This is a genomic window from Aminipila terrae, assembly GCF_010120715.1.
GTDB lineage: Bacteria > Bacillota > Clostridia > Peptostreptococcales > Anaerovoracaceae > Aminipila > Aminipila terrae.
Window position 1 is genome coordinate 346,029 of sequence record NZ_CP047591.1, and the last position, 57,671, is coordinate 403,699.

Here is a 57,671-nt window from a genome sequence, read left to right on the forward strand (position 1 = left end):
CACTTCCCCAAGCCTGCTCAGAGTAAGATTTTTCTCGAATGCCAGCTGATATTCTTCCTCAAGTACCTGCAAGATTTTTTTTGCACTCTTTAAACAGGTTAATGAAAGTTTAAAAACTTCCTTCCTGTTTTCTCCTGCCAGGAATGCAGGTAAAACATACGGTAATATCAGATTAACAGACGGCAGCAGGTTTGCAATAAAGGAATATTCTCGTTCCACGCTGTCCCCCCCTAAGAAAGGATACATGGCATCATCAATAAACCAGGTTCTAAGGTTAGGAATAAAATAAGCACAGTTCACATCTCTTCCCTGAATAGCCATTAGGTCCTTTCCTCTGCCGGATAAAACTCCTACAATTATTTTCTCTATTTTTAAATTTGTCTGCTTAAAAATAGGATCCAACTCCTTTAACCGGTGTCCTTTATGAAGCAGGTCATCCACCAGTAAAATAGGTCTGTCAAAAGAGTCTATGGTTCCTATCTGGTTTTCTAAGGTAGTATAATTAGGGAACTCTTTAATTTTAAAACTTTTTATTTTAGTATCAAAAGTCTTTTCCGTATGAAGAGTTTTTGTAACAGTATTGGGTACTGCCTTGCCATCCAGTATTTTTCCAAAAGGTACGCACATAAAAGGGCCCAGTTTTCTGATTTTTGTGCTTTCCCTTGGGACCCCATTCAATTCTGTAATCATATCTACCAGTTTGTGATGCATAATAGCAGAATCAAAAGACAAAACAAGGCTGCCTTTATAAACCTGAGTCAAAGCTGTCTGCATATTGATATGGGCCTGTTTTAAAACCTGCAGGACTTTAGCGTTTTTATTAAAAGGACCTTTTATTCTCATTTCCATGTTTTCAAACAGTATAATCGGAGATTTCATGTCAACGAAATAGACAGATAAATTCTGTAAATTCCCTATAATTTTAAAGAATCCCTGACGTTTCATGACCTCTTCTAATTTTTTATTATTTAATTCAGTCCTTGAAAACACTGGATTATACACTGCATACGTAAATCCTTTTTGTAAACAGTCAGCAATGGTTTCTGTTAGAAGTATCTGTTCCAGGTCATCTATAATATTGTTCTTACTGATTATTGCTGCACCTAATACAATTATTTTCCCGGAAGAATGCTCTCTTATATAAGATGCCACTTCTGAATTATTAAATTCATTGTATAAATTTACTGTATCCAGTTCATGAAATAAAACAACACCCAGTACCTTGTTATTATCACTTCCATTCTTAATAATCATCGCATTTACATTTTTAGTCTTTAAATAATTTTGTAAACTATCTTTTATTGCAGTGATATCACCCATGGCCGCTTTAACAGCGCATAACACTTCATGGTTATTCTGCCCAATAACTTTAAAACTTAAAGAACATGACCTTATAATGCTTTTATATTGTGGCTCTCTTAAATACAAACTGTTTTTATAAATATAATTTTGTGCCACTGTATCAATTAAGTTGGAAATATCCCTGTTGTTATCTATATTTTCCCTTATTCTGGTGGAACTGATATCTTCCAAATGAATTGGAAGTTTTAATTCTATTACATTTCCAAGTATCTGATCATATGTGTTATTCTGATTGTCTGAATCTAAATGCCCTTCTACTGCACTGGCTCTTTTAAACACAATATGATTCATATGATGTATAGAATCGGGGGCTGTCTCTTTTCGGTAAGAGGACGCATTGACTATGACATCGCTTCCTACAACCATATATAACTCCCTGTTTGCAAATATCTCTCGCAAACGTCTTAAATCAGCAGGATTTGCAATATTAACGGAGATATCGTCCGGAAATATATATACATCGCCTTCATCTGCCACGGACATACTGACAATTTTCTTTCGGATCATTCGGGGCTGAGTTTTCTTTGACCAGGAAAACTCGTCTAAGGCCAGATATACCTCAAATCCCAACTTCTTAATTTCCTGCACAATCCCTTTATGGCTGAGTGAGAAGGGATCAAATGTTCCAGGAAAGAAAGCAACTCTGTTATTATCTTTAAAATCAAAGTTTCCATATTGCATGATATAATCTGTAATAAAGCGATACAAATGATTTAGGGCAGCTGCATTATTATAAAATGACAATTCATTTTCTTTTTTATCTGCAATAAGTGTAACAATCTTCTTATAAATTTTTTCAAAAACAACTTTTTTATCCTGAAGAAATAGTTCACTGCTGCCGAAAATGCTCTGTCCGATAACCAGAAATGCCTCCTGGCTTACTATTTCATCATAATTGGCGTAACCTCTGATTAACATACCAATCATTAAATCCCTGCGATTTTCGTAAATTTCCGGGGACTCTGCAAAAATGTCTTTGTAGTCAGGATACTTTTTAATCATAACCCCTAAAGTGTCAAAAGTAACAGAAGCTATTCTCTGATTGGTACTGTCTGCAAGTTTTTTTAAATCACTTATTAATTCGTCTAACTCTCTGGGGTGGAGATACATAGCCAGTTCACCAAGATATTCAGGTATATATTTTGAGAATTGATATTCACCAATTTCAAGTCCCTTTGTCATTTCTATAATGATTTCATTTCTCTGGTCTAAAGATAAAAGTTTGATAACCTGTAATAATCCTTTTCCTGCACTATGTCTTACAGTGATGCGCTCACTGACCTTAACCAGGTTAGAAAAGTGAGTTGCAATATGAAGCTTTTCCTCGTACATTTCCATATTTAATTTATCCAGCAGAAATTCTATATTTACAGCTTTAATGACCCACGGGGTGCCTATTTTCAAATTCTCCAGGTATAAATCTGATTCAACCTTATTCTCTTTGTATAAGGTATACTCATACTGGTATTGCTTCTCCGTGCAATCTCCTATAGCTGATAATATTTTGTATTTTAAATAAATTACAGATACTAATTCCTCTGTAACATTCTCCATTATTTTCATAGCATAAGTTTTAATCTTGTTTATAAAGCTTTTATCAGTACTAACAGTTACTGCATATTTAGCAAACCTCAGGGCTCCTATTTTTATTTCTAAATGCTCCCTTTCTGAAAGTTCAGCTCCAAAGTTCATGAGTTTTATCACACAACTGTCACTGCAATTTTCAAGAGGTACTACCAATACAGCTGCCAGCAGCGTAAAGGCCGTCCCGTCCTGAATATTCATGTTTTCAAAATATGAAAAAAATACGTTTAAAAACTGTGTCTTCTCCTCCTCAGTCCTGCATTTTTCCATCATAGTAGCAATAAGAGTCTTTAAACTATATCCAATCCAACGCTTATGCTGTTCTGTTATTTTGTAATCCGGAAATACAATTTTATCGATGAACTGTTTCCATAGCTCTAATGCGGTGATTTCCTCTAAATCAGCATGGGCACCTTCAGGAAGCTCTTTCCTGAATTCTTCATCATAATTAACTATAATTGCTGCCATAATACCTGCAGCCAGCCTTCTTATATCTCCTTCCCTGTGCATAAGCAGTTCATATAAAAAATGTAATGTACACAGTTTTTGTTTCTGGGTCATATAAGTGGAATATTCACTGAATATGTTTAAATATGCTCTGATATTTTTCCACTGTTTTTCACTTCTTGCTTTCTCTAAAAGATTTGCAAAAGAAGTTTCGTTGTTAAAATTGCTCATTAATCTTATATTGTGTTCAATAGCAAGGAACTTTAATTTGGATATAGTCTGCTGTGTATTTAAAAGTGAGCCTCCCTTCTGCTCTATTTTCAAAGGGGCATCAGACTTCAAATCCACAGAAGTTCCCATGTTTTCTATATATTTTTCAAAATCCCTCAGCTTAGAATATACCCGAATATATCTCTGGCGTTTTGTCTCATCCACATTATCCAGTTTATTTAGTATGACATCAAAAGACTCTTTCAGTGTATAAAAATTCACTATTTCATTTCCTGCTTTATCTCTGCTGCTTTTTACTCTGAAGTCTGCATAAATCAGTACCAGTGATTCAACAGAAAGATTTTCTAATTCCAGGTCCCAGGTGGAATGGTTGGTAGCAATATGAGCAATGGTGGGCATGCCATTTTCTTTAAACAGCTGATTGGTATAATAATAGTGGAGATAAGGAATTTTTCCTGTCTCACTGGGCTTACATCCATATTTGCCCAGATCATGGCCAGCGGCAGCTCCTGAAACCAGAGCTATATCAATAGGTACATGAAGTTTCTTAAGCTGCCTTGCTATATGCATAGCTACAAAATGTACGCCTGATATATGCCCAACTGTATTAAAAGAGGTCAGTTCTTTAAAAATCAGCATGAATTCATAAATATAATTTTCATTCCAGAATTTCATAAACTTTGCATATTCCTCTTTTATGGTGCATAATTTTGCTTCTTCATCCGTAAGGAACTCTATATTTCTTGAGGGTTCAAAGCTTCTGTTTTTGTTTTGCCAAGTCAGAAAAATGCGGAATATTCGCAGAAGTACGGCCATACCAATGCTCTTTTTTCCTTGTGCTCCAGTGGGAAAGAGTTTTTCAACTGTACTGTTTTTTATAAACTCCAACCAGCCTTCCTCAGGAGCAGCTTCTAAAGATTCAATGGTAGACTGACTTACTTTAATGATATCATTGCATGTAATCTCCTCTAAAGAAGCCAAGTATCCGATATTATCCTGCCAGTCATGGTTTTGCAGCAGATTAATCATTGTCTTTCTTGATACATTGATTTCTTTTAAAAAAGCTCTGTCTGTCAGAGACACTTCCAACTGCTTATAAAGATCCATAATCGTTTTTTTAGACATAATACACCTCTTCCGCACATGTATTTATATTTGAACAATATTATTACCACACAAGCCCTGTAGCAGTGTGATTCAATGAACACTTTTTAGGCAACGCCGTATCACAATCGATGGGTTCATTATACCATCATTTCAATTATTGTTCCACTATTGTCACATTATAAAATATTTCGTCTTTTCTGAATATTGAAACTTTGTATTTTGCATACATTTTCACTATAATATCGTTGACTAGAAATTACCAAAGTGCTATATTGAGAATAAGTTGAGTACTTGTTTTCTAACAAGATTATTATGTGAAAAGAGGAGATTAAAGATGTCAAATTATGTTGAAAGAGTTATCGCTCAGTGTATTAAAAATAATCCTGGCGAAGTAGAGTTCCATCAAACTGTTGAGGAAGTACTTTCTTCATTAAAACCTGTTATGGAACAGCATCCGGAATACGAAGATGCCGGTCTTCTTGAAAGATTAGTAGAACCTGAAAGAGGAATTACTTTCAGAATCGTATGGACAGATGATGCTGGTAAAGTTCATGTTAACAAAGGTTACAGATATCAGTTCAACAGTGCAATCGGGCCTTACAAAGGCGGTTTAAGATTTGCACCAAGCGTATATCCTGGAATCATTAAATTCTTAGGTTTTGAACAAATTTTCAAAAATAGCTTAACTGGCCTGCCTATCGGCGGTGGTAAAGGTGGATCAGACTTTGATCCAAACGGAAAAACTGATGCAGAGATTATGAGATTTTGTCAGGCATTTATGACTGAATTATATAGACACATTGGCCCTGAAACTGACGTACCTGCAGGTGACCTTGGGGTTGGCGGCAGAGAAATCGGCTATATGTATGGTCAGTACAAGAGAATCGTCAATAGATTTGAAGGAGTTCTGACCGGTAAAGGTTTATCCTACGGTGGCTGCTTAGGAAGAACAGAAGCTACAGGTTTTGGCATAGTATGGTATGCTGAAGAAATGTTAAAAGCAAACGGTGAAAAACTAAAAGGAAAAACTGTTGCTATTTCTGGTTTCGGAAATGTATCTTGGGGTACTGCTATAAAGTTAAGAGATTTAGGTGCTAAATTAATAACCATTTCAGGTCCGGACGGATACATACTTGATGAAGCAGGAATCGATACAGACGAAAAGATTGCATATCTTCTTGACTTAAGAGGATCTGGTAAAAATATCTGTGCTCCTTATGCAGATAAATTCCCAGGTTCAAAATTCTTCCCTGGAGAAAAACCTTGGGGAGTTAAAGCTGACTTATATATTCCTTGTGCAACCCAGAATGAAATACAGAAGGAAGATGCACAAACATTTGTTAAAAATAAAGTTAAATTTGTTTGTGAAGGTTCTAATATGTCTTCTACTAACGAAGCTATTAAGATTATGCAGGAAGGCGGAATTATTGTTGGTCCTTCAAAAGCTGCAAATGCAGGCGGTGTTGCTACATCTTGTATCGAAATGGGTCAGAATGCCGGTCACACTGTATTTACAACAGAACAGGTTTACGAACAGCTTCACAATATTATGGTTGGTATCCATAAGGCTTGCGCAGATTCTTCAAAGAAGTACTACGGTAAGTATGACTTAGTAGCTGGTGCAAATATTGCTGGTTTCCAGAAAATTGCAGATGCTATGATGTCTCAGGGTTTAGTTTAAAATATATTTTTGTAAAGTAAAAAAAGTCTGCGAGCCATTCGCAGACTTTTTTAATTCTAAGATATGTAAAAAGGATTACCTTCAAAGGTAATCCTTTATATTTAACATTATTTATTTTATTTAGTTATTTTCAGCTATTTGCTAAGTTCTACAATTAATTCTCCGGCTTTAACCTGCTGGCCTTCTTTTACATAGACCTTACTTACAGCGCCTGCCATAGGTGCAATGATATTTGTTTCCATCTTCATTGCCTCAATAACTGCTACTGGCTGTTTTTCTTCAACTTTTTCGCCTTCCTTAACCAGAACTTTAATAATGTTTCCTGGAATATTTGCACCAATCTGTGACGGATCATCAGGATCTGCCATAGGTACAGAAGCTTTAACAACGCCCATGTTTTCTAAGTCTTTATCCTTGATTGAAACAGAATGTCTGTTGCCATTTACTTCAAATACAACTTCTCGCATACCTTCGGAATCTGGGCTCTTTACTTCAACAAGCTTAATTACAAGAATTTTACCTTCAGCAATCTTTATCTCACAAGTTTCGCCTTCTGCAAGACCATGGAAGAAGATATCACTGCCCATCATTCTGAAGTCGCCTTCTTTTCTTATGCTTTGAATATAATCAACAAATACTTTTGGATAGATAGCATAGCTGATTACCTCCTGAGAATTGCCTTCAAGTCCAAGTTTTTCCACAAGTCCTTTTCTTATATATTCAAAATCTTCTGCTGGTAAAAGTTCACCAGGTCTGCAAGTAATTGGCTTCTTATCCTTTAGAACCAGTTTCTGCAGTTTTTCTGGGAATCCACCCTGAGGCTGACCCATCATACCTTCAAAGTATGACACAATTGAATCTGGGAAGTCAATATCAGCAGCTTTTTCATAAATGTTCTCTGGAGTCAGATCGTTCTGTACCATAAATATAGCCATATCTCCAACTGCTTTTGAAGAAGGAGTTACCTTTACAATATCTCCAAGCATTTCATTTACAGTCTTATACATATCTTTTACAGCTTCAAACTTATGACCTAATCCAAAACTTTCAACCTGAGGTTTCAGATTTGAATACTGTCCACCAGGAATTTCATATTTATAAATTTCAGCAGTACTTACCCTAAGATCAGATTCAAAGCCATGATATACAGGTCTTACTGCATTCCAGTAATTTGAAATCTTCTGTATTCCATCAAGTTCAATACCAGTAGCTCTTTCTGTATTTTCCAGTGCTGCAACTAATGTGTTAAGTGCAGGCTGGCTTGTAAGTCCTGCCATACTGTTAAATGCAGTATCTACTATATCAACACCTGCTAACGCTGCCATCAGGTTTGTAGCACCACCATTACCACTGGTGTCATGAGTATGAAGATGAATTGGAATATCAATTTCATTCTTCAGGCTTTCAATAAGCTTCTTAGCTGCCATCGGCTTCAAAAGACCAGTCATATCTTTAATACCTAAGATATGTGCCCCTCTCTTTTCAAGTTCTTTAGCCATGTTGATATAATATTTCAGGTTATATTTTTCTTTGGTTTCATCTAAGATGTCTCCTGTATAACAGATGCACGGTTCTGCAACCATACCCTGTTTCAGTACTTCATCTAATGCTACTTCCATACCCTGAATCCAGTTCAATGAGTCAAAAATACGGAATACATCAATCCCTGCCTGAGCTGATTCTTTAACAAATTCACGGATAACATTGTCTGGATAGTTCTTATAGCCAACAGCATTAGCACCTCTGATCAGCATCTGGAACAAAATATTTGGAATCTTTTCTCTTAAGGTAGCAAGTCTTTCCCATGGTGATTCTTTAAGGAATCTATATGAAGTATCAAAAGTTGCTCCACCCCACATTTCAAGGGAGAATAAATTCTGTCCATAGAGAGCAGTAGCAGGAGCAATCTTTTCCATATCGATTGTTCTTACTCTTGTAGCCATCAGGGACTGCTGAGCATCTCTCATGGTTGTATCTGTCAAAAGAAGTTCTTTTCTTGAACCAATCCATTTTGCCAGTTTTTCAGGTCCTTCTTCAGTCAATCTCTGTTTCGTACCTTTTAGTTCGCTTATAACTTCTGGCTTTATTCTAGGGAAAACAGGCACATCAAACTGTGGTTTTTCACCCTTTGTTTCATTTACATATTTATTTCCAAGGAAGTTTAAAATCTTAAGTTCCGGATCATCACTATTGATTTCAAATAAATCTGGATTGTCTGCAATAAATCCGGTATCACATCTACCTGCTCTGAAAGTGTCATGATTCAACACATTCATGATAAATCCGATATTGGTTTTTACTCCCTTGATTTTAGCTTCATCAAGTGCTCTAAGGGCTTTTGCAATCGTATCATCAAAAGTTCTTCCCCATGCAGTTACTTTTACAAGTAAGCTGTCATAGTATGGAGTAATAGTAGCTCCAGAGAAACCATTACCTCCATCAAGTCTGATACCGAAACCTGAACCAGTTCTGTAAATATCAATAACACCAGTGTCAGGAGCAAATCCGTTATTTGGATCTTCCGTTGTAACTCTGCACTGAATTGCATGTCCTCTTGGCTTGATATCATCCTGGCTCTTAATATTAATCCTGTCAGAATCCAGGCTGTAACCTTCAGCAGCAAGAATCTGTGACTGCACCAGGTCAATACCTGTAACCATTTCTGTTACTGTATGCTCTACCTGGATTCTTGGGTTCATTTCAATAAAATAATGCTGCCCATTGCTGTCTACTAAGAACTCAACGGTACCTGCACTTCTATAGTTTACTGCTTTTGCAATTTTAAGAGCATCAGCACAAATTTTTTCTCTCTGTTCCTGAGTAATACATATAGCAGGTGTAAATTCTACAACTTTCTGGTGTCTTCTCTGGATAGAGCAGTCTCTTTCATGAAGATGAACAATGTTTCCATAATTATCTCCAAAAACCTGTACCTCTATATGTTTTGGGCTTTCAAGATATTTTTCAATAAAAATATCATCAATACCAAAAGCTTTTTTTGCTTCGCTCTTTGCACTTCTGAACTCAGCTGATAAATCTTCTGCTCTGCGCACAATACGCATACCTCTCCCGCCGCCACCGGCAGCTGCCTTAAGCATAACTGGATATCCGCAGTCCTCTGCTATTTTTTTAGCTTCTTCTTCGTTTTCTATAGCCTTTTCTACACCTGGTATAGTCGGAACTCCTACTTCATGTGCAACAATCTTGGATTTAATTTTATCTCCCAGTCTGTCCATCATTTCATGGGTAGGCCCGATAAATATAATGCCTTCTTCTTCACACTTTCTTGCAAATTCAACATTTTCTGAAAGGAAACCATAACCTGGGTGAATAGCATCAACACCCTTTGCCTTAGCCAGTTCAATGATTTCATTAATACTTAAGTAAACATCTACTGGTGATTTTCCTTTTCCAATCTGATAAGCTTCATCTGCTTTTGTACGGAATAAAGAATTTCTGTCTTCTTCTGAATAAATTGCCACTGTTCTGATGCCGAGTTCTCTACAGGCTCTGAACACTCTGATTGCAATTTCTCCTCTGTTTGCAACCAGGACTCTTTTAAACTTCTGCTGCATTCCAAATCTCCTTATAAATAAATAACTCAAATTTAATATTTTATTTTTTAGAAATCATTTTGTGAAATTTCACAATTTGAACAACATAAAACCTTTTATTTATATTATTTTTTTGTTCTATCTCACAATACTTCTTTAACATACAATTTAATTATACGGACTATCATATTCTCTTGTCAACGAATATTTATCGATATACTAATCGATTTTACATATATCACGATAGTTTTTCGTTATAGCAATCATAAAAAAACTTTATTTTTTATAATGGATTTCTACCTGGGGATATGGAATTGAAATTTGAGCTTCATCAAAAGCTAATTTTACATTCTCCTCAAGAAAATATTTAACATTCCAGTAGTCTTCCGTTTTACACCAGACTCTTAAATCAATTACCACACTGTTGTCTCCATGTCCGGAAACCCCCACAAAAGGTACAGGCTCCTGAAATATATCTGGATTTGATTCTGCAACTGCTAAAAGGATATCTTTTGCCTGTGCTATATCATCATCATAACCAATTCCAAATTTACAGTCTACCCTTCTTGTGGCTTCTGAAGAATAGTTCACCATTACTGCATTGCTGATTTTTCCATTGGGCACACTGACAACTTTATTATCAAAAGTTTTTAACATTGTATAAAGCAGATCGATTTCTTCAACAACACCTGACACCTCTATTATGTCAATATAGTCTCCCTGTTTAAAGGGTTTGGTTACAAGTATAATAATGCCTCCTGCAATATTGCCAAGGCTGTCCTTCAGTGCAAGAGCAACAGCAGCACCAGCAGCACCCAGTACAGCAACAAATGTTGAAAGGGGCATGCCAAGTACACCTAAAGCAGTGATCAGTAATATGGCCCATAGAATAACTTTCACAGAATTGCTGATAAAGGTATGAAGGGATACATCCAATGCAGTTTTGTTCAGAGCACGTCTTATTATCCCCAATACAATTTTTATTATTATAAACCCTACAATTAGAACAATCACTGCCTGGCCTAAAAGACCTGCAAAATGAATTAAATTATCTATTGCCTTTTCTATGGCTTTTTCTGAAATCATAAAATACCCCTTATATAATAGTAATCTGGCACATTTTCATGGCCTCAATAGCATTAGCATGACTTTGAGGCGTAACTCCCGCACAACAGCTTGAATCTACAATGATAGGAGTCTCCCAGAATCTGGACTTTAAATTTATGGCATTGCTAATGACACATATGTCTGTACAAAGTCCAATTAACATAATGCTTTCCAATGGATCTGTCAAATCTTCAGCTATTCTCTGAGTCAATTCTAAAGAGCCAAAGGTTGGTTTATCTATTACAACTACCTGCTTCCCCTCACTGGCAGCCATTACTTCCTGTTTGATTTTCCAGCCCTCCGTATATTCCACACAATGAATAACTGGTAAATTCCTGCCTTCCAGGGTATTTAGATAATTATCTCTATGGGTATCCCGGGTATAAAATATTTCTCCATCGAAATCTTTTATTTTATTTACCACGTTCTTTACAATAGAACGGGCTTCCGCAGTTCCCAAGGAACCGTCTATAAAGTCGTTTTGCATATCCACAACTACAAGAATCTTTTTCATTTCACCCTGTCTCCTATTTTATCAAATTCTTTGCAGTCTCCAGAAAATCAAGACTGCTTACTTTCTGAACCCGGCTTTTCCAATTTTCAGGCAGCACCTTGGCCCCGGAAAAAGCGCCGCAGATATTGCCGCAAATGGCCCCGTTTGTATCTGCATCATCACCACAATTTATAGCTGCCGGTATACCTTTTTCTGCATCACCGTCTACCGCATAAAAGATCCCCAGTGCCAGAGGAACGGACTCATAAACATACATACTTGCTCCTATATTGCCAACCAGTTCATCTAAGATAGCTTCCATTCCTTTATTTTTATATTCCTCTACAATCCTTTTAGCTAAAAGAATTCTTTTAGAAACCATAGGAGCAGTTATATCTTTACCAATCTTTTCACCATATACTGCTGCCTCATAAGCTTTGTTCATTATTTCTTCTGTAGTATATCCTCCATGAACTCCTGCTGCCACTGCTGCTGCCACTGCACATGCTCCCGCAACGCAAGGCCTGCTTCGATGACTTGGCATAGAAGATTCCGCCGCTGCTTTTACACAGGCTGTTAAATCACTCCAGTATTTTACTCCTACCGGAGCAACTCTCATTGCACTACCATTGGTTGTACTCTCCCCAGAGGTTTGTTCCGGATTTCTTCCCTCTATCAATGCAGTCAGGTATCTTCTGGTGGAGGGCCCTATCACTGTGGATTCAAGCATCTTCTGCTGTATAGCCCACTCTTTCATATCTTCGTTAAATGCTTCCTTATTAAATTTCCCATATTTTATTAAAACATTACTAATGATAATACTTTCCATGGTATCATCCGTAATCTCTCCTGCCTGCAGATTCCCGTGATATGCCTGCTCATCTGCTTCAGGTGTCACAAAGTCATTTATATAGCCATAAGTGGCTTTCATTTTTTCTCTGGTAAAAAATGATGCTGGCATTCCCATAGCATCACCAATTGCGCCCCCTACCAGGGCTCCGTATGCTCTGTCTAACATTTTTTTCTCCTTTTATTTCAATGCCCCATTCAGTTTGTCCTCTAAATCCCAAAACCCATGAGGGCCATTTATTCCAACCGTTATTGCAGAAGTCTGACTGCCTAACCTTACCGCTTCCTGAATGGATTTCCCCTGGGCAATTCCAAAAAGCACACCCGCTGCAAAGCTGTCTCCTGCACCAGTAGTATCCACTGTATTTACTTTCAAAGGCAGATAATCAAAGGTATAGTTTTTTTCATATACTGTACCACCATATTCACCCTCTTAAGTATTACAATTTTTTCATCATCAATCCATTCCATAATGTCATCCATCTCACTTGTGTTGGGAGTTACCATATTACTTATCTTCATCATACGCTTTAGTATATTGGGTTTGATACTGCCTACCAGAGGACTTGGATCAAACAGAATGTATCCACCTTCCTTATGGAAATCTTCAAGTACCCCAATAATTTCTTCTACTCCATTGTTTAAAAGATAATACCCTGTTACCGCTGCATATTTTATACCTTTCAGTCCATCTGAAAGAATGTCTCTTGAAAAATCCAGTTCCATACCGGTTTTAGTAAGAAAAGTCCTTTCACCGTCCGGCTCAAGGAGTACCATACAATAACCGGTTTTCCCCTCTTTTTGTACAATATAACGAGTAGACAACTGATGATCTGTCATATACTTCATGATAGACTGACCAATCCCGTCTTTTCCTACATAGGACACAATATGTGCTTCGCCTCCAAGATTTTTAAAGGTAACCGCCATATTTACCGAACAACCTCCTACGTATTCAAATTCATTGTTGATAAAACCATCCTGCCCTCTTTCAGGGAAATCTTCGATCTCAAAATATTTGTCTAAAAGTAATCCGCCAAATATTACACATTCTGTCATAATTATGCCTCCAATGGAATTTGTGCCGCTTCATCCCAGCCCACATAAACATCATCGCCCTTATTGATCTGTCCTTTTAACGCAATATTCTGCTGCTGGGCTACTACTGTTTTATCTTCTACTTCTATGGTATAGCTTGTTATACTGCCAGAATAGGTTATAAAGCTCACTTTTCCTTTTTTCTTGGTATTTTCCATTTTATCCTTAGATACACTTACTTTTTCTGGTCTTACTGCATACAGCCTGTTACCTTTTTCAAAAAAGTTAGCCTTTCCAAGAAAACTTGCCACAAATGCATTTTTAGGTTTTTCATAAACGTCAAAAGGAGTGCCCATCTGTTCAATAACGCCATTGTTCATAACAATTATATAATCAGATAAAGTCATGGCTTCTTCCTGATCATGAGTAACAAAAAAAGTAGTTACTCCCGTTTCCTCTAAAATCTTTCTAAGTTCTAACTGCATTTCCACTCTCAATTTTTTGTCTAAAGCACTTAAGCATTCATCAAGAAGTAAAACTCTTGGTTCTATAACTAATGCCCTGGCCAGGGCAACTCTCTGCTGCTGACCCCCAGAAAGCTGTTTGGGTTTTCTATCTGCATATTCCTCCATGTGCACCATTTTTAATGCATCTTTTACCTTTTCCTGGATTTCACCTTTGGTGAACTTACGCTGTTCCAGGCCATATGCTATGTTTTGTTTCACTGTCATGTGAGGAAACAATGCATAGCTTTGAAAAACCATCCCAATGTTTCTTTTATTCACACTGACACCTGTTATTGGCTGATCATCAAAATAAATTTCACCTTCCTGGGGTATTTCAAAACCGGCAATCATTCTAAGGGTAGTAGTTTTGCCGCAGCCTGACGGGCCCAGTATGGAAACCAGCGTTCCATCCGGAATTTCTGCTGATATATTATTTACAACTATATTATCACTGTATACTTTAGTCAGATTTTTTATTGTCACTTTTGCCATGATTACTTATTACCTCCCAATACACTTTTTAAGCTTCCGCCCATAATTAGTCCTACTACCGCAAGACAAATCAATGATATTCCTATTATTATTGTCGATATTGCATTTATTTCTGGTGTAAAACCAAATTTAATTGAAGATTGAATTTCAATAGGAAGAGTAGAAATTCCTGACGGCATCAGGAAATAACTGATTGCAAAATTATCAAAGCTAATCATAAAGGATAAAAATCCTCCTGCCACCATAGCTGGTGCCAGAGCCGGAAGAGTTATTTTTCTGAAAGTAGTGAATGCGTCTGCACCCAGAGACGAGCTCATTTCTTCAAGGGCTGGATCTACTGATTGCAGCCTTGCCTGTAAAACCAGCATTGCATAAGGCAGAGAAATGACTACATGTCCCGCAGCCACAAAAAATAAATTTTTATCCATATCAATAAATCGTATCATCAGCAGTATGGAAAGCCCCATAATCAGCCATGGTATACTCATAGGCATCATCATTATACTTTTGCAGAGCCCTTCCGTTTTTCTTGATAGCGATTTCATACCCAGTATAAAAAGCGTTGCCAGTATAACACAGATTATTCCTGTAACTATGGCAAGATAAAATGAATTTTCTGCTGCACTCTGAAGTGTTGTGTTTTGTGACAGATCTTCATACCATCTCAGGCTGAAATGAAAAGGCAGTGAATTATATCTGGATTCATTAAAACCCATCACCATAAGAACAACGATTGGTGTATATAAAAATAAAATGGTTACTAATACATATATTTTCATAAAAGCATTTTTTATCATTATTCATACCTCCTGCCCAGACGGTTTATGGCTGCCATACTGACAAGGACCATGGCAAGAAGTAAAAAAGCTATGGCTGCACCAAAATTCCATCCATAGATTTCAAAGAACTGGTCTTCAATAACTGTCCCTATGACGGTTCCATTAACTCCGCCTAAAATCCTTGGTTCAACGAAAGTTCCAAGACAAGGTACAAACACAATCATAATTCCTGTTATGACTCCAGGCATCGACATAGGTAATATCACCCTGGTAAAAGTGGTTAATCTTGATGCACCAAGGCAGCTACTTGCTTCAAGCAGCGAATTATCCAAACGTTCCAAAGCCATATATATAGTTATGACCATATACGGAAAAAAGGCATGGATTAATCCGATTATTACTGCTGTTCTTGTATATAGCAACCCCATTGTTCCATTTATAAGCCCGAGAGCATTCATTATTCTGTCAAATACCCCGCCATCCTGTAAAAATATGAGCCAGCTGTATACTCTGACTAACTGATTGGTAAAGAAAGGGATAATCAGTAATACCATTACAATATTTTTAAGACCTTTTAGATGCTTGGCCATTATGTACGCCAAAGGATATGCTATCACAAGACTGATAACCGTAACTAAAAAGCTGTTAATTATCGTCCTCCAGGTCAGGGTAAGATAAAAGGTCTTTGTAAAAAATCTCATATAATTTTCCATGGTAAAACCCGTTCCATTATCACTTTGGAAACTATATGCCAGCATTATAAAAAGCGGTAAAATAGCAAATATAAAAAGTACCGCCATTCCTGGCAATGTCATTATTTTTTTACTTTTTTTCAAGTCCGCACCTCCCAGTAAAATTAATGTTTACCTTTTATTTTAACACATTTTTTTGTAAATTAGGAACAATGTTTACATCATTTTTTTATCGGATTTATTTATAGGCCAAGATGCTTTCCATAACTATAATCATTCTATATAATAGTAATATGTGTTGTATCAAATATTATAAGAGAAGGTACTTTTAAATGAAGAAGCGAAACATAGCATTATTTTTGTCAGTATGGCTAACAATTTTACTATTTTTTATTGCCAATCAATATACAAAAAGCGTATATGATTTAAATTTTTTTCGATATATAAAATATTCCACTCCCTTAAGTACACAGGAAAAGAATTTTTTAAAAGAAAAAAGCACCATTTATTATGTATGTGACCGAAATGCGCCGCCATTTTCTTTTATTAACCCCAGTACCGGACAATATGAGGGACTGGCTTTAGATTATGCAACTGCCTTATCCATGGTACTTGGAGTGGATGTTCAATTTATCCCAATGGAATGGAATGATTCAGTAGAAAGCTTAAAGAATGGAACTGCTGACATATGCGATATGTACCCAAGTACACAAAGAGAAAAATATTTTCGTTTTTCCGATTCTATTTACTGGATGCAGGCAATGGTGGCAACAAGAAGTGATGAAAAGTCCATTAAAACACCTCTGGATTTAAATGGCAGGAAGATTGGAATCCCCTCCGGAGATTACGCTGTAGAATATGTAAAATCAAACTTTCATGATGCCACTATCATCGAAACATCCGATTTATCCGATTCAATACGGCAGCTAATATCCGGTAACGTCGATGCCATTATAGGCGACGAACCTGTTTTAATTTATTTAGCAAAAGATCATTTATCTGATAATGAAATCAAAATATTAAAAGAGCCTCTTTTTTCCAAAGATGTTTCACTGGCTCTTAACAAATCGGATACACAGCTACTGGAAATAATAAATAAAGGTATTTTTCAATTAAAGCAACAGAATATACTGCAAAATACCCAGCAGAAATGGTTTGGCATTTCCAATTCCATACAAATATCCAAAGCTCCCGAAAGAATCATTATAGCTTCATTGATTATCATTAACTTTCTGATGCTTATATTTATATTATCTGCAATGTATAATAAACAGCTGAAAGGTGAAGTAAGGAAACGGACACGGGAACTTTCTTCCAGCAGAAAAATTCTTCAAATGACATTAGATGCACTCCCTACTTATCTAGTTGCCATCAATTCTGAAGGGACTATATTAAATGCAAATGAAGCATATTTTACACAGATTAATGTGGAAAAAGATCACATTATCGGGCACAATTGCTCTGATTTTCCTCTTATAAAAAAAATATATGATCTTTATGACATAACTAGCGGAATTCAATCTGCCATTCGAAATAAAATGGTGGAATACAATGAAAAGTACTTTAATATTTCAATCATTCCTTTACCCTCTCAGGATCATATACTAATCGTTGCCAACGATATTACTAATGAAATTATCAATTATAAACAAATGCTTCAGGATAATAAAATGATAGCAGTAGGTCAACTGGCTACTGGAGTTGCTCACGAAATCCGAAACCCATTAGGCAATATAAGAAATTATACTTATATCCTGAAAGGTAAAATTCAAAACTCAGATGAAATCATGGAAAAGTGCTTTCATGTAATTGATGGATCAGTAAACCGGGCAAATAACATTATTACAAATCTGCTGAACTTTTCCCGGATTAATGACAATAATTTTCAGATAGTTTTATTGAAAGATGTTTTTGATACTATTGTATCTTTAGAAAAAAACTCCCTTCAAAAAAATCATATTACTATAGATCTTGACTATGATACTAATTTACAGATTCCTATAAATTCAGAATCTTTAAACCTAATACTTCTGAATTTAATATCCAATTCTATTGATGCAATGCCTGAAGGAGGCATGATATGGATTAAATGCCTTTTGATAAATGACACATTATTTCTAAACTTTACAGACTCGGGCACAGGAATTCCTGCTGAAAAAATTGAACATATATTTAATCCCTTCTATTCAACGAAAAAAGTTGGAAGGGGTACAGGGCTCGGTCTTTACCTTGTTTATACAGAGGTAAAAAATATGGACGGAGAAATCCAGGTAAAAAGTGAAGTTGGGAAAGGCACTGCTTTTAAATTTAAAATTCCTATAAAAAAGGAGAGTTCCAATGATTGATTTTAAAATACTTGTAGTAGATGACGAAGAAGAATATACAGATGCTTACAGCCTGATATTATCCAATATTGGTTATACCGTTTTAGTTTCATCCTCTGGGGAAGAATGCTTAAAATTACTGGAAGCAGTAAACGTTGATGCGGTCATTACGGATATAAAAATGGCTGGAATGGATGGGCTTGAACTACTCCAGAAAATAAAAGAAAGTTATGATTTGTGTGAAGTAATCATGGTCACGGGATACGGATCAATCAAAAGTGCAATTCAGGCTATGAAACAGGGGGCTTTCGGATATTTTATCAAGGGTGAGAGCCCAGACCTTCTTTTACTGGAAATAGAAAAACTTGTGAAAATGAAGAAATTAAAAGAAATGGCATTGAAAATGAAGACTTCTCCTTGTGCTGAATATATGATTCATACCAAAAATAAATCATTTAGTAATCTGCTTCATATAGCTCAGAAAGCTTCACAGAGTGATTCTAATATCTTAATACTTGGAGAATCTGGCACCGGGAAGGAAGTTCTGGCAAAATTCATTCATCATGAAAGCCAGAGAGCAGGCAATCCATTTATACCCGTAAACTGTCAGATGTTTTCTGATGGAGTTTTAGAATCCGAACTTTTTGGCCATGAGAAAGGTGCTTTTACCGGAGCTATTGAACGTAGGATTGGCCGTTTTGAAGAAGCAGATTCAGGTACTTTGTTTCTTGATGAAGTAGGTGAAATCCCCCTTTCCACTCAGGCTAAGCTTCTCAGGGCGCTTGAAAACAGATCTTTTGAGAGACTTGGAAGCAATAAGCCAATTCATGTTAATATCCGAATTATCAGTGCTACCAACAGGATATTAGAAGATGCCATAAAATCAGGAATCTTCAGAGAGGATTTATTATATAGAATCAATACCATAACCCTTCACATTCCTCCATTAAGGGAACGTAAAGAGGATTTAGATGCATTCATTGGTTTTTTCGTAGCCAAATTTCAAATGGAAATGAAGAAGGAAATTAATGGCCTTGAAGATGGGCTGTCTGAAATTCTCATTAACTATGATTATCCGGGTAATATACGAGAACTAAGAAATATTATCGAAAGGCTTGTGGTTTTAAGTGACGATAAGACTCTTCATAAAAAGCATCTGCCTGATTCAATGAGAGAAACCAGCAGTATAAATACCCCTATAGCTACCGTTAAGAGTCTGAAAGAAATCAGAGAAGAGGCTGAAGCAGCCTATATTACCAGTATTTTAAAAGATTGTGGCGGGAATGTAAGTAAAACCGCAAAACTTCTGGATTTAAGCAGAAGGCAGCTGTTTAATAAGATTTCTGACTATGGAATAAAAAATCAATACTCTAATAAATAAAGCACAGGGACAGTTTTAATATTTTAAAACTGCCCCCTGCTATTTTAATTACTACAAATAATAGGTGATAATTTAATCATCCTTTATGCTCTTCGTTTTTTAAAAGCTGCATATACAGGAAATCCTATGACAATCAGCACCAGCCCTAATAAAGAAGCATTAAAACTTGTAACCAGAGCGTTTACCACAAATACAACGCTTACCAGTATGAATACGATAACCACAAATGCCGGCGCTTTATACGGTCTTTCGATTGCTGGATATTTTTTTCTTAAAACAAAAACTGAAATACCTCCCAGGGCATAAAATGCAAATGCTGCAAACACGGTCATAGAATACAGCTGATCAAAAGAATTTGTCATAGCAAGGACACATGCCCATACCCCTCCTACAATAAGACTAAAGCCGGGTGTTTTAAATTTGGGATGAACTTCTGCACATTTTTTAAAAAACAACCCATCTTTGGCCATAGCATAATAAATTCTAGGTGCTGCCAGGATGTTTGCATTATTGCTGCCAAAACAGGATACCATAATTGCAATGGAAATTAAAGCTCCACCTGTTGGCCCTATTACCTTAAGTGCCACATCTGCAGCAGGTAAAGTTGCACTTGCCATTTCACCTAGTGTCAACACATTTAAATAAGCCAGATTTGTAATAATGTAAATGACTATAAGTATTATCATCCCGATACTTAAAGCAAGTGGCACATTTTTCTTTGGATTTTTAACTTCTTCTGCTATAAAAGTAGTATAATCCCATCCCTGATAGCCCCAAAGCACAGCAATCATGGCTAATCCGAAGGTACTTAAATTTACTCCGTTCAGAGTAAAGAAATTTTGAAAATTACCGCTTGCCAGTTCTGGGCTGATAAACAGACCTGCACCAATCAAAATCAAAATCGCTGCAACTTTGGCCACAGTAAAGATATTGTTAATTAAACTGCCTTCCTTTACCCCAAGATAATTTATTATGGTTAGTACTATTATTACAGCTACAGCTATTAATCTTAGTCCCATATCCCCAAAGGTTGGGAAAAAGTAACCTGCATAAATACTAAAAGCTGCCGCTACACTGGCAATACAACCTGGCTGCACGACTAAAAACTGTGTCCACCCATTTAGAAATGCTATTTTCTCCCCATATGCTTCCCGAAGATACACATATTGTCCGCCTGACTGCGGCATAGCTGCACTTAGTTCAGAATAAGCCAAACAACCTGCTAAGGATAATAACCCTCCTACTATCCAGGCTACAATGATTAGAAATGGGCTTGGTAATTGCTGAGCCATAGTGGATGCAACCATAAATATACCAGATCCAAGCACCCCTCCGATTACAATATTAATTGCAGAAAATAAAGTAAGATCTCGTTTTAGTTCTGTGTCTGTAGAAGTAAGTTTCTCAATATGAGAACGTGTGTCTTTTAAATCGCTCATTTTTTCCTCCCTTTAAATTTTAAACATTATAATATCCTATATTGATATATAGAGCAAAAATGGTGCCACATCTATAAAGAGCGTATTTAATTGCGATCACTCACTTTTCTTCATGAGAACAATTGTATCTACAAAAAAAAGTGGGCAATTTTTTGCTCACCATAGCAAAAAATTGCCCACTTTATAGTTCTAAATTATAAGAGTTTATTCTGCTTTAACTTCTGTCCAAAGTTCATTCCAGTTATTCTTCACTTTATCTGTTCTATATTCCATAAAGTGCAGACGGTTCAGCGATGCTTCATCCATTCCTGCTGAAGCTGCGTAAGCTGGATCAATAGAATCTGCTGCGGCTTTATTTACAGGTGCTGGTCCACCACTTGCTGCCCAGTTATACTGGAAATCTTTACTAATCATCCAGTCTATGAATGCATAGGCAAGATCTTTATTCTTACTTCCTGACGCGATTGCCCAGTTATCAACCCAGCCAATGGCTCCATCTTCAGGAACAGTAAATGCAATTGGCTGGCCTTCTTTCTTCATGGATGCTGCCTGGCCTGACCACATCAAACCGATATCAATCTGTTTTCCTGCAAAAAGTTTGGAGAATTCATCTCCTGTTTTCCAGTAAGTTTTATTTAATGCCTTCTGTTCAACTAACTTTGCCTTAATAGCATCTAAATCTGAAGGATTATTAGGGTCCTGACCTAAAGCGATTGCAGCAGCCATTACTGCATCATTATAGTCATCACGGAAAGCAATTCTCCCAGAATATTTTTTGTCAAATAATGCAGACATGGACTTTGGAGCTTCCTTGATTACATCTGTATTATATGCGATAGCAGTTGATCCCCATACAAATGGCACTGCATACATTTTATTATCTTTAAAACACTCTTTCTGAGTTTTAAATTTATCAAACATACCATCAAAATTCTTCAATTTTGAATTGTCGATCTCTGCCAGAAGGCCTTCATCAATAGCAGCTGGCAATATGGAGCAGTTTGGAAGACAAACGTCAATTTCTCCGGCCTTTGAGGTTCGCAGCTTTGTTAAAAGTTCTTCTTCACTGGACATATATGTGTTTACTATCTCACAATTATATTTCTTTTCAAAAGCTGCAACAAAGTCAGCATTATCTGATCCATAATCTTTCCAGTTTACTACATAAAGTTTTGTTTTTTCTTTACCTCCGGTATTTTCACTGGCTGATTTGTTTCCGCAGGCTGCCATGGAAAGCACCAGTGAACAAATTAAAGCACCAGCTAATAGCTTTTTTAGTTTCATTTTATATATCCTCCTTGTCTGGCTGTTAAACGCAAGTTCATGTATATACACTTGTCTTGCATACATATTTCTAAGATTATCACTAATAAATACAAAAATCAACCATACTTTTCCAATGAAATCATGTATACAAGAGACGCAGTATCTTAACCTCCTAAAGTTACATCCTGATTCTGATACCAGGCAATCCCTCTATAAAATTGTTCTTCCGTAAACTCTGGCCAAAACTCATCTAAGACATAGATATCTGCATATACAGACTGAACTGGTAGGAATCCGCTCAGTCTGCGCATTCCACCCCATCGCATTATTAAATCAATCCTGGAAATATCTTTTGATGCGATACCATTTTCATTTTTTAAATCCCAATCCCACCCATAGTTCACAAGGAAATTAACTTTGATTCCACCTTTTCCAAATTTCGTTCGTTTTGTATAGTTTTTTAATTCCTCCGGGAAGCTGGGAGATTTATCATTGCCCATAACAAGAAGTTCCGCATCCCGCTTAGATAATTCCAATACCGCATCCACACAAGCTTGTTTAAAGGCTGCTTTCTGTTCTGCAGGCCGTTTTGTATTATCCACAGTAAAACCATAAAGCGTAAGTTCCTCCACTCCCATATCCCTGCATAATTCATAAAGTTTAAACCCAGGGTTAATGCCGTGTTGATACCCGTCTTTTTTTTCTAAACCGCAATTTACAGCCCAGCGTCTGTTTCCATCGGGTATTACCCCGATGTGTCTGGGTACCCTTTTAAATTTCTGCTTCTTTAGATCCATCACATTGTCCAATATATCAAACCCCTTTATCGACATCATACGATAAAAATCTACGAACACTAGATCCGTGATTTTCTGCAATAAGTTCTGTTAAGCAGTGTAAAGACACTGAACAGAATGTTAAAGCTATTATGTTCTTATACTGGAAAATTTATTCATTTAATCATGGGAAAAATAATGGTTTATCTTCTTTTTCCTATCCACAAAATTATATCAAAACCTGTCATAAATGTTATGATACAATAAAAGATTTCCACCCCCACAGGTATTCCAGGAAATACTTCCAGTAAAGAACCAATCATAAATCCAATAATCAGCATATAAGTAAACTGAGGATGCCTCTTCATTTCCTTTTCAATGATTCCTGCCGTAAGAAATGTACCGGCGGCAGTGCCCACCACTAAAGGAATAAGATAAGCAAAATTAAAATCATTAATTGCTTTTAAGGTTAAATCATACATTCCCAGCATTAACAGCACATAAGATGCGCTGATTCCTGGTAATATCAGTGCTACAGCTATAACGATACCTGCAATAGTCAGCATTAGAAGACTTATCCAATGGAATCCAGGCTTAAAATCAAGGAGTCCCTTTGGAAATAAAGTAATAAAATATGCAATTGCTGTACCTATAATTATAGCTGCCTTATTGACCTTTTTCACTTTATTGACTGTAGCTTTTCTGTATAAAGGGGGAAAGCTTGCCAATATGGCTCCAAGAAACAAAAACATCATGGGTTTCTGCCAGGCTGTAACAGCCGTTAACATGGGTCCTGACAACAAAACAATACCCAGAACTCCTGCTATCCCATATTGCAGTAAAAATAATCCGTGTTCTTTAAAATTGCTTTTCAATGAATTGACTGCATGAATTAAATCATCATAGATACCTAATATAATAGCCATGGTGCCGCCGCTAACTCCGGGAATCAGCATGGATGAACCAACTATAAACCCTTTAGCAAATCGTATAAAAATATTATCATCGTTTTTTTTCTGCTTAATCTCCATTTTTATCCTTTTAAATTATTTAATGAACAATCTACTATTTTTTATTTATTTTTTTTAATTTCCTTAATAAAAAACATATAATTAACCCAGTTAAACTTCCTAGCAAATCAATCAAGCAATCTCGTACCTGTGAATTTCTCCCTGGTACAAAGCTTTGATAGAATTCATCCAGGTTTGCAATCAGCAAACATATAAAAAGGATATATATAACTGAAACCTTTGTTTTTATTTTATACACTCTGCTTATAACAAATAGAGTAATACTTAAAACCATATATTCAATAAAATGACTGCTTTTTCTAAGGGCTAAATCTATTGCCTTTGTATCTATACCCTTTGTAATAAATATGTTTTGTATTTTTCCAGGCAGCAGATTATATGCTGTTTCCGAAAACCTTAAAGTCCTGACATCAGAATAAGAATCAGAGGACATAAAAAAATAAAGGAAATAATCCCCACACATATTATTAAAATAAATATTTTTATCTTGTTGTTTTTCACGATCTACCGTCCCACATGCCACATAGGTTCTGATTCCTTTCTTACCAACCTAGTTACTTTTTATCTCATACTAATGGACAAAAGTAATCACCAAAGAAAGAAACATTAATATCCCGGTTTGCCTAATATATGAAACATATTTTCTTATATGCCTCCACACCCGGCTGGTTAAAAGGATTTACACCTAGTAAATATCCACTCATTGCACAGGCTTTCTCAAAAAAATATATTAAATTTCCTAAATAGTACGGTGATATCTGGGGAATATTAATCTTAAGATTAGGCACTCCACCATCAGTGTGTGCCATTATAACCCCTTCCATCGCCTTCCTGTTAATAAAATCAACAGATTTACCACAGAGATAATTTAAACCATCTAAATTATCCCCTGTCTTTTTAATTATGACATCATCATCCGACTCTTCTATGTTAAGTGTTGTTTCAAATATATTTTTTCTACCCTCTTGTATGTATTGCCCCATAGAATGCAAATCTGTGGTAAAACTCAAAGTAGTAGGAAAGATTCCTTTTCCATCCTTTCCTTCACTTTCTCCAAACAATTGTTTATACCACTCTCCCAAGCAAAACAAATTGGGCTCATAACTGACCATTACTTCTATAGTCTTTCCCTTAGTATATAATATATTTCTGATTGCTGCATATTGATATGCCGGATTTTTGTTCAGGTTATCTATTGATAAATCCTGGCACGCAACCTGACTTCCCTTCATAACCATTTCAATGTCGATTCCAGCCACAGCCATGGGTAAAAGTCCAACAGGAGTAAGCACAGAATATCTACCCCCTATGTCATCTGGTATAACAAAGGTCTCATAGCCTTCTTTATCAGCCGATTCCTTTAATGCCCCTTTACGCTTGTCTGTAGTAACAAATATCCTTTTTCTAGCTTCTTCCTTGCCATACCTTTTTTCCATATACTCTTTCAGTAATCTAAATGAAATGGCAGATTCTGTTGTGGTCCCTGATTTTGATATAACATTTATGGATATATCTTTTCCTTCTATATTATAATACAATTTTTTAAGTAAGTAGAGCTAATATTAAATCCAGCAAAATATATCTCAGGTGTGCCTGACTTTCTTCTATGAGCACACGTACAGGAATCCATATTTAACATCTCAATGGCCGCCCTGGCACCTAGATAAGAGCCTCCTATGCCTACCACAATAAAAACCGTCGATTGTTTTCTGATTGTCTCTGCAACTTCTTTTATCTTTTTAAACTCTGTTATATCATAGTTTTCAGGTAAATCTATCCAACCTAAATAATTGCTGCCTTCTCCTTTTTTATTATGTAACAGTTCATGGCATCTGCTTACTTCGTCCTGTAAATTATCTATATTCCTTTTATCTACAAAGTTAAAAGATTGAGAATAGTCTAAAGTTATTTTCTCCATGTATAATAAACCTCTATCATCCAAACAACATCAATTACTCAAGATTTTTTTCAAATCTCCATGCATCTCTGCACATTTGAACTATGCTTCGTTTAGCAGTAAACCCTAATTCACGTTTTGCTTTGGATGCATCTGCATAGCATTCTGCTATATCTCCCGGCCTTCTTTCTACAATCTCAAAGGGTACCTTTATGTCATTACTGCCATTGACGAATTTTCCAGATTTCGTTATGTTGGTGCTTTTAAGGCGCACAGTACTTATAGTTCTACTTGTCCTCTTTGTATGTAATACCAAAACTATTTATCATGAGCTTTAAGAAACTTAACCTCTGCTTTTCGGCTTTAAATTAATCCATCAATTATAGTTGGAAAAGATATTCTGTTTTTGTATCTTATGCCTTTAATGATGATAAAAATTCTTTAAATCCTTCTTCAATAAGATCAAGGAAATCAGAAGTAAGTCCCCACAATGGGAACATAAGATTCTGCATCTATTGGTATCGTCTCCATCGCATAAGAATACTCAATTATTAGTCAGACTGTTTATTCTCAGATATAAAAAAACTCATACTATTATCGTCTTTTCTATAATAATTGTAGTTTTTTCTATATTCTTTTATAAACTTATAATTTAATGCATAAATAGCCCCTAAATATGTAGCAGACATTGGAGTATATATAACATGTCCGCTTACTATTAATAATATCAAAATTATTAAATATGAAATCAAACAATAACCTTTATTTTTAAGTTTTCGAAATTTCAACACTGGATATGAAAGAATACTGGATATAATAATAAAGACAAATAAACCTTGAAAAAACAGAACGTCAAATAAATCTAGCTCTACTAGTTCTCCTTTTGTAAGACCTGTACCCATTATTATAAACATAGGATCGCTAAAAAATTTATCCGCTGCTATCTTTAAAGTCACATTCCTACTACTAAATATAAAAGATAATAAATCTAATCTTTCTAAAAAATATTTATATCTTAGAATGATAGTATCCATATATATTTGCCAAAATATATTAACAAATATTATTCCCATAGCTAAAACTACTCCTACCAGCATCATCTTATATTTTTCATACCTTTTATCTACCTTTAAAGAAAAAACACATATTACAGTAACAATTAAAGATCCAAATATTGCAACTCTTGTCCCAATTAAAAAGCACGCACTTAATAGAAGAATATAATAAAGCAAATTTTTACTTCTTCTTTTATACACAAATGTCTTATTCAAAATAAAAGGTATAATTGAAACCAATATATTACTGATAGCATTTTGCTCAATAAAAAACCCTTTATGTCCTGCATATGTATATGTCGGAACCCCTATATTAAATATTTTTGTTACTATTATTATTATGCTAATAATAATAGCTGAATTTATCAATGAGTTTATGATTTTATCTGAATTTAATTTACTATAATTTGAAATTAATAGGATTATAATAGAAACCATAAATAGTAATTTAGAAAATAATAATGCCTCGTTAAAAAACTCTTTATTATTCAAGTAATACCTTAATGCTAAATATGCTTGTTGAAATAAAAAAAAGGTTAAAAATATAAGAATTAATTGAAAACCTTTTTGTTTTTTTATTGAAAAAAATATAAAAAACAATATAATAATAATCCTAATATACTGTCCTGGACTAATAGCTAATTCTCTATTAAACATGAATATATAAATGCCATTTATGGAGTCAATAAATGGCGTAGCTATTAGCAAAAAACAAATTGCGAAATTAATGTCAATTTTTTTATTTAAATTCATTTTTTATACCTATAATTGAATACCAATCCTTGAGATTTACATAAAATATACAACAAGAATCCTTGTTGAAGATAAGTTTTTTTGTAACACTTTAATTAAAATTGTTATAATTTCTTCCTGCTTTAAATGGGGTTAATCATTAAATTTGTGTTGAGCATGGGGTTGTACTAAGTATAAGCAAAATTGCATACAAACTTATTTAATTCATCATCTGTATGATAATAATGTTGGTTGCAATACAGTAGTTTTGCTTAAATAAGTTACCCTATTCTCAAAGCCATAGCACCTTAGCTTTTCAGATAATCATGGATGGTTCACTTTCGTACATCTTCAGCTTACTCATCTGACTAATTATGTTTAGTCCGTCCCTTAATAAGCTATCAAGGAACAATGTTAAGCACTATAGCCTCTTAATTATATGTATTCCTATTTTTCATAAAATAATAAAGTTCTTTTTTTAGTGTTAAGTATAATACAAAAAAGTAAATACTAACCATAAATATGGATTCAATAATTAGTTTAATCAATAATTCAAATTTATTTGTTGAACCAACAAATAAATTACTGTTTATTATATAGTATGAAAAGTAAATAATTATTGATGGAAGAACTAATTTAGCAACTATTATTTTAATATACTTACTTTTTAATTTCACATTTATTATGCCAAGACTACTTATTAATAAAATAACCGATATTATTGAAGAAAAAGATGTTGCCAATGCTAATCCAACAATACCAAAAGGACCTATTAGTACTAGACTTGCTATAATATTGGTGCAAACGGTAATAATTCCATTTTTCATGGAAACTTTGGTTTCTTTTAAAGAGTAATATGCCCTATTTAATATATCTTTTATTGCCCAAAAAATTAATCCTAACAAATAACCTCTTAGAACTTTTGTTGTTAATAATATATCCTGCTCTAAAAATTTATTATTCTGAAACAATAACTTTACTACATCTTCTGCAGAAACAAAAAGTATTATTATTACTGGTACCATTATTATTAATACTTTTACTATCCCTTCTGATAATGACTTTCCAATATTCTCAAAGTCTTTTTTAGCTGCATATTCTGCTAGAATAGGAAAAACTAATATAACAATTAAATACCCCAGCGCACTGTAACTTGCCATACTTAGCTTATTAGCTATATTTAATTTAGTTATACTTCCTACCTCTAATCCAGATGCTAAATTAATTGAAATAATGTTATTAATTTGCATTGCCATAACCCCTACCGCCATAGGTATTATCATTTGTAAGCTTGTTTTTAAGTAATCATTTGTATGCTGAGTTGATTTTTTTATTCTTAATCCTATCTTTTTAGAATAACTAGCAAGATATAGTAATTGTGCCAATGCTCCTATTAAAATCATAAATATACAAGCCATAAACCCAAAATTATTATATATAACTAACATTGAAATAATTAACACAAGATTAAATGGAATTTGTCTTGCTGCAACGACCTCAACATTATTATAAGATTCTAATACCCCCTCCAATATACTCGTTATACCAAAGATTATTATTGATGGCATAACTATTTTTATTACAGGTTTAACGATAGCAATCTTCACAAGCCCTGGAGCCATAATCTTTATTAATAAATCAGGAAAAATTATGAAAATCAATGTCAATGTTATACATAATCCCAAAATTATAGCTCCAAATTTACTTGCAAAACTATTTGCTTCATCAATTGAGTTATTAATCCTTATATCTGTATAAATAGGCATAAATGTAGTGGAAATAACTGTCCCCATCACGGAAAATAAAATTATAGGCAAATTACTTGCAAATACAAATATGTCTGATTTCGTACTAGCTCCTAGCGTATAAATTATAGCTGTTTCTTTAATAAATCCTAATAACATACTCGTAATGGTTAGAATAAATAAAACTATTGTTTTTCTATTTATCATTTTTTTCCCTATCAATATCAAATGTTATTAATTTATTGGTTATTTTATTTCGTTTATAAAACTTTATAATATTAAACCCTACACTTTGATATTCTTTTAAAGACACTCTATTATTGCTATATATATTTACAAGTATTTTATTTCTACCTTTTTCCTTAGCTATCTCTATTCTATATAATATCGATTGCATATGTATTCCATTTCCCCTGAATTTTTCAAAAACATAATCATCATAAAAATATGTTTCTTTATCACTAACTTTTATGTATTCATTTATACCTGATTCTAGTGTATTTTTAAATGACATATTAAAATAACCACAAATCTCACCTTTGTATTTACAAACTATAATTATGTTATTCGGATCCTCTAATCTTTTTATATATATATTATATTTATTATGTGAAAATTCTGTATAATACAAATCTCTAATTAGTTCAACATCATGAATATCAGCTTTAGCAAATTGAAAATTCCCATTAATCATGGCTCTATTTATTGAATTAATATAATAAACTAATTGATATTCTTTTATAATATATTTATTTTTTATCCTATTATATAAATTCATTTACAACCTCCAAAACTACGAAATTTGTCAAGCTAGTTGTGACAATCCCTATATCTTGCTTATTCTTTAGGATGCATTATCCTCACTGTTCACGTCATTCCTATCCTTTGCTACTTGCTCTGGATTTAACCACACTTTATGTTCTAGTGTCCAATTTCTTATATACTTTGTCAACCTTGGATGTCCCTTTCGCTAGTCATGTTCTACAAAGCTCTACAAATTTAGGTCAAATATGTTTATTTTTGAATATTGTACCATTCCACAAAATGTTTTGCCCTAGTTAATATTTCAAACCCCTTAGGCAAATAATTTGAACGGTATTTAATTTTTTAATTATGTTTTCTACCAGGAGGCTATCAATGCTCACTCTTTATCTACTGTTTGAAAAGCACAATTCCTAGCATTCCTTCGAGTTAAAACTAAACGAACTGTGATTTTACAATTATTAAACCGTTAATGAAAAGATGAAATATAGTTCGTACTATATAAGAGTAGAGATTTGACCCTCTATTCTTATTTTTGGGTTATGATGAGTTTGATTGGCTAATGTAATTTTAATTGGGATACCACCACCGTAGCTAAATCTGTTAGTTAGCACTCATTATCATTAATTGGATTTAACAAGTTTGGATTCGCTCACGTATAACTAACTAACCTGATATCTGAAATGCTGGAGCCAAACATAATAAAACCAAAGGAGGAAATACCATGATTGCAGTAGGAATCGATTTATTAAAATCAAAAACACCTTGCTATAATTAATTCAGATGGCGAAATACTTTTATCCCCTACTAACTATAGTCACAGCACTTCGTAGTTATCATCACTGGTGTAACTACTTAAGAGTTATAATAACACATAAAAAACATAATGGAATCAACAGGCGATTACCATTATCCCATACTTAATAGCCTTCTTCCTGAAAACTTTTTTGTCCGCCTTATTAATACGTATATTATGAAATAGTACGGAGACAATAAAATCAAAAAAGTAAAACCGATAAAAACGATGCTCTCGTTGGAGTAATGGAACCATATAACTAACTAATTTCGCTAATTTAATATTCAGTTTTTATCCTCATTATCACATGCGGCTGAGAGTACACTTTACTCTTCCTAAATTTTTATCAAAATTCAAAGAAAAAGCAAGGTTTAGCTTAGAAGAAATTCGTCCATTTAGACTTAAGAGTCCATAGTTATTCTTCAAATATTTCTATATACATCATATATCTCCTTAATCATTCTTTCTTCTGTAAATTCTTTACTCCTACCAATATTATTTTCAGCATACATATTTATTAAATGTTGATTATTCATTAACTTTAATATTTTGTTACTTAATTCGTCGATTTCACCAATATTCACAAGTTCTCCATTTACGCCATTCTCAACAATCTCTTTTAATCCTCCTATATTATTACAAATTACTGCATTTCCGAAACTCATAGCTTCCACACATGATATTCCAAATGATTCTATATATGAAGGCATTACTAAAATTTTTGATTTCTGTAATATTTCTTCTTTTTTTTGCCTGATATCCAACCTAATAATACTACTACATTTTGTAATTGATATCTTTCCAGATAATTAATTACTTTTTCACACTCACCATCTCCAGCAATATACAATTTCCAATTTAATTTTAATAATTCATCTTTTATAGATTTTATTGCTTTTAATAAATCAAAAACCCCCTTATATTCTATTATTTTTCCCATGAATAATAAAATATTTTGTTTATTACTTAATTCAATTTTATTGGAGTTCTGTTTAACTGAATTATATATTATTATAACTTTATCACTATTCCCAATTATTTTTATAACATTATATTTTATTGAACTTGATACGCATATGATTTTTTCTGAACACATTAAAGTGTATTTAATATATTTTTTAATTAACCAATTACTATTGCTGTAGAAATCATAGAAATACCCACCATGCATATGAATAACAATTTTGCTTTTTCTTTTTATAAGACTAATAATTAACGCCTTCCTAAAAAAGCTACCATTTGAAGCCATATGAATATGAGCTATACTTCCTTGCTCTATTCTTAAGACTCTTATTATTGAATTGATATAATCAATAACTTTATTATTAGTTCTTGTGGCAATATCTTTTATCTTATATCTTTCATTAATTGATTTTGCATTTATTATCTGGTTTATTACAGTAGAAATTCCGCCTCTTAATTCTTTATTAGGACCAATAATATAAATATTTTTCATCTCAATTCTCCTCAGAATGCTATATTTTATTTAGAATTCTTCTTAATTTCCTGGATTTTTTTAATAAATGTTTTATTATTATTATTAAATATTTTATTTTGCCTAGGTAATTATTTTTAAAAATATTAACTTCATAATTCATTTTTATTTCATCAGTCCAATTAAATTTATATTGTTCATTTCCTCTTAAAAAATCAAATTCTAACACTTTATCAAAATAAAATTCAATAATATTGTATAATAATATTGCACCTACTCCGGTATTTATATATTTTTCATCATATACGGGAATATAATAATATATCTTATAATTATCTTTAAAACCAAAATGAACTGCTGCTATTTCTTTATTTATTTCAATATAAGATAATTCTACATTATTATAATTTTCTCTTATGAATTCTTCGTAAAACGATATGTATCTTCTATTATTAAATATACTTTGCCTCCACCTTTTTTATGGAAATCTTGTAATTTTACCCAAACTTTGTTGTCAAATTCAGCTCCAATATTTATTTTTATATTCCCAATTTCTTTTAGTTTTTTTTCTCGCCTTTGAATATCTTTAATGGCTTTATTTTTAGTTTTTGTTTTTTTGTCTTTCATTTTTAAAATTGGAGCCATTACGGATTCTTCAATATTTATTTTCAAATCCATATTACTATTTATTACATCACATAATATAAATAATTCTGTCTCACCTTTAAAATTATTTAAATTGATTTCTTTAAAATTGACTTCTTTAATAAGAAAAGAAATTGCTTTTAAAATAGCATTGTACTTATTTTCACTTTTATCAACTAATATATTATTATAATCAACAGTTTTATTAGTAATAAATCTAATCTTCCCTCTATCATTAATAAAAGGCAGAATTATATTAGTTGACTTGCTATTTCTACCAATTACTATGCATAAATTGTTTTTAAGCTCACAATCAACATTATCTAAGTAAGCTTTAATCCAATTCCAACTATAAAAAATTTCATTACAATCTAAATTTCTTAACAAGTCATTCCAATCTCTTTCTAACAAGAGAAATTCATCGTATTTCGTTATTATATTAAAATTCATGATTCCTCCTAAAATATAATTATGCAACCCTCCTGCCTTAATCATAATATAAGTAAGATATAATTCAGATTTCCCCTAAAATAGAAAATAAATATAAATACTAATAATTATCTTTAAAAAAATTCATCGTTTCTTTCCTTTACCTTTTATCCCTATTTTTATATTTACTAAGGAAAATAATCCAAAATGCCTAAATAATCCTTGAACTAAAAGTTTATTCTCCTTCATTATACTAACCCTACAAATTTTGTGTTTGTATCTCATAAATATCATTATTATGAAGTTTTAAATTGAAAACATATCTGTCTCCTTTTAAAGTTCCTTCTATTACCTTACTGTTTTTTATCAAGACACATCTTTTTTTTAAGGCATTGACTACGCCTATACTAATTTCATAATTATCTATTTCTTTCTCACAATTTACAATTATTCTGTTGTCTTTGCATATTATATCACTTTTACTGTAGGCCCTAAAATATTCAGCAATTTCACTACAAGTGGTATACCATAAATCATATGTTTTCAAATATTTAAATATATAATTCAGATTATCCATATCACTTATAATATTGGGATATTGTATTCTATAATCCACCCTATATTTAGCTGTATGTTCTTGGATACTTATTAATAATTTATTTTTTATTAAATAGTTAATTTGATTTTCTAAAGTATTTCTCTTGATAATAGCATAATATAATGACTTTATATATTTTTTTGAAAATATTTTTTGTAGCTTTTTAGTGAGTAAAAGCTTCCATCTATTGTAGACGGAATATCTATTACATCATTAAAATAGTCCAATTGTAACGACAACACATTACTTTTGATTTTATAATTATTTAGTAGTATGGAATCCCAATGTCTACACCACCACTTAAAATTAGTTTTTACTATAGATTCATCTGAGAAATCATTATAACAATATCCACAATACTTACCACCGTTAAAATTTACACCTACTGTATCTTTAAATATTTTCTTCCCTATTTCTATTTTTTTTATTGCCTCTTCTAAATTACTATACGTATTCCATTCTTCAACAAATTCTTCTCTTGTATCTCCACATATACCGTGTGTTAATCCGTGATATGCCAGTTCAAATCTTTCATCATTACAAAGTTCTTTTAAAAATTCTGAAAAACCATTTTCGGTTATATCATAGCTTAAATAATTATTACCGCCTTTGATTATACCTTCTCTCCTGCCTACAACTAAAAATAAAGTGCATTTTACATATGGATATTTATTCAATAATTGATTATTTAATATGTGAAAAAAAGAATCACAATCCTTTTTTAAATAACCCCAGTCACTGCCTTTAACACACTCACTCGTATTTTTAATATCGATCCATTTATTGGCTAAATCATCTATCATTAATACCACTGGTGATTGACAATCATTTTTCCATTTACACTTTTCAACTATAAATTCTTTTATCATAAAATGCATCCTTTCTGTAAGATATAATATTCTAGACTTTCTGCTTCTTTCTCATAATAAGGTTCTTTCCAATTGATAAATCCACTGATTTTTATGCAATCCTATATAATCAGTAGCTATTTTTATATCTTTGTTAAAATGAGCCAAGCGAGAACGAATTTTATTTAAAAAACTAGTTCAGTACCTCTTTAACTCTCTATGCATTTTACTCAGACGTTATATTTAATCTATAAAATCTATGTCATAAGCCTTTACGATATAATCGAGCTGTGTTGCACTCATTAAGCCGATAGCTTTAATTATTGGGGTCGATTAGGTGTGCTTCTTCCTAATTTTCAATCTAGGAGACTACTATATTCGCAAAATACCGATCTTTTCCTCACTCTTTGGTCCTACCATAATGGTATTTGGGTTCTTTTTATTTTGCATTTTTCTCTTTTATCCAATTAATTATATTTCTAACTCTTGAATTATCATTTTGAACTTGCCTCTTTTCGTTAACTCCATTTCATCCACCTGCATTATTTTACAATCAAATGTATTTCCTACCTTTAAAGTTAAAGCTTCTTTAATGTCATTTAATTCTGCATCTGATAATTTACTATCAGCTTGAACATTAAAATTTAGTTTTCCTTTCTCCTTTTGAACAAATTGATATGCAGCAATATTTTTTAAAGTATCACAATGAAAATTTATTGCTGCTATCGCAATTCTTTCATCGTTCTTTCCTATAAGAACATCTTGATCATGATGCCCATGGATATTATAGATACCTCCTTCAATCAAATGTGCATAATCATCCAACTCATATCTAATTAAAGGCATCTTTCTATTCAAGAATCCCGTACAAATCACCTTTCCGTTGTTTTCATTACTTAATTCAACTACTCCATAAACAGGGTTAAAGGAATATCCATTTTCTTTCTGTTCTGCAAATACTGCTCGTTCAGTATGTCCATAAAAGCTATATATTTTGCACTTAATCGTGTCCTCTATAATCTTAACTTGATTCTCATAAATATTCTCAGATATTAAAAACACAGCTTCAATTTTCCTGTTCAATGTTAAATTATTCTTACTCAACAATCTACAGAAGTTGCTTATTGCTGATGGGTAACCATATAAAAATGTTGCTCCAAAAGAATCGATCTTTTTAACATATTCTTTAACATTATTATCATTTAATATAAATGGATTAAACATCATTTCATTATACAATGGATTATATTTTGATATTTCATTATTAAACTTAACCCCTCTAAATGTCGCCAACCTACTATGTTTATAATCGTATCCTGCTTTTGCCCAAAAATGATATACAAATGCCCTTTCCTTAAAAATCGAGTCTTTTTCTAATAAAAGTTTTATTGGCTTACCGGCTGTACCTCCTGTTGTTACCTGATAATAATTTGTAACATTTGGTACAATTAGGTCATCGTATCTCTTTTCTAATATTTCTCTAGTAAGTATAGGTATTTTTTTAATATCGTTAAAATCCACTAAAGAATATGGGTTAAAATCCACTAAATCAAATATTTCTTTGTAATATTTTGAATTTTCGTATGCAAATTGAAGAATGCTTTTTAAATGTTCCAGTTGGCTGATAGCGACTTTTTTCGCGTCCCACATATCCGCTTTATTTAATTCATCAATTTGCCTTTTAAAAACTGGATTTTTTATTAGACTAAATCTTATAATTGGCCCTAAGACTATTTTGATTGAATCTGGCAATTTTTCATTTATTATTTTAAGGATTCCAATATTCATTCTTTGTTATCTACCTCAACTCTTCTCATCAACGCTTATATTTGTTATAAAAAAACTATCTACGCTTATATCTATATTTATTTTTATGCCACATATTTCTTGCTTTTTTAGATAATTTGGCGAATACCAACCACTATACTCTTCAATAGAAAATTTATGCTCCCCTGCAAAAGAAATAGTAATTTCCAATTTTCCATTATTGGCGATGACTTTATAATTATTTTTTAACCTAATATCAAATTTTGGGCCAAGAAGATAAGTAATGGTTGCAGTAATAGGTTTTTTAACATTTACAATTTCATCTTCTATTATCAACTCATCCTTTCTATTAAATTTAAAGCATCTATTATGAATCATTGGTGAATATCCATCATGTGATGCACAAATTAAATCTTTAGAATCTGACAGCTCAAAGCTATTCAACGTTACGTTTGCCTTTCTTCCCCATAAAAAAGCTCCTAACATTTCCGATTGGTCTTTGCTATCAATAGCCACAGTATTGTGATTAATTGTCCTTCTAAAAGAATCTCTATCGTCTGGCATAATATGATAGTTATATGTTCCCGAATCCACAAAAACTGGAATTCCACATATAAACATTTGAAAACTCAATGCATCAGCATGACCATGAGCGGCCAAACTACCATATCCAAGCGCTGCATGATCAATTCCAATTACCACTCTTCCATCTTCACTTCTTAGTATTGTATTCCCACCTTCTAGATAACAAATACTATCTTGATTTTTATACAGCCTTTTTTTCCTGCATTCATTAAGCTGTTCTCTCGTAAACAACCATTTGATATTTTCACTTACTCCTGTCAAATCAGTAAATCTGGTATCAAGAATGCAACTCATTAAATCCAAAACATACTGATAATGGTTAATACCTTTCCCAGACAGATCTAATATTTTACTTTCATCATTATCTCCAAATTCAATGACCTCTCCGTACGTTCCTATGCAATTAGATACATACTGACTCATTCTGATAAGCATGGTTTGCCAAATATCTGGAATTGTAATTTTATTTAGTTGCATCATTCTATACATTAGTCCATATGCTTCCATTACAAATGTCTGATAATGTAAAGACAATTCCTTGTTTATTCCATCACCATAATTCTGTTCTGTAATCTCGTGTAATAAAATATCAATGGACACATCTTTCCATTTATCATAATCAAAAACAATGCCAGATAAGCCTATAGCATAGGCTTCAACAATTAGATGATTATTGGCACTAGAAAATCTTGAATAATGATTAGCAACGTAATCAGTCATGTTTAAAATTCCTAATCGAAGTTCATCATATATACTGTTCGGTATACAGTTGGTATATTTCTTTGTTTCATCTGCCATCTTTAAAAATGCGTAAGTATATATCCACGAATTAATACGAATAGCAACTTCCATCGGGGATGTCCAAGAAACACCATGCAAAAAAGGGCTATTCTGATTCCAGTGCCAAAACAAATCGCATAGTTCATCCAAAAATTTTTGTTCTCCTGAAGCATAATAATTCTTAGCAAGCATTGCAAACTGGAAATGTCTATTCAATTCCCAATTTGTGCGAACATCACCAATATCAATTCTTTGTTTACAATCTAAATTGTAAGAAAACGTTAATGGCCATTTATTATCTGTCTGAAACCCTGCATTCCAGTCATTTTTATACTCCTCATACGAATAAACATCAAAAATACTTAATTGTTTATTTAATGAAAAATCCTGATTTGAAGCATTAATATAAAGACGGCTTGTATCTATTTTAAGTTTATTCAATTCTGCAGATAAAGGAATATTTGTCACAGCAATATTATTATTCTTATAAAACTTCCCTTCCTTTTTTTGAAGTAATTTCTGTTGAATACGCCATGCGATTTCCTTATGATTCATTGCCTTTAATCGATTTAAAATCCAAATTAATTTCTTCAAAATACCACCTTTAATTAGATGCTATTTATGTTACCTAACATCTACTATTGTTAAAAATCAACCATTACTAAAAAATTAGTAGCCTTACTTTTCTTTTTATATTTAACTTCATTATCTGTATTTACAATTCCCCACTACTAGGAATCAAACGCGTTCTAATCCTCACATAGCTAACTAGAATCTTAAGCTAAAGTAATTAAAACACAAGTTCATAATTGGCAAATCATATTTAGAACCTAAAGTAATCATTCCAATCATAATATAGTAGCTTCCCTTCAAACACGACTAAATTTAATTAATTACATCGTTTTAATTTTCTGTTCATTAAATGACATCCCTTTATGCTCCACATAACTTTTTCCTAACAATTTTCTACAAATATTTCTTATCTTTCAATGTACTTAATAATTTTTGACGGTACACCAACTACCACAGCATTATCGGGAATGTCAGCTAAAACTACTGCATTTGCTCCGATAATCACATTATTTCCAATATGGATTGACCCAATTATAACTGCACCAGTTCCTATTGTTACATTATCTCCTATTACCGGAACTTCTTGTTTACCACTTTTACCGCCAAGTGTAACGTTTTGTGATATATGGCAATTACTCCCTAAAACACATTTTTTGTGTATAACCACCCCTAATCCCTGATATCCTATTAAAGTTCCCTGACCAATTTTGCATTGATAAGGGATGACTGCTGCAAATAATACTCTGATTAATCCTTTGATCATCATAGGCAATATAGGCACATGATGTAAATATAGCCATCTTTCAGCTTGATACCATTTATATATATTCATCCAAACCACCAATAACGTATTAATTATTATAGTCCATACGTTCCTTCTAATTCACAAATATGACGAGTATCTAGAACTACCTTGCCCTTCAACTTATACATGCTCTCTTTAATCTCATTGTGACCAACAAGTAACACTACAAAATCTATAGAATTAAGGAAATCATCTAAGTCATGTAACTGGTTCGGTACTACATCCTTCTTAATGTATGGGTCATAAACTTTTACAAGATTTCCACTTAAATGTTTATCCATACTATTAAGAATTTGCAACGTTGGGCTTTCACGCATATCATCAACATTCTCTTTATAAGCTAAGCCATAAAGTCCTACGCGACTCACATCCGTCATACCTGTATCTTTCATTATTTCATGCATACGCTCAAGAACGAATTCTGGCATTGAATCATTAATCTTTCTTGCTGCAAGAACAATATTAGCAAGCCCTGGATAATCTCCTACAAGGAACCATGGATCAACAGAAATACAATGACCTCCAACTCCAGGTCCAGGGGTAAGAATATTTACTCTAGGATGCATATTAGCGATTTTAATTATTTCATACACATCCATATCATCAGAACGACAAATTTTAGCAAGCTCATTAGCATATGCAATGTTAATATCACGGAATGTATTTTCTACCACCTTTGTCATCTCAGCTGTGCGAATATCTGTAACAACAATCTCACCTTGGCAAAAAGACCCATATAATTCTTTAATCTTTTCACCAATTACAATATCATCCGCACCAATAGTTCTATTATTATTTAACAACTCATATACCATGTTTCCTGGAATGATTCTCTCAGGTGCATGTACAAGATTTAAATCTTCGCCAATCGTAAACCCGTTTGCTTCTACAATTGGCCTTACATGCTTGTCAATTGTTCCTGGGGCGATTGTTGATTCAATAACCACTATAGCCCCTTTAGTACAAACTTCCATAACACTCTTAACAGCAGCTTTCACATATTTTGTATCTACTTTTTTACTAAATTCATCGTATGGAGTTGGTACAGAAATAATATAGATATCAGTAACCTGATATTCCGTTGAAAATTTAATGCCACCATCAACAGCTTGATCAAATAATCTGTCCATTCCTTCCTCTTTAAATGTAGTTTTTCCTGCATTTAATGTATTTACTAGTTCTTTGTTATAATCAGTTCCAATAACTTCAACTCCATGAGCTGCCATCATAAGTGCTGTAGGCAACCCTATGTATCCAAGTCCTATTACGTTAATCACGATTTTTTTCTCCCTACTATTAATGTGTTTTTGCCATTTTAAATTTTGTTTTATATGTTAATAATACAAATTTTGCATTTCCAATAATATATCTTCTCCACATACGACGAGGTTCCTGTATTAAACGATAAAACCATTCTAAGCTATGTTGCTGCATCCAAATAGGAGCTCTCTCAGTTACACCAGCAACAACATCAAAACTACCTCCTACACCCATAACAAATGGGATGTTTAATTGATTTATGTATTTATTTACCCAGTACTCCTTCTTAGGAGATGAAAAAGCTACAAACATCATATCTGCCCTTGACTCTGCCATATTTTCCACAATCGCTGGTTCATCCGATTCCGCGAAATATCCATTCCTATATCCTGTAATGTTCAAATTAGGATATTTTGTTTCAAAAATTTCTTTGACCCTAATTATAACTTCTTCTTTAGCACCAAAAAGATAAATCTTATATTTTTTTTCATTCGCTAATTCAATTAAACTCATAAACAAATCAATTCCCGTCACTCTTTCTTTCAATGGAATACCAAGCACCTTTGATGCCCACACAATAGAAGCTCCATCTGCATTAATTAAAGAACATGAATTTATAATATCTGTTAATTTTTTGTCTTTTTGCATTATATTTACTTTAGATGCATTAATTACCACATGCTGCGTCGGTTTCCTTTCTGAAATGATACGTTCAACTGCCTGTATTGTCTCATCAAGGCTTAAGGCATCTACATATGTATTAAAAATTTTAAAACGTTTTGCATTATTCATAAATTCCCCTAACTATCTTTCAACTATTCTAAACATAAATACTATCTTTCTTTTGCAGCTTTATATCTAACAGAATTGTTCAAGTATCTAAATTCAATATAACTACCTAAATTTTTATATAAAGCTCAAATTAATGATTAAATAAGATTTTAAATTTCAGTTCAAATCACTATTTTGTCATATACCAAACTACACAGATCCAACTTTCCCAAGCACAACACCCACTGTCCGATATATGATTTGCAGTTCCAATCCCAATGACCAGTTCTTTATGTACTCGGTGTCAAGTTCAACCACTTCTTCAAAGTCAGTTATGTCGCTTCTGCCACTTACCTGCCACATTCCTGTGAGACCAGGCTTAGTAGCCAATCTCTTTTTATGATGCATTTTATAGCTTTCATATTCATCCACTGTCGGTGGCCTTGTCCCAACTAGAGACATGTCACCCTTTAATATATTTATAAATTGGGGAAGTTCATCAATACTTGTAGACCTGAGAACTCTTCCAATAGGAGTTATCCTCGGATCGTTATCCATTTTAAACATGAACCCCTTCATCTTGTTTTGATCCATCAATTCCTTTTTTCGTTCCTCTGCATCCATATACATAGATCTGAACTTATAGATTCGGAAGCGTCTCCCATTCTTTCCCACTCTTTCCTGAGTAAAAAATATAGGCCCCGGTGACTGAAGGTATATAATTGGTGCAAATAGAATAAATGCTATGACCATAACCACAAGCCCTATCAACCCGCTGAATAAATCTATTCCTCTTTTTATAAATAGCTGCCGTGGCGTGGCTACTTTTATACTGCTGGTTATCACTGTAAAATCTCCGATTTCCTGAACCATTCGGTTTGGCAGTTCTTTTGATACCCATGCTATATTAATATGTAAAGTGGTACCCATTTGGGTGATAGCGTTTGTTAACTGATCTATTTTTTCATTTTGGGAAACATTTATAAACACCTCATCCACGGTGTTTGTCCTTATATAATCCAGGACATTTTCATTGTTTGCGACAATCCCAATTCCCTGAACCTCTTGATCAATCATATCTGCATCTAAAATTGCGATACCTCTTATAACATATCCCTTGTATTTTAACGTTTGAAGGTGTTCAATAGTACTGTTTAAAAGGCATTGGTTGGTTAAAACAAGCATAAAACAACTGTTTTTGTTATGCACATTAGTCTTTAGTAAGTATTGTTTTACCAGAATTCTCCCCAGATATACAAAAACGCAGCTTAACTCTAAAAAGATAACAATCATAATGCGGGAATAATCATCGGATTGTTTTGTTATAAACATATAAAAAAGCATTATGGCGATTAATAGGAAGTGATATTTTAAAACTGCTTTAAACTCTTTTAGGTAGCCCCTTTTAAGTACAGTAGTATACTCCTCTGTAAAAAAAACAATAAATATATGTATGGCCGGAAGGGTTAATGCTAAACCTTCATAAACAGACTCTGTACTAGGATGGCTATAACCAAATCGCAATAAATAGGCGCATGTAAAGGCTATTTCCAAGTTTAATATATCCACCATTATAAATCTTGCATATTTAAACCAGTTACTTTTGGCTTTTATATACATATCTAATCACTCCTCCATAAAACAACCACAGATTAAAATTATTTGCTCTTTATGGCTTTTATGCCTTTATCCATCATAATCTGCCTGTTTTCTTCTTTAATACTTTTGTATTCTTTCCGGTATTGATTTATCGTTGGATCTGGATCAATTCCTTCTGCTTCCAATTGTTCCTGCATCTTTGCCAACACCGTTTCGAAGCTTTGATCCATATTCTTTTCCATTACATTGACCATTGCCAGATATTCAGATATTTTTTCACCTTTGACAATAGGAGTGTTTTCTCCCCTTTCCTCAATTCCTTTCCACTCTTTTCTTCCTTGTTTAATCAAATCATCCAACATATGGAACGCTTGTTTTTTCTGATTCTCCATTACACTGCTATAATTTTTAGCTAAGGCTGCCAATAATTCCTGTTTTTTCACATCATCTATTTTAGCAATCTCCGTATCCAAAATTTTTTGTTCACTCTGAGTTAATGTAATCTTTTCTTTATCAGCAGCAGCCCCATTTAATATTTCTTTGGTATCAATGTTTTCAATTTGCCCGATAGATTCATCTGTTATCTTTTGAATTTCTTTTAGATTTTTTTCTTCATATTGGATTTTTGCATACGAGTTAAAGCCCACAAGCCAAAATAAACCAAGGGTAATGATAAATAAGGTTATTAACAATGTGAACGTAAAGCCAACGATTCTCATACGTTTTCTTTGATTTTCCAAACTCTCTACACCACCCTTAATGCATTACTCAAGTTTTTTATCCTTGAGACTATTTCTGATTTTTTCATGCCAGTACTTCATGTACTTCTCTATTTCTTCTTTTATATATGTCTTGTCTATTGTCTTATAAAAAACAAAAATACATCTTAATATGCTTAAAAGTGCCAGCATCATGACAAAATTTACAAATATATGTCCCCACATATTTACTTTATATGAAGATTTCGATATACCAATCTTACTACCTATATTCAAATCATAATTTTCTTCAGCAAGAATCTTCACCTGCTTTCGAAGTCTTTCCATCCTCTCGTAAGCAGCTTTGGCGTCTTTTTCCACACTTTTTGTCATGTTTTGTATATTGGCAGCATTGTTAGGATGTGATAGCTTATTAAGATGCTGTTCTATTTTTGTCACATCATATTTACTACTGATGGCCGCATTTTTACTGCTCACTAATTGATCCATCAGGCTTCCGTAAAATTCATTTTCCTGACTGTCTGCCAGGTTTCCTGCCTCTTCCGAAGGAATGATATAGTTTGAAGTATTGTTGTAAGCCTTCAGTATATAGTCCATGCCATTCTCTATTCCCTGATTCTTATTTAGCGTCAGATTCGCTCTTTTCAGCTTAACGTTTTCATAAGCAGCTCTGTTGGTGCTTTTACTCAGAACATAATAATCCACAATATCTGAGGTGCTCCCTATATCTTTATCCCGGACTATCTCGGCCTGGGACCTCAGATCTGCAAACGTAAGCCCTGTTTTTTGGGATACAAACTCTGGAGAGTTTTTTTCAAATGTACCTATGTATCTCACCAAAGCATCTGCATCCTGTTCCATCACCAGCATCATTTCCTGATAATCCAGTGAAAAGATATCTTCCTTTTTATATGCGGATGAAACAGTGGAATCCTTCAGATATGAGGCTTTTAAATAATCCTTATATTCATTCATAACTGCCTTTGACAGTTTAAGATTAACAAAGGGATTAGGCAACATTCCTATTTCTTTCACCGTAATTTTATAGTCCCCGGTATTAACTTGTTTTTCTGCAACAGATTCTGTTTTATCAACCCTCGTTGTCATTTTAGTCAGTTCAGCCAATGCATTTTTACCTGTCAGGGGGTTATCACTATCCTTTGCCTTAATTCATATGGTGTACATTTCTTTTCCATCCCTGCATCTTTAAGCGCCTTTTTTAGGATTTCATCACCTTTTATTTCATTGATATCAAAATGATTTCCTTTTGGATCAAGTCCCTCACCAATGCCATCAAAAGCCAGGGAAAGGTGAGAACTGGATTCTCCTGTCCTGCCTTCTGCTATCCAGGGAACACAAAAGTAAGCAGCAGCGTAAGGATTAAGCTGATAGTAACTAATTGATTTGCCTGTTTTGATAGTCTAATCTTCATGGTTACTACCTCCTTCTTCTTCTGTTTTCAGATACTCTTTAAATAGTACAATTAAAACACCTAGAATCAGACCAGCTGCAAGAGCGATGGCTAAATTTAAAGGAAGGTTCATACCGTTGTCCTTATCGTAGCTCTGGGTTGGAATAAGCTGTTCTGCATACTTTTTGTAAGCCTTTTCGTTATAATAGTCCTTTACTGTTTTATTAATTACCTTCATGTTCTGTGTTACGTTTTTCTTTGTTAAATCAAGTAGTTTTACGATTTCTTTTGCCTCTTGACTATCAGCCCCTGAAAAAGTATCAGAATTTCTGAACCTTTCTGCTTCTGCAGCATAATAGTTTGAATCTGCTAAAGCTGTAGTAGCTCTGCCAGCTGCAACTGTATATCTTGTCACCATACTGTCATACTGGGCATTCTGCTTTTTAAGTGAAAAAGCTCCCCCTGTACTGTTATTGATAACCAAAGTCTGCTCAGGAACTTTAAAGTTTGTTATCAGGGCATATAATGAACTGGCTTCTTCGTTGCTCTTGCTATATTCTCTTTGCTTGTCTTCCGCCAGCTTCTCATATATAGCTACACTTTTTGCCGCATTTTTAGTTGCATAAGATACAGCAATCTTAGTATAAAGCAATTCGATATTCACATCTCTCACTGCTTCCAGAGCATTCAGTATATTGGCCTTTGACATGCCTGTAACCTGTGAGGTAAAATTATCATCCGTTATACAATTCTTCGTATACTGTTCCATAATCTGAATCTGTTCATTCATCAAATCCGTTGCCTGTATGTAATCATATTTGTCCACAGAAAAATCTCCTGCAAAGGTATCCGCCAGGACACTATAATCGGAATATTTCTGCATCAACTGATTTTTATATTCCAGAATCACATTGTCTAAAAGTTCTCGCCCTTCCTCCAATGATAACCCTAATTTATTTTTAACATCAAAAGATAATATGTAAGTATCGGGATGAATCTCAAGACTTTCCAGCTTCTCAAGCTTCAGATCTTCAGTTTTTAAATCGCTGATGTTTTGAAGAGTTTCTGCTGCTTCATCTGGAATCACTGCAGTAAGCGTGATACATTCTGCCACATCCGAAGCCGAAGGTTTGTTATTTATTGACATGTCTGACATAGCTTTTTCTAATACTTCAGCAGCCTTTATTTCATTTGAATCATAAGGCAGCCCGTCTGGTGTCATTCCTTTTTCAATACCATCAAAATACAATCTCACCGCTGTCTGTACTTCCCCCTTTGTTCCTATGTTGATATTTGATATCAATACGGAGCCAATCAGGGTAACAGCTACTGCCAAGGCAGTAACCACAGCTATGATTTTCTTTCCTTTAATAAGAACTAACATTAATTCCTTCAGCGATATTTCATCTTCATCTTCGTGATAATACGGATATTGCCCAGCCACATTTCGTTGCTCGTCTTCTATAAAATGTCCTTTCATGTAATCCTCCGTTTACATAAACTCTTTTGCTTTACTCATTACTGCATTTCGTCTTGTTTCTTTTTGTTTTTTATATTCTGCTTCATAGGCCTGCCTGTAAGCTTTTATTTTTTCACTGCTTATACCCTGATTTGCCATGTCGCTCTCCATCTTATCCAATATAGTAGACACGGACGAATCCACTTGTTTTTCCAAAGCATTTGCCCTTTTCGTATAAGACGCACCCAATTTCATCATTTTATCTAATGATGCCTCATTATTCGCCTTTAAAGCAGAATAATCACTTTTTATACCTGCAAGCAACCCATCTACCATACCATTTGCAGAATTTTGAAGCTCATAAAAGGCAGAATCATAAATGCTTAAGATCTGTTTTTCCTTACCATCCATATTCTGGGTCTGTTTTTGCGCTATGCCGTTTTTATTTTCCTGTTCTTTAGCCTCAATGCCCTCAGGAGAAGCTATCTGTTCACTATTGCTATTGATATCCAGCTTATCTGACCCTTCATCACCCTTTATTTTGGAATCAATTTCCTGAATTATGACATTTGTCATTCCTTCCACTTCTTTTTGAGATGTTTTTGTATCTGAATTTTCTCCTACAAAAATATAAAGAAGAATCCCCATGGTCAAAATAATTATTAAACTTACTATAATCAATAATACCCACTTAGCTTTTTTCACTATTTTCTCCCCTGTTTCCTGTGGACTGCGGTTTCAACTAATTTACTTTGTTTAAGTCAACACCAAAAAACTTAGCTACTTCTTCTAAAGCCTTATATTCTTGAGAATTGCTTAAATCAAAGCTCACACTTACTGCATTTTTTAAGATTTTTTGATCCTTCTCTGGTTTACTGCTAAAGTCTTTTTTACTGGAACGCATTGCTGTTTTTAAATCATAGCTTGGATTGCTTATATACTTATTTAACTCACTACTAATATTCTGAAGAAAAGGAACCAAATCTTCTCTCTTTTCCACGTTAGTTAGATATCTTGCACCATCTGTATTTATTTTATTGGAAGCCAGCGTCATGGTTTTTATGATTTCTGCACTAGGCTTTTCTATATCAGGTTTGTTTGGCGTTGACGTACCGCCACCAGTTGTTCCCCCAGCACCACCTGTTGTATTCGTTGTATTATTAGTAGTCTGAGTGGTTTCTGGCTTGGAAAGGGCCACTAACTTTTTTTCTACAATTTTATTATAAGCCGATACTACAGTTGCCCTGCTGGCTGGCTGGGAAGCTTGAAATTTTCCATCGTTACCTAAACTCATGATACCGCTTCCTATAACCCTGTTAACTGAATCAGCGGCCCACCCTGAGACTCTATCTTTAATAGCTAAATCTTTTTTAGCTACAGTTTTTTCTAAATTCAAAATTCTATCTAAAATAACACAAATCTGTTCCTTTGTAACCGTATCATTAGGCTTAAAAGTACCATCTGCATATCCCAATATGTATCCCTCATTCACGGCTTTTAGAACCTCTTCATAAAACCATTCCTTTTCATTTACATCACCAAAATTCTCTGATGAAGCTTTTTCTTTATAAGAAAAAAGCCGGTTTGTCATCTTTACGAATTCTGCTCTTGTCACTTGTTTTTCTGGCTTAAAAGAGCCATCTTCATATCCATTTACTATTTTATACTCTGTCATCAGATTTACAGCTTTTGACAAGGAGTCATCGGATTTTATATCTGTAAAGGCAAACACGTTAGTAGTACACATCATTGTTAACGCTAACCCCGACACTAATATTTTGTTTATTTTCATATTGCCTCCACACATTTTTACATTTTATTACATTTTTCTTGATTTTACTCAAAACATATGCAGTCTAGGTTCATTACCTGACTGCATATGATCTGACTTTTAATTATCATAGAACTCTTTAGTTCTCATCGACCGTTTTAGAATTTTGTGATTTGAGCAGAATAACTAATGGTTCCTGTTCCATCGCTTCCACTCACTGTAATCTTTGCACTATTTCCAATAACATCTGTTAATTTGTTACCGTACACAGTATTGACAAAACCTTCCACGTTCACAGTACCATTTTTATTATATAAATAGTATTCTGTTCCACTAATGTTAACCTTTACTTCTGTCAAAGTACCAGTTTTACCATTGTAACTTGCCTGGAAATTTCCATTCTTAATCTGATTTGCAACCTGATTATATTCTTCTATTATTTTTGATTTTGTAGAAGTCTGCTGGTCAAATACAGTTGCAGTTGCAAGTAACAAAGCCTGGAACTTGTCAATGTCTTTTTGTTTCAGGAAAGCATTATAAGCATCTACTACGCCGGCATTATGTTTTGATGCATCAAATGTAATTCCAGTAACACTTGCATTTGCCAGAACATCTTTTATCTTATCTTTCTGATTAGTTGTTGCAGTGTTTTTACCAAAAGCTATCATAGCATTTGTAAGCTTTACATAGTTTCCAATTTCAAGCTTAGCATTTTCGCTAGTTATTAAATCAGTAATCTGAACTGTTTTATCTCCAACTGTAACGTTGTACTTAGCAGGAGTAGGTGTTGGGGTAGGTGTAGAACCACCGCCACCACCGCCACCGCCACCACCGCCGCCGGTAGTGTCTGTGGTAGTTGTTTTTCCATTCTCTGTTGTTACAGTTCCAGTACCTGTCGTTGTAGATGGCTTTCCTTCTCCACTGGTAGTAACATTTGCATTTGCTTCTAATTTATTTACTTTTGCATCTTTAGCAATGGCTATCTTTGTACCAGTTGCCTGCTTTTCTACAGATACAGTGCTGACGGTTCCATTTATTTTTAAGTCTGCTTTCGTAGCTTCTACAATTAGATTTGTAACAGTAGTATCCTTATCAACTGTAACCGCTGCATTTGCTGCAGTTATTTGAACCTTTGCGATTTCTGCTTTCTGTAAGACTACAGGTATTTCTGCATTAACCTTTAAAGTATCGATTTTGCCTTCTACTTTTACAGTATTCTTACCATCATCAATAACTATAACGCTGACTTTGGCATTTCCTTCAACGGCTACTCTTACATTACCATCTACTTTTGCAACAATAACATTACCTATATTACTGTCACCTTTAATAATGATAGAATTTACGCCACCACCTCTGACAATGGTTTGTCCTGTGACTTTAACGCTGTCTAAAGTACATTCTCCACTACCAACGCCATCACCGATAATTAGATTTCCATTTATAGTTAAATTTTTTAATGTAACGCCTGGTACATTAACCATTACATTCCCACTGTCAGCCACTTTTTCAACAATTCCTGCAGTATCAATATACTGTTTAACCATGTTGTCCATAATCTTTGCAAATTCTGCTCTGGTCATATTTGCCGTAGGATTCAGGGTGCCATTAGCTCCAGACATATAACCTTTTTCAACCAGTGCAGACATACTGTCCTGTGCCCATGCAGCTATATTGTTTTTATCAGAAAAGCTGTTTAATGCTGTATGTGCTGTATCAGTACTTTGCATTTTAAAAGCTCTTGCCAGTATTGTACAAGCTTCCTGCCTTGTAATATTAGCATTTGGTCTCATCTGGCTATCTTTTTTCATTGTGCCCATCTGAACAGCCTTAGCCAGCTCTGCTTCATACCATGCTCCTGAAACAATATCATTTGCACTTAAAGATGCTTTTCCCTCTGCACCAAAAGCTCTATTCACAACAGTAGCCATTTCTGCCCTTGTTAAAGTGCCATTTGGTTTAATATATAAACCATCGGCTCCTTCATACCCTTTAATTAATCCCTTTGCTGCTGCATTCTCAATCGCTGTTGTAGACCAGTCATTAGGCATATCTACAAACTTAGCATTTGCAGCCTTTGCTACGGTATCCTCTGTTCCGGCAAAAGACATTGCGGGCATATAACAAAATATCATCATTACTGCCATGAGAAGTGCAAATACTTTTTTTGTCATTTCTTAATCTCCTCCTTTAAAGATAAAAGCAACTTTTAATAATTGCATATTTATTTAAATATATAAAACATATATTTAATCAAATTAGTCAAAAATTTGCACGCCCGTTATCCAATTTTTATATTAAAATAAAGATTAATGAGCAGTTCTTTTAGCTCTTTAATATGTGCCCTGCTAACTGGCACAGACAGTCCATTACTCATTAATATGCATTTAGAATCAATTGATCTGATCTTATGTAAATTAATAATATAACTGTTATGACACCGATAAAAATCCGTACTCAGCTGAGTTTCAATTTCTTCAAAACTGCTATAAAAAGAAGTCTTACTTCCTTCCTTATCAACTACATGGACTTTTCTCTTTTCTTTTTCTATAAATGTGATTTCTTCTAAAGGTATCATGACGATTTCTGATTTTGTTATTGCTGTAAGGTATTGATTAGTATTCTCTTCAATATAATCTACTGCTTTAACCAGTGCATTTTTCACAAATTTACCATTTAACGGTTTGCTTAAAAAATAGACATGATCAACGTCATAAATAGATGGATCATATTCCTCTTCATCTGACATAAAAATAATTACAGAGCTTTTCTGTATCTGTTTTATTTTTGATGCTAACTCTATACCATTATTCAGATTAAATGCAATATCTATAAAGATAATATTTTTCTGCTCTTTATGATCTTCTATATAACACAATATAGCTTCTTCATTTTTAAACCCCTTAATCAGCCTTATTTTTCTCTACACCAGTGTTTTGCTTTTTGCTTAATCAGCCAAAATATGTCTTCATTTACGTCACAGACAAGCACCGCGCACATAATGCATCTCCTTTTTTTATTTTTTTACACAACTAAGATTCTAACTTATTGGACATTATTTTGTTTTGTAATGTAATGCTTTGCAGTTCAAATGTAATATATGGAAAATATTTCATATATCTTTTATACAAAATTCACATAATCTTCATACAAATAACCATTCTTGCCAATTTTTTAACACACATATAACCACTCTACTAAGCTTTTATAAAATTTTCAATAGTTTCTGGCGCAAAATGTAGTATATTTTGTAGAAAATAAAGAAAACATAATTTTTATAAGTTTCATAATAATCTAAAATTGTTTAATTTTTAACATTTTTTACATGTTAAGAATTTAAAGGCAATAAAAAAGACTGTATTCTGCTGTGAGGATACAGTCCTTCCTAAATACTTATATAAAAATTAAATCTGTTTATAATTGCTTTTCAACAACTTAGATTACCCTGGCAATAATAGCAATGGTCTGGGCTGCAGGGACTAATAATATTTGTGCCAGTAAAGTCCCAATAATAAGTCCAAAAACAATGAAAATGATGCAGCGATTAAAATCAGATTCTGAGCATTCTCCCCGGATTACATCGTCTGTCATAACGGATATATACGGATCAATAAATATAAACATAAGTATTGTGGCCATACCATTGATCACTGAGGAGAGTGTACTGCAAGTAGTTCTATAATCCGGATAAAGGCAGCCTGCGTATAAAGAAGAAAGAACCCCTACGTTTGTTATAGATGATGTAATGATATTCAGAAGGATTATTTTCTTTGGTATCCTTCGTAAACTCTTTAACTGTGCGATATTATGCTGCCTGGGAGCAGTGATACTTTTTTTAAATTGTTCAATGCCGGATTTGGAAAATCCATGTAAAATCAGCTTTGGTATAGACCTGTGAATACTGAAGGATTGAACTGCTCTGGCAAAGACTTTTATGAAGGTAGGTAGCAAGATTGCCCCTACGATTGTAGCAAATGTAGCTGAAACTAATATCCACCTGAAAATATGCAGCATATCATTTATATTTCCGCTTTTAATACTGTTTTCAATTGTCTTGGCAAGTAATGGTGCCTGAAAAGCATTTGCAGTTCTTGATACTAATGCAAATACATTGAATATAGCAAAAGCTACTGCGATTTTTCCTGTCTTTATTCCTACTATTCTCACACTGTAAGCCAGTGTACCAATCATGTAAATAATGAATGTAAGAATAAGAACAAATACTACTTGTATGGCCATAAAATATTTCTCCTGTGTTATCTTATTTTAATAAATTCAGCTAATAATTGAGAGTTGGTTTACAGATATTTACTGTCTGCTTATGGTTTAACTATTACATTTCTATTGTGTGAAGTCAAGTTATTAAGTATTTCCCTGTAAAAAATAAAGACAAACAATACCCTGTTGTTAGTATTGTCTGTCTCTATATTTATTTAGCTTATATTGAGCTTATTTTTATATTAAATTAATAAACTTTGTTTATCTGCCTGATCTGCGTCTTTCCAGTTCATTTAAAATCTTTTTCCTAAGTCTGATATCATCTGGAACAACTTCAACTAATTCATCATTGTTAACGAACTCCAAAGCCTCTTCAAGTGTAAAAGTTCTTGGTGGTGAAAGCTTAATTGCATCATCATTTCCTGAAGCACGCATATTGGTTGCTTTCTTTGCCTTGCAAGGATTTACAATCATATCATCATTTCTGCTGTTCATACCAATAATCATACCTTCATAAACCTTAACGCCCGGTTCTATAAACATCTGAACTCTTTCCTGAATGCTGAAAAGGGCATAACCTGTAGATACTCCCTCTTCCTGAGCTATGGCAACACCGTTTGCTCTTTGAGGTATTTCCCCTTTATATTCATCGAAACTATCAAAACGTCTGACCATCGTTCCTTCACCATGAGTATCATTGATGAATTCACTTCTGTATCCCAGCAAACCTCTGGTTGGTACAAGATATACAAGCTTTGAATATCCGTTATCCCCAGACATTTCTTTCATAATACCTTTTCGAACATTCAACTTTGAAATAACACTTCCAGAATATTCATCTGGAACAGAAATTACAACCTCTTCAATAGGTTCTACCTTTTTACCGTGTTCATTTTTGTGCATAATAACTTCAGGTTTAGATACAGCTAATTCATAGCCTTCACGTCTCATATTTTCAATCAAGATGGAAAGATGAAGTTCTCCACGCCCTGAAACCTTAAACACGTCCGTTGAATCTGTTTCTTCAACCACAAGTCCCACATTTACCTCAAGTTCTTTTGCTAATCTTTCCTTTATATGCCTTGAAGTTACAAATTTCCCAACCTTTCCTGCAAATGGTGATTTATTTACCATAAAATTCATGGATAGGGTTGGCTCTTCTATATGAATCATTTCCATAGGCTGCGGATTTGAACTGTCACAAATAGTCTCACCAATAGAAATATCTGAAATACCGGCTATAACAACAATATCTCCACACTCCGCTTCATCAACTGGAGTCCTCTTAAGACCTCTGTATACAAATACCTGATTGATTTTTCTTGAAACAATACTTCCGTCTGCTTTGGCTACTGCTACAGTTTGTCCAGTCTTAATTCTGCCCTTTGTCACACGGCCAATTCCAAGTCTTCCAATATAATCATCATAACCTAAGGAAGAAATCTGCATCTGCAAAGGTTCTTCTGTCAGGTCTGGGTACGCTTCAACATGTTTGATTATTGTTTCAAATAATGGAGTGATGTCTCTGCCTTTGTCACCCTGTGTATGCTTATCTAATTTTTTATCTCCAGTTTCCACTTCAACATCTGCAACATCAGCAGGATCATATACTACGATACCCTGTCTTGCTATACCATACAAAATAGGGAAGTCCAGCTGTTTGTCGTTGGCATTTAAATCCATAAAGAGTTCATAAACCTCGTCCACTACCTCTTCAATTCTGGCATCCTTCTTATCAATCTTATTGATTAATAAAATTGGATTTAATCCCTGTTCCAGAGATTTATTTAATACAAATCTTGTCTGCGGCATAGGGCCTTCACTGGAATCTACAAGTAATATTACAGTATCTACTGTTTTCATAATTCTTTCAACTTCGGAGGAAAAGTCTGCATGTCCTGGTGTGTCAACGATGTTAATTTTAACGTCATCATGCATAACAGAGCAGTTCTTGGAATAAATAGTAATTCCTCTTTCTCTCTCTATATCATCGCTGTCCATAATACATTCCACAACTTCTTCGTTTGCACGAAAAACGCCGCTCTGATTTAAAAATGCATCTACCAGAGTAGATTTTCCTGCGTCAACGTGGGCTATAACAGCTATGTTGACTATCTTTTGTTTGTTTGCCATAATTAATCCTACTTTCTTTTCTCTATACAACTTTATTTATTATAAAAGGAACTGACGTATTCAGTTCCACCTTTTACATAAAATGTAGGTGTTCGCACCCCAACCTTATTATTATATCACAATTAAAAACAATTTCAATCATTATCTAACAAAAATAACGGTATTAAAACCGTTATTTACATTCCATTCTGTCAATGGCAGGGTTCACTTTATAGTAATCTCTTAAATCCTCATATTCTTTCAGGGCCTTTTTCATAGAAGAGGTCTTTTCTGAATAATTTCCTTTAACCGCACGGATCATAATGTTTTTGGAAGTATGTTCCAGGCTGGTAAATTCAATCATGGATACATCATATCCACAAGCCTCCAGCTTTAGTCCTCTGAGACCATCTGTGAGTAATTCTGTAAAACGATCTTTTAAAATGCCATGTTTATACATAGGCTGATGCAATTCACTTTTAATCTGACTGAACAGTTCATGCTGGCAGCAGGGAACGGAAAGAATGACTTTTGATTTCCAGTTAACTGCGTTTATCAGCGCATAATCTGTTGCCGTGTCGCAGGCATGCAGTGTAACCACCATATCTGCATGGTCACTGGTATAATCTGCAATATCTCCCCTAAGAAACTTAAGTTCTTGATAGCCAAGTTCTCCGGCTGTCTTGTTGCAGAACTCTATAACATCTGCTTTTAAATCCAGCCCTATGATTTCAACGTTTCGATTTTTCAGCACTTTAAGATAATAATATAAAGCAAAGGTCAGATACGACTTTCCACAGCCAAAATCAATAACTTTTAAAGGCTTTTCCCTATTTTCCGGCAGATATGCCATAACATCTTCAACGATTTCCAGATACCTGTTTATCTGGCGAAATTTTGCATAATGTTTCTGGAATACTTTCCCATCCTCTCCCATAACCCCCAGCTTAATTAAAAATGCACAAGGATTTTTGTCTGGAATGATATACTTTTTCTCTTTATTATGCTCTAAATTTATTATTTGTCTTTTATCAGTGTGCTTTCTTATTATTTTAGGGTTCTCTGGTTTTGCCGCCAAAACCTGGATATCCTCAAAAACAGTCTGTACATTCATTTGCTTAAATTCTTCTGTAATTAAGTTCTCACATAACCCAATCACTTTTTCTTCTATCAAATTTTCATGAGTTACCTTCTTTTCAAAATGATACTCTACCTGATATACCCTTTTCTCCTGAAGGATGATTGGCCTTATTGTAACCTTTTTACAAGGATTAGATTTTTTCCTTACACTTCCAAATATCACCTTAAGCAGATTATCCTCATTAAATATTTCTTTAAGCAGCTTAATAAGCTTGTCCATTATACACCACTTTCCTTAATCTTATTGTATGTGTTTAAATTCAAAATAATATTATACCAAAAAATTTTATAACCGCCAATAGATTTGACGGTTATTGCTGTTAAAATGGATCTACAAATGGCATTCCAAAATACTCGGTTAAAGAAAATGCCAGATTTTCTGCAATTGCTTCAATATTTGTTGCAATCCAGTTGGCATCTTCATAATTGTCATGATATGCCAGCTCAATCAAAATCGATGTAGCTCTGGTTCTTCTCAGTTCTGCAAGAGTAGTATTTGGAATTGTAGTCACTAAATCTGGATTTGGGTAAATTGCCATAAGATTTTTGGCAAATATATCAGCCGCCTTTTCGCCAGCCATACTAAATGCATAATAATATATGTCCGGTCCTTGAAGCATTCCTGCTAAATTCTCGGGTGCAGCGTTTGAGTGAAGGGCTAAATGTAAATCGTATTCTCCTGCATTGGACTGCTCAATGACCTGGGCCAGAGAATCATTTGGATTATTACGGTTGAAGGAAATATTATTTGCCCTCAGATAAGGTACCATGGCATCAACGATAAGGTTCATGTAATATTCTTCACTCCCACCAATAATATATTCATTATAATCCTGAACGGAAGGGCTCAAATAAACACTTGGCATTGTTGTATCCATATATCCTCCTAACTTATGCAAATCTGCATAACTATCAATATATATATCATATATATGCCAAACCTATTTGTTATGTACCTGAAGCTTCATTATTGTTTACCAGCCAGAGATAAAATGCAGTCTATATATCCTCAATCTGCCAGTCTACAGGTTCTATACCATTAGTTGAAAGGAACTCATTGGCTTTGCTAAAATGTCTGCATCCAAAGAAACCACGATAAGCAGACAGCGGACTGGGATGAGGTGCTTCCAGAATCAAATGTTTAGGATTAGTCAGCATTTTTTTCTTGGATTGTGCCGGCCTCCCCCACAGAAAATAAACAACGGGCCTGTCCTGCCCATTTACTGCACTGATAACAGCATCCGTAAACTGTTCCCATCCCTGACCCTGATGAGAATTTGCCTGATGTGCCCTTACCGTCAGAACAGTATTCAATAGCAGAACCCCCTGATCCGCCCATTTTTTCAGATATCCGTTATTTGGTATTCTGCAGCCAAGGTCCTCATGCAGCTCCTGATAAATATTTACAAGAGAAGGAGGTATTTCTTTCTGACTGGGAGGAACCGCAAAGCTTGTGCCAATTGCCTGGTTTTCATTGTGATAGGGATCCTGTCCAATAAGCAGTACCTTGACATTTTCTAGGGGGTAAAGTGAAATGCATTAAAAATGTCATCTGCTGCTGGATAAATTCTTCTGGTTTTATATTCCTTTATTAAAAACTGGCGTAACTGTAAATAATAT

43 protein-coding genes and 3 pseudogenes (2 of these 46 cut by a window edge) are annotated in these 57,671 nt (G+C 33.8%); 3 read left to right on the forward strand and 43 right to left on the reverse strand.

Going from position 1 to position 57,671, the window contains the following annotated elements; all coding sequences use genetic code 11:
- Nucleotides 1-4,749, reverse strand: the 5' portion of a protein-coding gene (locus Ami3637_RS01660; protein ID WP_162361050.1) for a nicotinate-nicotinamide nucleotide adenylyltransferase. 120 nt of this gene lie to the left of the window's left edge; only the first 4,749 of its 4,869 coding nucleotides appear in the window; it begins with the start codon at nt 4,747-4,749; its stop codon lies off the left edge, out of view.
- Between the two features lie 316 nt (nt 4,750-5,065).
- Between Ami3637_RS01660 and gdhA the strand changes: the two genes are divergently transcribed.
- A complete protein-coding gene (gdhA, locus tag Ami3637_RS01665) occupies nt 5,066-6,412 on the forward strand; it encodes an NADP-specific glutamate dehydrogenase (protein WP_162361051.1) in 1,347 nt (448 codons plus the stop codon).
- A gap of 134 nt (nt 6,413-6,546) precedes the next feature.
- Here gdhA and Ami3637_RS01670 read toward each other — a convergent pair whose 3' ends face one another.
- The 9 genes from Ami3637_RS01670 to Ami3637_RS01710 all read right to left on the reverse strand — a co-directional run bounded on the left by Ami3637_RS01670 (nt 6,547) and on the right by Ami3637_RS01710 (nt 16,066).
- Nucleotides 6,547-9,987 (reverse strand): pyruvate carboxylase, encoded by a 3,441-nt coding sequence (locus Ami3637_RS01670; protein WP_162361052.1) that lies wholly within the window; start codon nt 9,985-9,987, stop codon nt 6,547-6,549.
- Between the two features lie 255 nt (nt 9,988-10,242).
- Nucleotides 10,243-11,052, reverse strand: coding sequence for a mechanosensitive ion channel family protein (locus tag Ami3637_RS01675; protein WP_162361053.1), 810 nt, complete (start codon nt 11,050-11,052; stop codon nt 10,243-10,245).
- A 10-nt stretch (nt 11,053-11,062) separates the two neighbouring features.
- Nucleotides 11,063-11,587, reverse strand: coding sequence for a cysteine hydrolase family protein (locus tag Ami3637_RS01680; RefSeq protein ID WP_162361054.1), 525 nt, complete (start codon nt 11,585-11,587; stop codon nt 11,063-11,065).
- 13 nt (nt 11,588-11,600) lie between these two features.
- Nucleotides 11,601-12,584, reverse strand: a complete 984-nt coding sequence (locus Ami3637_RS01685; protein ID WP_162361055.1) for an ADP-ribosylglycohydrolase family protein — start codon at nt 12,582-12,584, stop codon at nt 11,601-11,603.
- A gap of 12 nt (nt 12,585-12,596) precedes the next feature.
- Nucleotides 12,597-12,791 (reverse strand): carbohydrate kinase family protein, encoded by a 195-nt coding sequence (locus Ami3637_RS17785; RefSeq protein ID WP_279286682.1) that lies wholly within the window; start codon nt 12,789-12,791, stop codon nt 12,597-12,599.
- Nucleotides 12,788-13,474, reverse strand: a complete 687-nt coding sequence (locus tag Ami3637_RS01695; RefSeq protein WP_162361056.1) for a carbohydrate kinase family protein — start codon at nt 13,472-13,474, stop codon at nt 12,788-12,790. Before Ami3637_RS01695 ends, Ami3637_RS17785 begins: the two co-directional genes overlap by 4 nt.
- Before the next feature lie 2 nt (nt 13,475-13,476).
- Nucleotides 13,477-14,451 (reverse strand): ABC transporter ATP-binding protein, encoded by a 975-nt coding sequence (locus tag Ami3637_RS01700; protein WP_162361057.1) that lies wholly within the window; start codon nt 14,449-14,451, stop codon nt 13,477-13,479.
- Nucleotides 14,452-14,453: 2 nt separating this feature from the next.
- Nucleotides 14,454-15,248 carry an ABC transporter permease gene (locus tag Ami3637_RS01705; protein WP_162361058.1) on the reverse strand — a complete coding sequence of 265 codons (795 nt, stop codon included), beginning with the start codon at nt 15,246-15,248 and terminating at the stop codon, nt 14,454-14,456.
- Nucleotides 15,248-16,066 carry an ABC transporter permease gene (locus tag Ami3637_RS01710; RefSeq protein WP_243158070.1) on the reverse strand — a complete coding sequence of 273 codons (819 nt, stop codon included), beginning with the start codon at nt 16,064-16,066 and terminating at the stop codon, nt 15,248-15,250. Before Ami3637_RS01710 ends, Ami3637_RS01705 begins: the two co-directional genes overlap by 1 nt.
- Nucleotides 16,067-16,254: 188 nt before the next feature.
- Between Ami3637_RS01710 and Ami3637_RS01715 the strand changes: the two genes are divergently transcribed.
- Together Ami3637_RS01715 and Ami3637_RS01720 are read left to right on the forward strand one after the other, a co-directional pair.
- Complete coding sequence (locus Ami3637_RS01715) at nt 16,255-18,267, forward strand: transporter substrate-binding domain-containing protein (RefSeq protein WP_162361059.1); 2,013 nt, start codon at nt 16,255-16,257, stop codon at nt 18,265-18,267.
- A complete protein-coding gene (locus Ami3637_RS01720; protein ID WP_162361060.1) occupies nt 18,260-19,627 on the forward strand; it encodes a sigma-54-dependent transcriptional regulator in 1,368 nt (455 codons plus the stop codon). Before Ami3637_RS01715 ends, Ami3637_RS01720 begins: the two co-directional genes overlap by 8 nt.
- A gap of 83 nt (nt 19,628-19,710) precedes the next feature.
- Here the strand turns inward: Ami3637_RS01720 and Ami3637_RS01725 are convergent, their stop codons facing one another.
- From Ami3637_RS01725 to Ami3637_RS01890, 33 genes and pseudogenes are all read right to left on the reverse strand, one after another.
- A complete protein-coding gene (locus Ami3637_RS01725; RefSeq protein WP_162361061.1) occupies nt 19,711-21,066 on the reverse strand; it encodes an APC family permease in 1,356 nt (451 codons plus the stop codon).
- 204 nt (nt 21,067-21,270) lie between these two features.
- Entirely contained in the window at nt 21,271-22,350 is a 1,080-nt protein-coding gene (locus Ami3637_RS01730) for an ABC transporter substrate-binding protein (RefSeq protein WP_162361062.1), read from the reverse strand.
- A 146-nt stretch (nt 22,351-22,496) separates the two neighbouring features.
- On the reverse strand, nt 22,497-23,168 hold the full coding sequence (locus Ami3637_RS01735; RefSeq protein ID WP_330586770.1) for an undecaprenyl diphosphate synthase family protein: 672 nt from the start codon (nt 23,166-23,168) through the stop codon (nt 22,497-22,499).
- Nucleotides 23,169-23,311: 143 nt separating this feature from the next.
- A complete protein-coding gene (locus Ami3637_RS01740) occupies nt 23,312-24,139 on the reverse strand; it encodes a DUF368 domain-containing protein (protein WP_162361063.1) in 828 nt (275 codons plus the stop codon).
- A gap of 34 nt (nt 24,140-24,173) precedes the next feature.
- Nucleotides 24,174-24,602, reverse strand: coding sequence for a VanZ family protein (locus tag Ami3637_RS19015; protein WP_408609076.1), 429 nt, complete (start codon nt 24,600-24,602; stop codon nt 24,174-24,176).
- 143 nt (nt 24,603-24,745) lie between these two features.
- Nucleotides 24,746-26,057: pseudogene (locus Ami3637_RS01750) on the reverse strand (glucose-6-phosphate isomerase).
- 34 nt (nt 26,058-26,091) lie between these two features.
- Nucleotides 26,092-26,310, reverse strand: a complete 219-nt coding sequence (locus Ami3637_RS17045) for a GDP-mannose 4,6-dehydratase (RefSeq protein WP_243158071.1) — start codon at nt 26,308-26,310, stop codon at nt 26,092-26,094.
- A 277-nt stretch (nt 26,311-26,587) separates the two neighbouring features.
- Nucleotides 26,588-27,844: an O-antigen ligase family protein gene (locus Ami3637_RS01760; protein WP_162361065.1), complete on the reverse strand. Its 1,257-nt coding sequence runs from the start codon at nt 27,842-27,844 to the stop codon at nt 26,588-26,590.
- A gap of 410 nt (nt 27,845-28,254) precedes the next feature.
- Complete coding sequence (murJ, locus tag Ami3637_RS01765; protein ID WP_330586773.1) at nt 28,255-29,775, reverse strand: murein biosynthesis integral membrane protein MurJ; 1,521 nt, start codon at nt 29,773-29,775, stop codon at nt 28,255-28,257.
- Nucleotides 29,765-30,346 carry a GNAT family N-acetyltransferase gene (locus Ami3637_RS01770; RefSeq protein WP_162361067.1) on the reverse strand — a complete coding sequence of 194 codons (582 nt, stop codon included), beginning with the start codon at nt 30,344-30,346 and terminating at the stop codon, nt 29,765-29,767. The genes murJ and Ami3637_RS01770 overlap by 11 nt, the downstream gene beginning before the upstream one ends.
- A gap of 1,202 nt (nt 30,347-31,548) precedes the next feature.
- Nucleotides 31,549-32,582, reverse strand: a pseudogene (locus tag Ami3637_RS01780) (glycosyltransferase family 4 protein).
- 19 nt (nt 32,583-32,601) lie between these two features.
- Entirely contained in the window at nt 32,602-33,021 is a 420-nt protein-coding gene (locus Ami3637_RS19020; protein WP_162363632.1) for a GNAT family N-acetyltransferase, read from the reverse strand.
- Entirely contained in the window at nt 32,976-33,701 is a 726-nt protein-coding gene (locus Ami3637_RS01790; RefSeq protein ID WP_162361070.1) for a GNAT family N-acetyltransferase, read from the reverse strand. The genes Ami3637_RS19020 and Ami3637_RS01790 overlap by 46 nt, the downstream gene beginning before the upstream one ends.
- A gap of 193 nt (nt 33,702-33,894) precedes the next feature.
- The gene (locus Ami3637_RS01795; protein WP_162361071.1) at nt 33,895-34,182 is read right to left on the reverse strand and encodes a hypothetical protein; all 288 of its coding nucleotides are present in this window, start codon (nt 34,180-34,182) and stop codon (nt 33,895-33,897) included.
- Between the two features lie 179 nt (nt 34,183-34,361).
- On the reverse strand, nt 34,362-35,102 hold the full coding sequence (locus Ami3637_RS01800) for a hypothetical protein (protein ID WP_162361072.1): 741 nt from the start codon (nt 35,100-35,102) through the stop codon (nt 34,362-34,364).
- A 450-nt stretch (nt 35,103-35,552) separates the two neighbouring features.
- Complete coding sequence (locus Ami3637_RS01805; protein ID WP_162361073.1) at nt 35,553-36,869, reverse strand: phenylacetate--CoA ligase family protein; 1,317 nt, start codon at nt 36,867-36,869, stop codon at nt 35,553-35,555.
- 15 nt (nt 36,870-36,884) lie between these two features.
- Nucleotides 36,885-38,807, reverse strand: coding sequence for an alginate lyase family protein (locus Ami3637_RS01810; RefSeq protein WP_162361074.1), 1,923 nt, complete (start codon nt 38,805-38,807; stop codon nt 36,885-36,887).
- A gap of 385 nt (nt 38,808-39,192) precedes the next feature.
- Nucleotides 39,193-39,552: a serine O-acetyltransferase gene (locus Ami3637_RS01815; RefSeq protein WP_243158073.1), complete on the reverse strand. Its 360-nt coding sequence runs from the start codon at nt 39,550-39,552 to the stop codon at nt 39,193-39,195.
- Between the two features lie 92 nt (nt 39,553-39,644).
- On the reverse strand, nt 39,645-40,868 hold the full coding sequence (locus Ami3637_RS01820; protein WP_162361076.1) for a nucleotide sugar dehydrogenase: 1,224 nt from the start codon (nt 40,866-40,868) through the stop codon (nt 39,645-39,647).
- A gap of 19 nt (nt 40,869-40,887) precedes the next feature.
- The gene (locus tag Ami3637_RS01825; RefSeq protein ID WP_162361077.1) at nt 40,888-41,643 is read right to left on the reverse strand and encodes a WecB/TagA/CpsF family glycosyltransferase; all 756 of its coding nucleotides are present in this window, start codon (nt 41,641-41,643) and stop codon (nt 40,888-40,890) included.
- 189 nt (nt 41,644-41,832) lie between these two features.
- Nucleotides 41,833-43,242 (reverse strand): sugar transferase, encoded by a 1,410-nt coding sequence (locus Ami3637_RS01830; RefSeq protein WP_162361078.1) that lies wholly within the window; start codon nt 43,240-43,242, stop codon nt 41,833-41,835.
- A 38-nt stretch (nt 43,243-43,280) separates the two neighbouring features.
- The gene (locus Ami3637_RS01835; protein WP_162361079.1) at nt 43,281-43,961 is read right to left on the reverse strand and encodes a hypothetical protein; all 681 of its coding nucleotides are present in this window, start codon (nt 43,959-43,961) and stop codon (nt 43,281-43,283) included.
- A gap of 24 nt (nt 43,962-43,985) precedes the next feature.
- Nucleotides 43,986-45,047 (reverse strand): hypothetical protein, encoded by a 1,062-nt coding sequence (locus tag Ami3637_RS01840; RefSeq protein WP_162361080.1) that lies wholly within the window; start codon nt 45,045-45,047, stop codon nt 43,986-43,988.
- A 314-nt stretch (nt 45,048-45,361) separates the two neighbouring features.
- On the reverse strand, nt 45,362-46,831 hold the full coding sequence (locus Ami3637_RS01845) for a YveK family protein (RefSeq protein ID WP_162361081.1): 1,470 nt from the start codon (nt 46,829-46,831) through the stop codon (nt 45,362-45,364).
- A gap of 12 nt (nt 46,832-46,843) precedes the next feature.
- Entirely contained in the window at nt 46,844-47,515 is a 672-nt protein-coding gene (locus tag Ami3637_RS01850) for a hypothetical protein (protein WP_162361082.1), read from the reverse strand.
- Between the two features lie 37 nt (nt 47,516-47,552).
- A complete protein-coding gene (locus Ami3637_RS01855; protein WP_162361083.1) occupies nt 47,553-48,602 on the reverse strand; it encodes an S-layer homology domain-containing protein in 1,050 nt (349 codons plus the stop codon).
- 137 nt (nt 48,603-48,739) lie between these two features.
- Entirely contained in the window at nt 48,740-50,755 is a 2,016-nt protein-coding gene (locus tag Ami3637_RS01860) for an S-layer homology domain-containing protein (RefSeq protein WP_162361084.1), read from the reverse strand.
- 107 nt (nt 50,756-50,862) lie between these two features.
- Nucleotides 50,863-51,459, reverse strand: a complete 597-nt coding sequence (locus Ami3637_RS01865; RefSeq protein WP_162361085.1) for a LytR/AlgR family response regulator transcription factor — start codon at nt 51,457-51,459, stop codon at nt 50,863-50,865.
- A gap of 557 nt (nt 51,460-52,016) precedes the next feature.
- Nucleotides 52,017-52,820, reverse strand: coding sequence for a lipid II flippase Amj family protein (locus Ami3637_RS01870; RefSeq protein ID WP_162361086.1), 804 nt, complete (start codon nt 52,818-52,820; stop codon nt 52,017-52,019).
- 240 nt (nt 52,821-53,060) lie between these two features.
- The gene (gene typA, locus Ami3637_RS01875; protein WP_162361087.1) at nt 53,061-54,932 is read right to left on the reverse strand and encodes a translational GTPase TypA; all 1,872 of its coding nucleotides are present in this window, start codon (nt 54,930-54,932) and stop codon (nt 53,061-53,063) included.
- Between the two features lie 172 nt (nt 54,933-55,104).
- The gene (locus Ami3637_RS01880; RefSeq protein WP_162361088.1) at nt 55,105-56,271 is read right to left on the reverse strand and encodes a class I SAM-dependent methyltransferase; all 1,167 of its coding nucleotides are present in this window, start codon (nt 56,269-56,271) and stop codon (nt 55,105-55,107) included.
- 100 nt (nt 56,272-56,371) lie between these two features.
- Nucleotides 56,372-56,929 (reverse strand): N-acetylmuramoyl-L-alanine amidase family protein, encoded by a 558-nt coding sequence (locus Ami3637_RS01885; protein WP_243158074.1) that lies wholly within the window; start codon nt 56,927-56,929, stop codon nt 56,372-56,374.
- Between the two features lie 121 nt (nt 56,930-57,050).
- Nucleotides 57,051-57,671: pseudogene (locus Ami3637_RS01890) on the reverse strand (uracil-DNA glycosylase) (it continues 56 nt past the right edge of the window).

Excerpts from the sequence above, each read along its gene's own strand:
- gdhA (WP_162361051.1), top strand. The coding sequence starts at position 5,066 with ATGTCAAATTATGTTGAAAGAGTTATCGCTCAGTGTATTAAAAATAAT.
- Ami3637_RS01670 (WP_162361052.1), bottom strand. The coding sequence starts at position 9,987 with ATGCAGCAGAAGTTTAAAAGAGTCCTGGTTGCAAACAGAGGAGAAATT.
- Ami3637_RS01675 (WP_162361053.1), bottom strand. The coding sequence starts at position 11,052 with ATGATTTCAGAAAAAGCCATAGAAAAGGCAATAGATAATTTAATTCAT.
- Ami3637_RS01680 (WP_162361054.1), bottom strand. The coding sequence starts at position 11,587 with ATGAAAAAGATTCTTGTAGTTGTGGATATGCAAAACGACTTTATAGAC.
- Ami3637_RS01685 (WP_162361055.1), bottom strand. The coding sequence starts at position 12,584 with ATGTTAGACAGAGCATACGGAGCCCTGGTAGGGGGCGCAATTGGTGAT.
- Ami3637_RS01695 (WP_162361056.1), bottom strand. The coding sequence starts at position 13,474 with ATGACAGAATGTGTAATATTTGGCGGATTACTTTTAGACAAATATTTT.
- Ami3637_RS01700 (WP_162361057.1), bottom strand. The coding sequence starts at position 14,451 with ATGGCAAAAGTGACAATAAAAAATCTGACTAAAGTATACAGTGATAAT.
- Ami3637_RS01705 (WP_162361058.1), bottom strand. The coding sequence starts at position 15,248 with ATGATAAAAAATGCTTTTATGAAAATATATGTATTAGTAACCATTTTA.
- Ami3637_RS01715 (WP_162361059.1), top strand. The coding sequence starts at position 16,255 with ATGAAGAAGCGAAACATAGCATTATTTTTGTCAGTATGGCTAACAATT.
- Ami3637_RS01720 (WP_162361060.1), top strand. The coding sequence starts at position 18,260 with ATGATTGATTTTAAAATACTTGTAGTAGATGACGAAGAAGAATATACA.
- Ami3637_RS01725 (WP_162361061.1), bottom strand. The coding sequence starts at position 21,066 with ATGAGCGATTTAAAAGACACACGTTCTCATATTGAGAAACTTACTTCT.
- Ami3637_RS01730 (WP_162361062.1), bottom strand. The coding sequence starts at position 22,350 with ATGAAACTAAAAAAGCTATTAGCTGGTGCTTTAATTTGTTCACTGGTG.
- Ami3637_RS01735 (WP_330586770.1), bottom strand. The coding sequence starts at position 23,168 with ATGATGTCGATAAAGGGGTTTGATATATTGGACAATGTGATGGATCTA.
- Ami3637_RS01740 (WP_162361063.1), bottom strand. The coding sequence starts at position 24,139 with ATGGAGATTAAGCAGAAAAAAAACGATGATAATATTTTTATACGATTT.
- Ami3637_RS19015 (WP_408609076.1), bottom strand. The coding sequence starts at position 24,602 with ATGTGTGGGGATTATTTCCTTTATTTTTTTATGTCCTCTGATTCTTAT.
- Ami3637_RS01760 (WP_162361065.1), bottom strand. The coding sequence starts at position 27,844 with ATGAATTTAAATAAAAAAATTGACATTAATTTCGCAATTTGTTTTTTG.
- murJ (WP_330586773.1), bottom strand. The coding sequence starts at position 29,775 with ATGATAAATAGAAAAACAATAGTTTTATTTATTCTAACCATTACGAGT.
- Ami3637_RS01770 (WP_162361067.1), bottom strand. The coding sequence starts at position 30,346 with ATGAATTTATATAATAGGATAAAAAATAAATATATTATAAAAGAATAT.
- Ami3637_RS01790 (WP_162361070.1), bottom strand. The coding sequence starts at position 33,701 with ATGATTAAGGCAGGAGGGTTGCATAATTATATTTTAGGAGGAATCATG.
- Ami3637_RS01800 (WP_162361072.1), bottom strand. The coding sequence starts at position 35,102 with ATGATAAAAGAATTTATAGTTGAAAAGTGTAAATGGAAAAATGATTGT.
- Ami3637_RS01805 (WP_162361073.1), bottom strand. The coding sequence starts at position 36,869 with ATGAATATTGGAATCCTTAAAATAATAAATGAAAAATTGCCAGATTCA.
- Ami3637_RS01815 (WP_243158073.1), bottom strand. The coding sequence starts at position 39,552 with ATGATGATCAAAGGATTAATCAGAGTATTATTTGCAGCAGTCATCCCT.
- Ami3637_RS01825 (WP_162361077.1), bottom strand. The coding sequence starts at position 41,643 with ATGAATAATGCAAAACGTTTTAAAATTTTTAATACATATGTAGATGCC.
- Ami3637_RS01830 (WP_162361078.1), bottom strand. The coding sequence starts at position 43,242 with ATGTATATAAAAGCCAAAAGTAACTGGTTTAAATATGCAAGATTTATA.
- Ami3637_RS01840 (WP_162361080.1), bottom strand. The coding sequence starts at position 45,047 with ATGACAACGAGGGTTGATAAAACAGAATCTGTTGCAGAAAAACAAGTT.
- Ami3637_RS01845 (WP_162361081.1), bottom strand. The coding sequence starts at position 46,831 with ATGAAAGGACATTTTATAGAAGACGAGCAACGAAATGTGGCTGGGCAA.
- Ami3637_RS01855 (WP_162361083.1), bottom strand. The coding sequence starts at position 48,602 with ATGAAAATAAACAAAATATTAGTGTCGGGGTTAGCGTTAACAATGATG.
- Ami3637_RS01860 (WP_162361084.1), bottom strand. The coding sequence starts at position 50,755 with ATGACAAAAAAAGTATTTGCACTTCTCATGGCAGTAATGATGATATTT.
- Ami3637_RS01870 (WP_162361086.1), bottom strand. The coding sequence starts at position 52,820 with ATGGCCATACAAGTAGTATTTGTTCTTATTCTTACATTCATTATTTAC.
- typA (WP_162361087.1), bottom strand. The coding sequence starts at position 54,932 with ATGGCAAACAAACAAAAGATAGTCAACATAGCTGTTATAGCCCACGTT.
- Ami3637_RS01880 (WP_162361088.1), bottom strand. The coding sequence starts at position 56,271 with ATGGACAAGCTTATTAAGCTGCTTAAAGAAATATTTAATGAGGATAAT.
- Ami3637_RS01885 (WP_243158074.1), bottom strand. The coding sequence starts at position 56,929 with ATGGATACAACAATGCCAAGTGTTTATTTGAGCCCTTCCGTTCAGGAT.